This window comes from Nocardiopsis synnemataformans (genome assembly GCF_965343085.1).
Classification (GTDB): Bacteria; Actinomycetota; Actinomycetes; order Streptosporangiales; family Streptosporangiaceae; genus Nocardiopsis; species Nocardiopsis alborubida.
On the sequence record NZ_CBDRFA010000011.1, the window covers coordinates 56036 to 112478 of the forward strand.

Sequence of the window (56443 nt, forward strand, 5' to 3'; positions counted from 1 at the left end):
CGACGAGGTGGACATCGACGAACTGAACCGGCGGGCCGAGGAACTGGAGGAGAGCTACGACGGAGAGCTCCTCCAGTTCACCGAGATCAAGGAACGCGTGGACAAGGCCGAGGAGGACCTGGAGGAGGTCGAGGAGCGCCTGGATGCCTCCCGGACCGGTGTGTCCACCGTCGCCTCCACCCAGTACAAGAGCGGCGGCGGCCTCGACCCGGCGTTCCAGGTGGTCTTCTCCAGCGACCCGGAGAGCATGTTCACCGACGCCGCGACCCTGAGCTATCTCGGGCAGAGGCAGTCCGAGCAGATCTCCGAGCTCGTCCAGACGCGGGACGAGGCCGCCCTGGTCACCGAGGAGCTCCAGACGGAGCTGACCGAGGCCGAGGAGCTCATCGAGACGCTGGAGGAGGAGCGCGACGAGGTCGAGGCCAGGATCGAGGAGTACGAGGCGGAGCAGATCCCCGAGACTCCGGGCACCGGCACCATCCCGGCCAGCGCGCAGGGCTGGGGCTGGGACGGGGCCACGCCGCGCATGGCGGCGATCCGCGACGAGATCGTGCAGACCTTCGGCGCCCCCTACCCGGTCGGCTGCCTGCGCTCCAGCGCCGACGACCACGGCGTGGGCCGGGCCTGCGACTTCATGATGAGCGCGGGCGGTGCGCTGCCCTCAGCCGCGAACCAGTCCCTGGGCTCGCAGATCTCCCAGTTCGGGATCGACAACGCCGACCGGCTGGGCATCAAGTACATCATCTGGGAGCAGCAGATCTGGCACTCCGCGTCACGTCAGTGGAAGTGGATGGAGGACCGTGGCGACAACACCCAGAACCACTACGACCACGTGCACATCTCGTCGTACTAGTGGACGCTGGAAACGGGCCTGAACTGCGATGATCTTGTACTTGTAGCGAGGTTGGACGGTCGAGACGCGCTGTAGGTACAAGACCACGGCGGAGGGGTCGGGTTCAGCCGCGCGAGCGGGCTCCGCGCGCCGCGCGCCCGCCGAGGGCGAGCGGCACCGAGGCCAGCAGCGCCACGGCCGTGACCGCGAACGCGGGCCCGTAGCCCGTCAGCTGGATCAGCAGTCCCAGGACCATCGCCCCGGCCCCCGAACCCGCGTCGTAGCCGATGTTCCACACCGCGCTGGCCCGGCCGTACCCGGCCGGACCCGCGCGGTTCAGCATGAGGGTGACGGTCTCGTTCTGGACCGCTCCGAAACCGAGGCCGAACACGGCCGCCCCCAGGAGCACCAGCAGTGCCGTCCCGGCGTCCGGGGCGTCCCCGAGCGACCACAGCGCGACGGTGACCAGGGCCATCCCCGCGACCGCGCCGACCATGCCCGGCAGCAGCAGGAGGGCGCGCCGGTGGCGGTCGTGCAGCATCCCGGCGGTCCAGCGGCCGACCACCACCGCCAGCGCGTAGGCGGCCAGGGCTCCGCCCACCAGCCACGCCGCCTCGGCCAGGGGGATGGCCAGGAAGGTGATGATCGCGCTGGCCGACGAGGCGGTCAGCAGCATGAGCACCAGCGGCGCCGCCAGCGCCCGCAGCAGCGGGCGGTCCGAGGGCGCGTCCGGTGCGGAGCCGGAGTCGGCGGCCGAGGCGGGGTCCGGGGCGGCGGGCCGGGCCGTGCTCCGCAGCGCCGACCGGTTGCGGCCGCCGTCGGCGTACCAGATGCCCCAGGCCAGGGCCCCGCCCAGGACCGAGCACAGACCGGTGAGCCAGAACGCGGTGTCGAAGCCGATGTTGAGGGCCAGCGCCACGCCGCCGGGCAGGATGAGCACCTGCGGCAGGCCGACCGCCAGCCCGTAGTAGCCGGTGGCCCGGCCGACCTGGTGGTGCGGGACCAGGCGGGCGGCGAGCACGGTCCCGGCGACGCTGACCATGCCGAAGCCGACGCCGCGCACCGCCGAGACGGCCACCAGCGGGCCGAGGTCGGCGGTCAGGGCGAACAGCGGGGTGGGGAGTCCCATCACCAGGGCGCCGACCGGGAACGCCCAGCGGTAGCCGCCCCTCTCCAGCAGCCAGGGCATGGCGAGCTGGGTGAGCACGGTGGTGAGCATGAAGGCGGCGGTGGTGCTTCCGGCGCCGAACTCGCCCGCGCCGCCGCGGGTGGCCCACAGGGGGACCAGGGGTAGGACGGCCGCGAAGCCGCAGAGACCGATCGCGGTCGCCGCGATGAGCAGGGCGAAGCCCCGTCCGCGCAGGCCGGGGAGGGCGGGCGGGGTGGCGCTGGTGCCGTTGGCTGTGTCGCTGGTACCGCTGTCGTCGGACGCGGCCCCGGTCGGGGCCGCGTCCGACGGTGTTCCGTTCCCGGATGAGGACGAACGAGATCGGATCATCCGTCCTTTCTAGCCGACACGCGCACACCTGTCGACGCGGCGCTGATCCGCCCTGCTCAGCCGCCCTGTTCGGCCGCCCCGCTCAGCCGTTCTCGCCGCCGACCCTCCCGACGAGCCAGTCGCGGATGCGCACGGTCAGCTCCGGGGTCACGGCGCGTTCGGCGTGACCCATCCCCGGGACGATCCACAGCTCGCGCGGTTCCCTGGCGGCGTCGTGGATGGCGGTGGCGTGGGAGACGGGGAAGTAGGCGTCGGAGTCCCCGTGCACGACCAGCAGGGGTGTCGGGGAGATCTCCCCGGCGATCTCCCGGGGTTCGGCGGGCATGGGGTCCCACTCGCGGTTGACGACCCTGACCTTGCGGAAGCTGCGCAGGAACAGGCGTCCCGCCCTGCGGCCGATGGCCAGGTGGAGCAACCGCATGGCGCGTGTTCCCCTGTAGTACCAGCGGCTGGGGCCGCTGACCGAGACCACCGCGTCCATTCCGCCGTAGATGGCGGCGTGCCGGATCGCGACGGCCGCGCCCATCGAGAACCCCACGGACGAGAGGGAGGTGTAGCCGAGTTCCCGGAGGCGGACCGCGACCGCCTCCAGGTCGTGGATCTCCGCGTTGCCGACGGTGCTGAGCCCGCCGGAGCCGTGGTGGCCGCGGAAGTCGAAGGTCATCACGTCACCGAAGGGGAGCAGTGCTTCGGCGACGGCACGCGTGCTCGGGTTGCGGTGGGTGCCGGTGAACCCGTTGGCGAGGATCACGGCGGTGGTGCGGGACTCGGCGCCGCGCAGGAGCACGGCGTCGATGTCGACCCCGTCGGAGGTGGTCAGCCGGTGGCGGTGCTCACGGGGTTGGGCGCGGGGGTGGTCAATAGCGTCGGACACCCCACCATCGTGCCCGATCAGCTCCAGCGGTCGGGGGCGGACCCCGGTGTGGTGTTTCCGTCACCTTGACGTCCTCCCCGGGATGGGCCCGGGGATTCCCACCACCTCGCGGCTGTGGGCGCGGTACGCCTCACGGCGCCCGTTGGTTCCTGCTTCGCTGGCCGGTACCCCCGCCCCTGGAAGGGACGGTTGGTCTTACCCAACCTCCGCAGGCGTTTCAACTCTCCGCTTCCCGCCCTTGGGCGAGTTTGCGTCCAGCGGCGAGCACGATCCGGGACGCGTTCACATCCCGGTCGTGGACGGTCCCACAGCCCCTGCACGTCCACTCACGCACGTGCAGGGGCTTGGGCCCGTCGATGACATAGCAGACCGAGCAGGTTTGTGAGGAGGGCAGGAACCGGCCCACCTTGGCGAAGGTGCGCCCGTACCGGGCGGCTTTGTACTCCAGCATGGCCACGAACGCCGACCAGCCGGCGTCGTGCACGCTCTTGGCCAACCGGGTGCGCCCGAGCCCCTTCACGCACAGGTCCTCCACGTACACCGCTTGGTTCTCGCGGACGATACGGGTGGAGAGCTGGTGGTGGAACTCACGGCGGCAGTCGGCCACCCGCGCATGCGCACGGGCGACCCTGAGCCGGGTCTTAGCCCGGTTGGCCGACCCCTGCTGTGCGCGGGACAGAGCCCGCTGGGTCTTCTTCAGCTTCTTCTCAGCCCGGCGCAGAAACCGGGGATTGGCGACCTTGGTGCCGTCGGAGAGTACCGCGAAGTGCCCCAACCCCAGATCGATCCCCACATCAGCCGGGGTTTCAGGCAGAGGCTGGTCATCGGTCTCCACGACGAACGAGGCGAAGTACCGGCCCGCCGCGTCCTTGATCACGGTTACCGTGGACGGAGCCGAGGGCAGGGACCGCGACCACTTGACCTTCACCTCACCCACCTTGGGCAGGGACAGTTTGCCCGCCTCGGTGATCTTCCATCGGGCGTTGGCGGTGAAGCGGACTGCCTGGCGGTGGTCCCGACGCGTCTTGAACCGGGGCGCACCCACTTTGGGACCTTTGCGTTTGCCCTTGAGGGAGTCGAAGAAGTTGCGGTAAGCGGTGTCCAGATCGCGCAGCGCCTGCTGGAGCACCACCGATGACACCTCACCCAACCAGGACCGCTCGGGCGTCTTCTTCGCCTGGGTGATCAGCTGCTTGGACAGCTTCCCGGTAGTCGGGAACGCCTCACCGTTCGCGCGGGCGGTCTCACGGGCTCGCAGGGCGTCGTTGTAGACCACACGGGCGCACCCGAAAGGCATACCGCAGCTGCATACCCCTGACAGTAGAGGCAGGCTGCGACAGAACGTCACCGGGCAAGGACACAGGGGAAGTTCGAACCCGATCCGCCCCCGGTGTGAACCCCGGAGCGCTCTCGGCTAGGACCGGTAACGGCGGTCGATCCACTCGTCCGGGTACAGGCGGCGTTCCCCGTGGCCTTCGTCTCGGCGGTCACCGCCGAGGATGTCGTCGTGGGAGAAGTCTCCCGGGGGCTGGTGGGGAGGGAACGGACCGCCGCGGGAAGGGCCGGGGTGAACGGGGCCGGGATACGACGGGGCGGGGTGGGGCGTGCTGTCCGGGCGGTAGTCGCCGTAACCGGGCTGATCGCCGTAACCGGTCGGGGCGCCGCCACGGGAGTGGTCACCGTATCCGGGAGAACCGCCGCCACCGAGGTGGTCGCCGTGGCCGGAGGAGGGTGGTCCCCCCGTGGACAGGCCGCTGTACAGGTCCTGTTGGTCCTGCTGGGCGGCGCCACCGTGGGTGTTGTAGGGGTCTCCGTGGCCGAAGTCCCCGCCCTGGGCCGGGAGGTACCCGTAGACGGAGGCATCGCTGTGACCGGGGGTGTCACCGTAGCCCGACGGGGCTCTGTGGGACGGAGTCCCGTGGGCGGGAGTCCCCGTGCCCGGCGGCGGGGGCGGCGCTGCCGTACCCGCTCGCCCGTCCGCGCCCTCGTCCACCCCGACGTCGGTCAGCGGCAGTTCCCCGGTGGCGGGCCCGTCCTCGTGGTCGTACTCGTGGTCGTCGTACTCGTCGTAGGCGTCGGGGTCCCCCTCCTCCTCGTGGTACTCCCGCTCCCCCGCCTCGCGGACGTCGGCGGGCGGGAAGACCAGGGAGCGCAGGTTGAGCGCCACGTGGACCAGGACCGGTACCCAGACGCTTCCGGTCCCCAGGTACAGAACGGTGAAGAGGGTGCCGGACGCACCGGCGCTGACCAGGCCCCACCAGCCCTGGTAGAGGTGCGCCACGGAGAACAACAGCACCGACAGCACGGCGGCGATCCACAGCGGAACGCCCATGCTGGCGACCAGGAGGATGAACAGGCCCCGGTAGAGCAGTTCCCCGAACACGCCCCCGGTGACGGCCACCCCGGCGGCCATCGCCCGTTCGGCGGTGGTGCGCGGTGCGAGCAGCCCCCGGTCGCGTTCGGGTTCGGGAAGGCGGAGCGGTGCGGCGGAGCGCCGCCCGCGTGCGCCCTTGCCCCGGGTGCGCTGTCCCCTCCCGCCGCGGTCGCGGCCACGGCTGGAGCGCCGTGGCCCCTTCGGGAGTCCGTTGACCAGCAGCCAGAACACCGTGAGGGCGAGCAGGCCGCCGACGGCGCCGCCCGCGATCGGCCCCCACGCGTCGGGCAGGCGCAGACCCAGGTCCGCGGCGACCAGGTTCGGCGAGAGCAGCAGCACCCCGAAGACCACCAGGCCCCACAGCACGTGGATCCCCATCGTGACGGCGTGCAGGAGCGTGAGGGCCCGCGCGTCGCCGTCGCGTCTACGGGACAGCCACGTGAACGCCCTCCTGCCGAGGAGGGGTTCGCCGAGCGCCGCGAAGAGGAGCAGCAGGACCGTCAGAACGGTCCCGGCGAGGCTGAACTGAGGGAGAGACTCCGACCATGGCACGGGGCAATAGTAGAGGTCCGAAACGAGTCATAGTGCACATGCCGTATTTCGCCCATGGGCTGTTCCGCCCCCTGACCACCTCTTGCCGTGCGGCCCGAGAAGGGTGACCGTAGAAGTGGCACAGGCCACACCGTGGACGGGCTGCCCGTTCCGTGCGGCCACCGCTCGGACCCCGAAGGGCTGGGTAGCAGGGATGGCAGATCGCAACGTCAACGGAACCGGAGCCTCAGCCGGAGCCGTGCCGAGGGCCGACGGGCCCCGGAACATCCGCAACGTCGCGCTGGTCGGACCGTCCGGCGCCGGTAAGACGAGCCTGGTCGAGGCGCTGCTCGCCGCCGCCGGGGAGATCGGCCGCCCCGGCAGCGTCGAGGAGGGCACGACCGTCAGCGACCACGACGGGGTCGAGATCCGGCAGGGGCGGTCGGTCAACCTCACCGTCAACCCGGTCATGGTCGGCGACGTCAAGGTCAACCTGCTGGACACGCCCGGATACGCGGATTTCATCGGGGCGATGCGCGCCGGGCTGCGCGGGGCCGACGCCGCCCTGTTCGTCGTGTCCGCCCTGGACGGCGTGGACGGCCGCACCCGCGTGCTGTGGGAGGAGTGCGCCGCCGTCGGCATGCCCCGAGCGGTGGCCGTCACCAGGATCGACCACCCGCGCGCGGACTACGACGAGGTGGTCGCCCAGTGCCAGGAGGCCTTCGGTACGGGCGTCCACCCCGCCTACGTCCCCGCGGTGGAGGGCACGGGGGACGACCGCCGCGTGGTCGGTGTGTGGGGGCTGGTCTCCGAGCGGTACTACGACTACTCCGGGTGCCCTGACGGCTCTGACAACTCCGGCAGGTCTGACAGGTCCGCTGACGCTGGCGGTTCCCAGCGCTCGGCGCGACCCGAGCGCCCCCAGCGCTCCGGCCGCGCCGGAGGGGGCGAGCCCGCGTCCGTCCCCTCGGCGCGTCCGGTGCCGGACTGGCTGCGCGAGGCGGCGGGCCCGCTCCGGGAGACCCTCATCGAGGAGGTCATCACCGAGAGCGAGGACGAGGCCCTCATGGAGCGCTACATGGAGGGCGGCGAGCTCGACCCCGACCTGCTCGTCGACGACCTCAAGAAGGCGGTCGCCGCGGGCGGCTTCCATCCCGTCCTGGCGATCAGCACCACGACCGGGGTGGGCGTGCGCGAGCTGCTGCGTGAGCTGCCGCTCTCGTGCCCGGATCCGACCCGGCGCCCGTTTCCCGAGGTGTTCACTCCGGAGGGCGAGCCGGTGGCGGGGCTGTCCTGTGATCCGGACGGCCCCCTCGTCGCGGAGGTCCTCAGCACCGCCGGGGACCCGTACGTGGGGCGGGTGAGCCTGCTGCGCGTCTTCTCGGGGACCCTGAGCCCCGACACCCGTGTCCACCTGCACGGCCACGGGGTCCCGTGCGGACTGAACGGCCAGGACGAGCTGGACCGGACCGGCAACGACGAGCGCACCGGGGCTCTGTCCGTGCCGCTCGGCCGCGAGAACCGGCCGGTGGGCCAGGTGGTCGCCGGAGACCTGTGCCTGGTGGCGAAGCTGCCCGACGCCCGCACCGGCGACACCCTCTCCGAGCCGGAGCGCCCGCTGCGCGTGGCGCCGTGGCGCTTCCCCCGGCCGCTGTTGCCGGTGGCGGTGAGCGCGGCGTCCTCGGGGGACGAGGACAAGCTGTCGCAGGCGGTGGCCCGGCTGGTGGCGGAGGACCCGTCGCTGCGGGTGGAGGTGAACGCCGAGACCCACCAGATGGTGCTGTGGAGCCTGGGCGAGGCGCACCTGGACGCCGCCTTGGACCGGTTGGAGCACCGGCACGGGGTGCGGGTCGAAACCGGGGAGGTGCGCGTGCCGCTGCGGGAGACCTTCGCCGTTCCGGCACAGGGCACGGGGAGGAACGTGAAGCAGAGCGGCGGGCACGGGGAGTTCGGTGTCTGCCGGATCCGCGTGGAGCCGCTGGAGTCGGGCTCGGGTCTGGAGTTCGTCGACGAGATCGTGGGCGGGGTGGTGCCCCGCCAGTTCGTGCCGTCCGTGGAGAAGGGCGTGCGTGCGCAGATGGCGGACGGCGTCGGGACGGGGGCCGGTGTGAGGGGTGGCGCGGGGTCGGGGTCGGGAGACGGCGCGGGGCCCGGGTCGGGTGCGGGAACGGGGTACCCGCTGGTGGACATCCGGGTGACGCTCTACGACGGCAAGGCGCACTCGGTGGACTCCTCGGACATGGCCTTCCAGAAGGCGGGGCGCCTGGCGCTCAGGGACGCGGCGGCCGCGGCACGGTTGGCGGTGCTGGAACCGGTGGACGAGGTGTCCGTGGAGGTGGACGACGCCTATCTGGGCGCGGTGTTGAGCGATCTGTCGGCCAGGCGCGGACGGGTGGTGGGGACCGAGGCGGCGGAAGGCGGCCGGGCGGTGGTGCGCGCGGAGGTGCCGGAGTTGGAGATCACCCGGTACGCGGTGGAGCTGCGGTCGATCTCGCACGGCACGGGGGTGTTCAGCCGGGAGTACGTGCGGCACGAGCCGCTGCCCGCGCAGGCCGCGGCGCGACTGGCGGGTCGGGGCAAGGGAGGATAGGGCCAGAGGAGGGGGAGGGGGAAGGGAGAACGCTCCCAGCCCCGTCCCCGGGGTCGTGCGTCGGCCCGTGCCCCGCCTCGACCCGGGCGGACCGCTTGCCCTCCTAGAAGACCCTTCCCGGTCTGGTCCGGTCGGCCAGGGCGGCGAAGCGGAACGTGTTCACGGGGTGGCTGGACAGGAGGTTGACCAGCAGCACGAAGAAGCCCGTGTCGGTGCGGGCGCGGTCGGCGATGTCGTGGAAGTCCACGGCCGGGTACAGGTACTTGCCCGCGGCGAGCACCCGCAGCCCCTGCATGCCCTCGGGGCAGAACGCGTGGGCGTGGTTGTCCGCGGTGTACTCCTGCGCGCGGCTCAGGCTGGTGCCCACGCCGGGGATCACGTTGGCCACCGAGATCCCGAACTGACGCCAGAACGAGGTGTGACCGGCGGCGATGTGGCCGATCTCGTGGCCGATCACGAACCGCAGCGTGTCGGCGTCGGCCAGCCGGTCGCCCACCTCGAACAGGTCACTGGTCACGGCCACGTAGCGTCGGAAGCCGTGCCCGGAGGCGAACGCGTTGAGCTCGCCGTTGCCCAGCACGACGTAGGCCTCGGGCACCCGCCGCATGCGGAACGCGGCTGCGGCCTCGGCGACCATCCGGTACGCCTCGGGGAACTGGCGCTCGGTGATGCGCACCCCGTTGACCCGCTGGCGCGCGTACAGCTGTCCGCGCACGAAGTACACGAGCGCGGGGATGCTCAGCAGGAGCAGCGGCTCGTTGGGCTCCCCCGAGTAGGCGCGGCTGACCGCGCCCACGACGGCGAGCACGGTCACCCCCACGCACACGACCAGAAGGGGGATCTCCCGGGGATGGCGCAGCCGGCGTTCCCCCATCCGTGGTCAGATGCGGTACTCGGAGTCGGGCCGGTCGTCGTCGGGGGGCGGGGGCGGGCCCCCGTAGGAGGGGCCGGACGGTGGACGCGGCCGGTCGTCGTCCTCCAGCAGCGCGGCCATGTCCGCGGACAGCGTGGACTCCTCGGTCTTGCCGTCGCGCCACTCCTGCCGGTGCTCCTCGTCCTGGGCCTCCATCACGGCGTCCATGTCGGCGTCGTAGGTGGACTTGGCCCGGTCCTCGTCCGGCGCGGGCCAGGAGGACTGGGCCCGCTCCTCGCCCGGCGCGGGCCAGGAGGTCTGGACCCGCTCCTCGCCCGGCGCGGGCCAGGAGGACTGGACCCGCTCCTCGTCCGGCGCGGGCCAGGAGGAGGCGAGGTAGGCGCTGTCGTAGGCGTCGTTGGGCGTGTCCTCGGTCGCCGCCTTCGGGCTGTCGTCGCCCAGGTAGGACAGCGCGGCCACGGTGATCGCGGCGAGCCCGGCGCGCAGGGTGGGTTCCCGGGCGGGCGCGAAGAACGGTGAGTGGGTGCTGGGGACGTTGCCCATCTTCTCGTACGGGGTGTCGCCGGGAGCGGCCTCCCACACGTCGTGGGGGGTGGCGCCGACGAACCAGAACACGTACGGGATCGGCTGCGGGTCGCCGGGCAGGCCGAAGTAGCTGAAGTCCTCGGTCGCCGGGAACGGGTCGGGCAGGTGGATGACGTACTCGTCGCCGAAGTAGGCGTGGTGCGCGGCGGCCACGTCGGCGGTGCTCTGGGGGTCGTTGCGGGTGACCCCCGCGCCCTGGAAGCGCTCGATCTCGGGTTCGCGGGCGGCTCCGGAGGCGGCGGCCTCGGCGCGCACGATCCGCTCGATGGCCTCTTCCAGCTGGGCGGACACGTTGTCGTTGAGGGCCCGGGTGTTGATCTCCAGGTAGGCCTCGTCGGGGATGATGTTGGCCTTCGTCCCCGCCTGGATCCTGCCGACGGTGAGCACCGCCATCTCGCTCGGGCTGACCTCGCGGGAGACCACACCCTGGAGGCGGGTGACGATGCTCGCGGCGATGAGCACCGGGTCCACGGTCGTGTTCGGCTGGGAGGCGTGGCCCCCCTCCCCGTACACGCGCACGCGGTAGGAGTTGGAGGCGCCGAGGATGACCCCGGCGCGGTGGGAGATCAGTCCGGCGGGCTGCGGGCCCAGGTGCTGGCCGAGGATGACGTCGGGGCGGCCGAACCGGTCGAACAGCCCGTCCTCCAGCATGGCCTGCGCCCCGTCGAGGGTCTCCTCGCCCGGCTGGGCGACGATCATCACGGTCCCGGCCCACTCGTCGCGGGTCTCCGAGAGCAGGTCGGCGGCTCCCACCAGGCAGGCGGTGTGGGCGTCGTGCCCGCAGGCGTGCATGACGGGGACCTCGGCGCCCTCGTCGTTGGCGGCGCGGGCGGTGCTGGCGTAGGGCAGCCCAGTCCTCTCCTCCAGCGGGAGCGCGTCCATGTCGGCGCGCAGCATCACCGTGGGGCCCGGTCCGTTGCGCAGGATGCCGACCACGCCGGTCCCCCCGACGCCCTTGTGGACCTCGTAACCGGTCCGGGTGAGCCACTCGGCGACACCGCTGGCGGTGCGGTGCTCGGCATGGGAGAGCTCGGGGTTCTTGTGCAGGTCGACGTAGAACCCCTCCACGAGCGGGAAGAGCTCGTCGAGGAGTCGCATGACCACGTTCCCGTGCTGAGCGGCACGATTGGGGTCCACCGCGTGCGGCACGGCTTCCACCGCCTTCTTCCGTATCTCGACCGGGTCGGAACCGCCCGTCTGACGAGAGCAGCCTAGCGGCGCGCCCGCCACGGCCACACAGTCAGCCGCGTGACCTCCACCGTTCGGGTCCGGAGCGGACCAGACCTGTCACCCTCTGTGGAAGACGGTGGCGCGGATGAGTTAGTGTCTGCACACGGAAAGCTACCCCCCGTCGAGCCGCTCGTGCCACACATGTTTCACGGGCCCCAACCTCACCTCAACCGAGGCAGGACTCCGGCGACTTTCCACCGATCTCCGGAGAATCGCTGGCATACTTTGCTACATCACAGTAAGGTAACGCAGCACATGTTCGTTCATCCGACCTTACGGTGTCCCCCTCGCGCCCCACGCGGCACCGCGCCACCCGCGTTCCGGCCCCACGGTCGGCCCACGGGCCGTGTGCACGGCCGGAAGAGAGCACACACGTCCCAGAAACAGATGATCTCGGAGTCCACTCGTGGCCTCATCCATGACCAGTCCGGCATCCCAGCGTCAGGAACCGGGGCACGGCGCGGTCGCCCCCACCACGGCGGCCCCGGGCCCAGACCGTGACGCCCGTCTGGACAATGCCAAGTTCGTCCTGATCGCCCTGGTCGTCGTCGGCCACGCGATCGGTCCACTGCACGAGTACGGGCCCGCCAGTGCCCTCTACTACTGGATCTACTTCTTCCACATGCCCGCGTTCATCATGATCAGCGGCTACCTCTCGCGGTCCTTCGACGCCTCGTCGAACCGCGTGGAGAAGCTGGTCGTGTCGCTCGCGGTGCCCTACCTGATCTTCTGGACCATCCACCAGTCCATCTACACCGTGGACCGCGGCGGCCTGCCCGACTCCATGTCGGTGCTCCAGCCGACCTACGCCCTGTGGTTCCTGGTCGCCCTGTTCGTGTGGCGCCTGAGCGTGCCGGTCTGGAAGCGGCTGCGCTGGCCCGTGCTGATCGCGGTGCTCATCTCGGTGTTCGGAGCCACGGCGAGCCTCGGGGAGACGCTCTCCCTGGGCCGCGTGGTGAGCTTCCTGCCGTTCTTCGTCCTGGGCCTGAGCCTGCGCCGGGAGCACTTCGCCTACCTGGACCGGCTCTGGGTGCGGATCGCGTCCGTGCTGGTGCTGGGGATCACGGCGGCGCTGGCCGTGCCCATCTCCGAGCAGATGAGCCGCTCCTGGCTCTTCTGGACCAACAGCCTCACGGACCGCGACATCGACCCGATCCTGCCCAGCCTGGGCGTGCGGATCGGCTTCATGGCCCTCGCGCTGGTGATGACCTTCGCGGTCCTGGCCCTGATGCCCAAGCAGCGCACGTGGTTCACGTCCCTGGGCGCCTACACCCTGTACGTGTACCTGGGGCACTCGGTGGTGATCGTCCTGTTGCAGGCGTCGCCCTGGTACCGCCTCATGTCCGGGCCCACGGAGATGATCGTCACGATCCTGCTGGCCGTGGCCCTGACGCTGCTGCTGTGCACCCCGTGGGTGCGCGCGGGCATGCGCTGGGCGGTGGAACCGCAGCTGACGTGGTTCCTGCGCGAGGACTCCGCGCTGCGCGCGCCGAGCGGCACCGGGAACGGCGACGGCGGCGCGCGCGGGAACGGGAAGGAGAGGGCCGGGGTCTGACCCGGGTCCCGCGCGAGGGGTGGCGTTCCCGCGGCCGGAGGGCGGGCTTCAGCTCCCGCCGGTCGTGTCCGGGGCCGCGGCGGCACTGGGGACGGCGCCCGAGGCCAGCAGCTGGCGGCGGCGCACCTCGAACCTGCTCGTGTCCTTCCACAGCCGCAGCACCAGGACCAGCTCGAAGAAGGCCAGCGCCAGGACGGAGAACACCGCGACCGGGATGATCAGGCTGTTCAGCGGGGTGAAGAGGGAGACCAGCGCGGTCGCCGGAGCCACCACGCACAGGAACATCTCGAACTCGATGCCGCTGAACAGGTGCGGGCGCACCCGGTGGCGCAGGAGCCGGTCGCGCACGCGCGGGTAGAGGCCGGTCGGGGCGGGGGCACCCGGCCGGGCGGGGACCTCCCCCATGTCCTCGTCCTCGGGGTCGGCTTCGCGCTGGGCGGCGGCCAGCCGGTCGGTGTCACCGGTCAGCTCGGCGAGGGTCGCGTTCATGGTCCGGCGGGTCTTGGCGACCTGGGGGCCGTTGAGGTAGCGCAGCAGGTCGAAGAAGACCACCACCGGCGCCGCGATCAGGTAGACCTCGTGTCCGGTGAGCAGCCACTGGCCGATCAGCAGCGCCATCACGCAGCCGAAGAAGCGGATACGGTCGAAGACGAAGTCCACCCAGCTGCCGAAGACCGTGCCGGTGCCCTTGAGCCGGGCGATCTTGCCGTCCATGCAGTCCAGCACGAAGCTGAGGTGGAAGAGCAGTCCGCCCGCCAGCAGCCACGCCCAGTTCCAGCTCTCCGAGGGGGCTTGGGCGGGGGTGGTGTTCTCGCCCCCCGGCACGAGGACCGGTGCGACGAAGCACAGCATGGAGAGCAGGCCGAAGACCCCCGCTCCCAGCGTCAGCTGGTTGGGCGTGACGTTGGTGCGGTTCGCGGTCCAGACGACGAGGCGCCCGGCCAAAGGGTCCACCAGGAAGACCGTCCACCAGGCGTCCTTCGCCTTGTAGGTCTCTTCCTTGACTTGCGCGAAAGTGAAACGCGGCATGCGGGCTCTCCAGGAACGCCCACCCGGGCCCCGGCGCTCGACGACGCGCTGACGGGGGCGGGGAGAGGCTGTGTCGGCGGGGATCCGGGTCATCATGCCAGATCGGGGGTCGACCGACCTAATTCGTGACGGCATACTTGACCGGTAAGAGGGGGATCAACAGGCGGCCGCGCGCGGCATGCGGCGGATGGTCCACCCCCTTCGGTCTCGACCGAGGTAGAGGCATTGCGTTTTCTGAACGACCAGGCACCCCAGCAGGACCTGACCTACAGCGACGTGTTCATGGTCCCCAACCGGAGCTCCGTGGGCTCCCGGCTCAGCGTGGACCTGTCGTCGCCGGACGGCACCGGCACCACGATCCCGCTGGTCGTGGCGAACATGACCGCGGTCGCCGGGCGCAGGATGGCCGAGACCGTCGCCAGGCGCGGCGGTGTCGCGGTCATCCCCCAGGACATCCCCTTCGAGGTGGTCTCCGACGTCGTCTCCTGGACCAAGAAGCGGCACCTGGTCTACGACACCGCCATCACGCTCAACCCGTCCAGCACCGTGGGCGAGGCGCTCAACCTGCTGCCCAAGCGCGCGCACAACGCCGTGATCGTGGTGGACGGGGACCGTAGGCCCGTCGGCGTGGTCACCGAGGCCGACTGCGTCGGCACGGACCGCTTCGCGCAGCTGCGCGACGTGATGTCCGCCGAGCTGATGACCATCCCGGCGGGTACCGAGCCGCGCGAGGCGTTCGGGATGCTGCACGACTTCCGCCACCGTCTGGCCCCGGTCGTGGACGGGGACGGCGCACTGGTGGGCGTGCTGACCCGCACGGGCGCGCTGCGCTCCACCCTGTACACACCCGCCGTGGACGCGGACGACCGTCTGCGCGTGGCCGCCGCCGTCGGCATCAACGGCGACGTGACGGGCAAGGCCGCCGAGCTGCTGGAGGCCGGGGTGGACACCCTGGTCATCGACACCGCGCACGGCCACCAGGAGAAGATGCTGACCGCGGTCTCCAAGGTGCGCGCGCTGTCGCCGCGGGTGCCGATCGTGGCGGGCAACATCGTCACCGCCCAGGGCACGCGCGAGCTGATCGAGGCGGGCGCCGACATCGTCAAGGTCGGTGTGGGCCCGGGCGCGATGTGCACGACCCGCATGATGACCGCCGTGGGCCGCCCCCAGTTCTCCGCCGTGCTGGAGTGCGCCGAGGCCGCACGCGAGCTGGGCGGGCACGTGTGGGCGGACGGCGGCGTGCGCCACCCGCGCGACGTGGCCCTCGCCCTGGCCGCGGGCGCGTCCAACGTGATGGTGGGCTCGTGGTTCGCGGGCACCTACGAGTCGCCGGGCGACGTCATGCGCGACGCCGAGGGCAGGCAGTACAAGGAGAGCTTCGGCATGGCGTCGGCCCGCGCGGTCCGGCTGCGCACCGCCGAGGACTCCCCGTTCGAGCGGGCCCGCAAGGCGTTGTTCGAGGAGGGCATCTCCACGGGCCGCATGTACCTGGACCGGGAGCGCCCCGGCGTGGAGGACCTGATCGACCAGATCGTCGCCGGTGTGCGCAGCTCGATGACCTACGCGGGCGCCTCCTCGCTGGCGGAGTTCCACGAGCGCGCCGTGGTGGGCGTGCAGAGCGCCGCCGGGTACAACGAGGGGCGCCCGGTCCCCACCAGCTGGTAGGGCGGTGTTTCCGCGCCCTCACGGGCTCGGCCGGGGCCCCGGGCGCCGGGAACCCCTCGGCCGGGTCAGTCGGCCCTGCCCTCCTTCGCGGCGAGCACCGCCTTGCGGTACTCGCCGCAGAGCTTGTCGGCGTGCCGGACCGGCTCGGGCACGCGGTACTTGGGTGAGAGCCGCAGCACCAGCTCGGCCGCGCCGTCCAGGTCCACCCGGTGGCCGACGGACACGTAGACGGGCTTGACCCCCGCGCGGGTGCGCAGCACGCGCCCCAGGACCTCCTTGCCCTGGTCGGCCAGTGCGAAGGAGTCGGGGACCACCTCCGAGCGCCCGGCCACCATGGGCGTCCACGACCCCCGCTCCTCACCGGGCACGCTGTGCCTGCCGAACAGCACCGACTTGGCCGATCCCACCACCGGCAGGTCCAGGAGCACCCCCAGGTGGCAGGCGACCCCGAAGCGGCGGGGGTGCGCCAGGCCGAAGCCGTCGCACAGGTACACGTCCGGGGTCACCTTGAGCTGCCCCAGCGCCTCCAGGACCGGCGGGGACTCGCGGAACCCGAACAGCCCCGAGATGTAGGGGAAGGACGGCTCGGAGGAGATGGCGACGGACTCGACCACCTCCAGGGTCCGCACGTCCATGACCACGGCCGCCGCGGAGAGCGCCGTGTTGTCCGTGGCGTAGCTGACGTCCAGTCCGGCCACCAGCCGCACCGCGTCCACGTCCAGCGGCTCCACGCGGACCCGGTCGGCGAGCCTGCGCTGGAGCGCGACGGCCTCCTTGGGGTCGCGGGGCCAGTTCTCCGGGTCGTCCAGGACCCTCGCGACCCGCTCGGAGATCTCCGACATCCCGATCCTCCCGTTCGTTCGGTGGTACGCGCCCTCCATCCAATCCCATTACCCAGCCGGGCGCGGTGCCCGGGAGCGGGCGGATGCGCTGTGCGACACTCCACAGCTCCCGGTACCCGGAGGAGGCGTATGGGCGCTGTACGGTGGTTTCCGCAGTTTTGCACTGACTGGTCAGTTCAAAAACCGGAGGAGACGAGGGATGCGTCGGGCAACCGGAGCTCGTGTACAGGCCGAGGGCGTCGGGCTCGCCACCCGGGAGGGCCCCGTGTACACGGGGGTGGGATTCACGGCCCGGCCGGGCACGCTCACCGTCTTCCGGGCCGACTCGGGAGGCGGGCGCAGCGCCCTGCTGCTCACCCTGACCGGCCGGATGCGCCCCTCGGAGGGGACGCTGTACGTGGACGGCCACGCCCTGCCCCGGCACGCGCACCGGGTCCGCCGGATCAGCTCGCTCGGGCTGATGGACGAGGTCAACCCCCTGGACGAGCGGTTGCGGGTCCGCGAGCACCTGTCCGAGGGGCTGCTGCTGCGCATGCGCCCCGCCGCGCGGAGCCTGGCCGACGAGGCCATGGAGGCCGCGGGGCTGGGCGGGCTCGACCGCCGGTCGCTGGTGCGGGAGCTGTCCATGCTCGAACGGCGCCGCCTCGGGCTGGCCCTGGCCCTGCTGGCCGAACCCCGGCTGCTGGCCGTCGACGACGTCGACGGCGGCCTGGACCCCGGACACCAGGCCGACCTGTGGCGCACCCTCAAGGGGCTGTCGGACGACGGACTGACGGTGGTCGCCACCTGCGCCGACTCCGACGAGCTGGCCGAGGTCGCCGGGCCGGACACCCAGGGGCCGATCCCGCTGCGCCAGGACGCGGGACACCCGTCCGGCTCCGAGGCCGCTGACGGGGGCCCGTCCGCCGCCGGAACCGGCACCGGAAGCGCGGACGCACCCGGCGGCGCGGGCGCTTCGGAGAACCGCGGCACCGGCGGCGCGTCCGCCGCGGCTCCGGGGACCGGCGGTCGCCGCGGGCGGCACCGCCGCCACGTCGGCCTGGACATCCTGCGCGGCGGCCGGGAGGAGGGCGGGGACCGTGGCCGGGCGTAGGCGTTCGCGCCCGCTCGTGCGCCCCCTCGCAGTGCCCCGGCTCGGGCTGCTGACCGTACGCTCCTTCCTGCGCTCGCCGCTGCCCGCCGCCGCGCTGGCCGCCCTCCTGCTCATCCCCCTGCTGTACTCGGGGATGTACCTGTGGTCGTTCTGGGACCCCTTCGGCAGGATGGAGCGCCTGCCGGTCGCCCTCGTCAACGAGGACGAACCGGTCGAGGTCGGGGACCGCGAGGTCGACGCCGGGGGCGAGCTCACCGACACCCTCCTGGAGCGTGGGGACCTGGACTGGCACCCGGTGGACGCCCGGGAGGCCGCGCGCGGTGTCGCCGACGGCACCTACTACGTCTCCCTGACCATCCCCTCCGACTTCAGCGCCGACCTGACCTCACCCTCCCGCGACCGGGAGTCCCCCTCACCCGCGACCCTGGAGGCGCACTACAACGACTCCAACAGCTTCATCGTCCGCCAACTGGCCGGAAGCGCGTTCCGGGAGATCCAGGAGGCCGCCGCGGCGTCGGCGATCAACGGCTACCTGGACCAGATCTTCCTCGGGTTCAACGAGATCCACGACAGGACCGAGGAGGCCGCCGAAGGGGCCGACGAGCTCTCCGGCGGCGCGGACGAGGCGGAGGGGGGCTCCTCCGAACTGTCCGGGGGCGTCGGCGAGGCGCACGCGGGCGCCGGGGAGCTCAGCGGCGGCCTCGACCAGCTGTACGCCGGTTCGCAGGAGCTGGCCAGCGGCGCCGCGACCACCTCCGAGGAGGTCTCGGCCCAGGTGGAGAAGCTCGACGCGCTGGCCGACGAGTGGCTCCCCCAGCTGGAGGAGGACATCCCCTCCCTCCAGGAGCACGCCGAGAACGCCGCCGAGGTGGCCGGAACCCTGTCCGCGGCCCTGGAGGAGCTGCCGGAGGTCGACACCGCGACCCTGGAGGAGGTGGACGGGCGCCTGGCGTCCTACCTGGAGGAACACCCCGAGCTGGAGACCGCGGACCCCGACCTGTACACCCTGCTGTGCGACCTCCAGGAGACCCTGAATGTCGCTCAGTCGGCGGCCGGGTTCGTCGAGGACAACCGCGACGCGATCACCGCGACCGCCGAGGACGCCGCAGCGCTGAGCGCGGAGGCCGCCGCGCTCTCGGAGGACCTGCCCGCCATGGTGGAGAGGGCGGAGGACGCCCGGGACCGGGCCGACGAACTCGACGAGGGCCTGGCCGAGCTGGCCGAGGGGTCCGCGCGGCTGCGCGACGGACTGGCGGAGTCCGCCGACGGCGCGGGGGACCTCGACGAGGGGTTGGGCGAGCTCAGCGGCGGCGCCGACGAGCTGCACTCGGGCCTGGAGGAGCTGGCCTCGGGATCCGACGAGCTCGCCGAGGGGCTCGACGAGGGCGTGGAGCAGGTCCCCACCTACTCCGAGCAGGGGCGCGACGACGCGTCCTCGACGATGAGCCGTCCGGTGCGGCTGGACAGCGCCGTCTCCCACGAGGCGCCCGACTACGGGACCGGGTTCACGCCGTTCTTCGTGCCGTTGTCGCTGTGGGTGGGCGCGATGGTGGTGTTCATGGTGCTGCCCGCGCTGTCCTCGCGGGCCCTGGCCTCCTCAGCCCCCTCCTGGCGGGTGGCGCTCGCCGGGCGGATCGCCCCGCTCGTGCTCGGCGTCGGCCAGGTGCTGGTCATGATGGTCGCCCTGCACCTGCTGCTGGGACTGGAGGCGGGGAACTGGCCGCTGCTGATCGCGTTCCTGGTGCTGACCGCCGCCGCGTTCGCCGCGACGGTGCAGTACCTGAACGTGGCCTTCGGCGCGGCGGGGCGGGTGGTGGCGCTGGCGCTGCTGGTGCTCCAGCTGACCTCGGCGGGCGGGACGTACCCGATCGAGACCAGCCCGGCCTTCTTCCAGGCCGTGGGGCCGTTCCTGCCGCTGCACTGGGGCGTGACCGCGCTGCGCCACATGATCGGCGGCGGCGATCCGGACCTGGTCCTGGCTGCGTTCGGGGTGATGGCACTGTGGCTGGTGGTGCCGCTGCTGCTCACGTGGTGGACCGTGGAACGCAAGCGCGTGTGGACGATGGGCGCGCTCCACCCGACGCTGAAGCTGTGACGTGTGCCGGGGCGGCGGACATGGCGCGACCTGTACGAGTATGGGCGAGAATGGACCGGATGAGTGCGAGCACGCCCGACCACCCCGTGAGCGGCCGCCGCGAGGCCACCCGGCGGCGCCTGTTCGAGGCCGCGGTCACGCTGATCTCCGAGCAGGGGTACGGCGCCACGACCGTGGACGAGATCGCCGAGCGCGCCGGGGTGGCCAAGGGCACCGTCTACTACAACTTCGGCGGCAAGAGCGAGCTGTACGCGGCCCTGATGGAGTGGGGCGTGACCCGGCTGGCCGACACGCTCAAGGACGCGGCGCCCCCTCCCGGGGCCGGTACCGCCCCCCGCGAGGCGCTCGCCGCCGTGCTGCGCGCCGGAGTGGTGTTCATCGGCGAGCACGAGTCCCTGGCCCGCCTGCTCATGGCGGAGGCCTGGCGGACCAACCGGGCCTGGTACGCCACGGTCCTCCAGATCCGCACCGAGGCGATCGGGGTCATCACCGGCCTGCTGGACGACCTGGCCGCGGAGGGGACGCTGCGGCCGGACCTGGACACCGGCCTCGCGGGGTCCGCCCTGTTCGGCATGGTGGTGACGGTGGCCCTGGACTGGCGTACGCTCCAGCCCGAGCGCCCCGTCGAGGAGGTCCACACGGCGCTGGCCCGCATGGTCGGCGGCCTGGTCGGCCCCGTCGGCTCCCCCGACCGGACGAGCACCCCGGACACATGAGAGGACGTACTGCGCGATGGCCACCCTCTATCCCCTGATCCCGCTCCTGGCTGGGGTGGTCATGCTCTGGGCCGTGACGCGTGACACGCGTCTGGAACTGCGGCTGCGCCGGCACGGGATGCGCGCCAAGGCACGCGTGATCGGCTACCACGAGACCTCCACGGCCTCCCGGATGATCGTGCAGTTCCGCACCGAGGACGGGCACGAGGTGCACGCCGAGCACGAGAACACCGGGTGGACGGCCTCCCGCGCCGGGGAGATCGTGACCGTCGCCTACGACCCCGACGCGCCCGAGCGGGCCCGGATCGTGTCCGCGCCCTGGCTGTCGCACTACGTGCGGGTGCTGTTCGGCGGCCTGGGCGCGATCCTGGTGTTCACGGGGCTGCTGCTGGGTTACCTGGCCTGGCGTTAGCCCCCGACCGCGGCCACGGACTCCCCGCGCGGGGCGGAGTAGCGGACCAGGCGTGAGGGCAGGGCGCCGTCCAGGGTGGCGCGGGTGCACACGCGCACACCGCACAGCAGGTCGGCCACACCCGCACCGTCGGGCCGGACCAGAACACTGCTGACGTGCACCGCGGCCACGGCGAGCGCGTACCAGGGCAGGCCCAGGGCGAGAAGGACGGCGACGGGCCCCTGGAGCAGGCAGGTGCGCGTCAGGACCCGCCAGCGGGCCGCCGGAGCCGGGTACCCGCGTTCGCGCAGCGCCAGCCGCACCGAGGCGGCCCCCGGGGTGGCGCGGTCGCGGCGCGTCAGCGCGGGGACCGCGGCCAGGGCCGTGCCCAGGCACAGCAGGGCGACCGTACGCGTCCCGGTTCCCGGTCCCGTGGCGCCGAGCGCGTGCGCCAGGGCGGCGAGGGCCGCCGCGCCGAACCACCACAGGCCCAGGTCGAGCAGGGCGCCGGTGAGCCTGCGCACCGGCCCGGGCGCGGCGCGGTCCGCGACGGCCGCGGGCCAGCCCCGGGCGTACCCGGGCGGGAGTGCCCACCGGGCGAGCAGCCAGCCGAGCAGTGTCGCGGCCGCGCCCCAGGCCACGAGCCCGGGCGGAGCCTCGGCGTAGGCGCACGGGTACAGGCCCAGGAGGCCGGTGGCGCGGACGGCGACCACGGCAGCTGCCAGGGCCGTCCCCGTCAGCACGGTGACCGCGGCGCCGCGGCGGAAGCGGTGCCGGGCCAGCAGTCCGACCGCCAGGAACAGGGCGAGGGGCCCCGCCTCCGGCCCGGGCGCGGGGAGGATCCCCGAGCCGGACCGGCCGTCGCCGAGGGGATCCACGCACAGGCCGTCGACGGAGGCGGGCAGCGGCCAGACCGCGTACGCCGCCAGACCGACGGCGGTGGCCAGGGCGGCCGCGGTGCACAGGCCCGGCCAGCCGTGCGGACGGCCGTAGCGGCGGTACTGTAGGCCCAGGTAGAGCGCCGCCGCGCAGACCACCAGCAGCGGGACTCCGACGACCGCGGCCTCCACCGCGACCGGTCCCCCGCCCAGCGTCTGGCCCATGCACATCCCCCGTCACCCGGCGCACCCTCTCCGGCACGCAACGCTAGTACGCGCGGCGCCGGTGCGCGTGCCGAACGCGGACATCGCGCTGCGGCGACCGGGTCCGGGGAGGGCGATGTCGGTCACCCGGAGCAGGACTTGCCATACTCTCCGCCATATGTGACCTTTGCCCTATTGTCACAATGCTTCACAGGAGGAAACACCCCTACCAGTCACCCGAGAAGTGGACATTCTCGCCTCCCATGGCAGACTGCCCCCACCACCCGGATATTTCAGCGTTTCACCGGCGAGATACGATCCCCAACGCCGAAATGCCGCGTTTGTGGTTACCCTGCGGTACGTCCCGTGTCGAGAACCCCCGGCGGACGCAGCCCGCGGGACACGAGACCGCGCACAGGCGGACCGGGACGCGCCGACTCCCCCGGCGGCCGCGGCCCCCATCCCCAGAAGACCCCGGACGCGGATCGACAGGAGAACCGTGCAGGCAGTACCCAAGCGACGCGGTCGGAGCATCACCTCCCGCATCCGCGCAATGGTCATGATCCCCACCACCGCCCTGGTGGTGCTCTGGCTGGCCCTCACCGTGGTCCTCGCCGGAGACGCGGTCATCCAGCGCCTCCGCGCCAACGCCACCAACGAACTGGTCGCCCCGGCGGCGATCGGCCTCGTGGACGTGATGCAGGAGCGGACGCACACGATCGCCCACATCGAGAACCCGGAGAACGCGGAGATCGAGGGCCAGCTGACCGAGGCCCGCGAGAGCACCGACGGCTCCCTGGGCGCGGTCGTGGGTGAGCTCATCGGCTTCGCCGACATCGCCCCCGGCGAGAGCGGCCACCACATCGAGATGCTGCACATGCAGTACGGCGAGATCGACGCGATCCGCTCGGCGGTCGACGCGGGCGAGGCCTCCCGCGCCGACGTCCTGGACTACTACAACGAGCTGATCCTGCACGGCGCCGACAGCTTCGACAGCCAGACCCGCGCGGGCGGCGACGGGAACGACGCGGTCAGCCCGAGCTTCACCGCGACCTACATGTTCCGCGCGGTCGACCTGTTCGCGCAGTCCGACGCCCAGGTCGCCCGCGCCTTCGCCACCGACGAGCTGACCCTGGAGGACCAGCGCCGGTTCACCGAGCTGGTCGGCTCCTACGAGAGCATGCTCGCGGCCAACGGCCACTACCTGGAGGGCGAGGGCCAGGAGGCCCGGCTGGAGAACCTGCTGGCGAGCCAGGAGTACGCCGACCTCCAGCGCATGCAGGACGAGATCATCGACCGCCAGGCGACCACCGAGACGGTCACCGACCCGGTGACCCTGGTGCCCAGCGAGGTCCAGGACCTGTCCATGCCGGTGGACTACGCCACGTGGGACGAGGCCTACGACCACGTCCTGTCCGAGCTCACCGCGATCGGCGCCGACGAGGCCCTGTACGCCGCGGACGTCACCCTCGCCGAGGCCAACCAGGCCCTGGTCGTCGCCGTGGCGGGCAGCCTCGGCGTCGCCGCCGTCATCGGGTTCGCGTTCCTGCTGGCCCGCCGCTCCTCCAACGTGCTCACCGAGCGCCTGCTGCGCCTGCGCGACGACTCCAACGACATGGCCGAACACCGCCTGCCCGACCTCATGCGCCGCCTGCACGCGGGTGAACAGGTGGACACCTGCACGACCGTCCCCCAACTGGTCGCCAGCGACGACGAGCTCGGCGACGTCGCCAGGGCGTTCAACACCGCCCAGCGCGCCGCCATCGACGAGGCGGTGCAGCAGACCGAGCTGCGCCAGGGCGTCAACCGCGTGTTCCTCAACATCGCGCACCGCAGCCAGACGCTGGTCCACCGCCAGCTGCGCCTGCTGGACCGGATGGAGCGCGAGCAGGAGGACCCCGAGCAGCTGGCCCAGCTGTTCAAGCTCGACCACCTGGCCACTCGCTCCCGCCGCAACGCCGAGAACCTGCTCATCCTGGGCGGCGAGGCACCGGGCCGCACCTGGCACCGCCCCATGCCGCTGATCGACGTGCTGCGCGGCGCCATCTCCGAGTCGGGCGACTACACCCGCGTCAAGCGGGAGCGGATCGCCCGCGTCCACCTCAACGGCCCGGCCGTGGCCGACGTCATCCACCTGGTCGCCGAGCTGGTCGACAACGCCGCGATGTTCTCGCCGCCGCACACGCACGTGCGCCTGAGCAGCGAGGACGTGCCCAACGGCGTGACGGTCGAGATCGAGGACCGGGGCCTGGGCATGACCGAGAGCGAGTTCGCCTCGGCGAACGCACTGCTGGCCAGCCCGCCCGAGTTCGACGTGATGCGCCTGAACGAGAAGATGCGCCTCGGCCTGTTCGTGGTCTCGCACCTGGCCCACCGCCACGGCATCCGCGTGCACCTGCGCCCGTCGCCGTACGGGGGCGTGCAGGCCATCGTCCTGCTGCCGCACGAGCTGATCGCCGGTGACCGCTCCCCGCTGTCCTCCGACGAGAGCGGCGAGAACGTGTGGGACGTGCGCGAGATCCTCGACCGCACGCCCGGCGGCGAACTGTCGTCCGGCAGGCGCGTCAAGCCCGTGCTGACCTCGGTGTCCGCGCCGAAGGAGGAGGTTCCCGCCCGGGAGGACGAGGACTCCGCGGGCTCCGTCGGGAGCCAGGGGGATGAGGACGGCACCGTGACCGCCGAGACCGCCGAGGCCGCCGAGGCCGCCGAGACCCCGGTGGCCGGGACCGCGCCGGAGGGCGGCACGGACCTCCTCGACGCGGACGGCGACCGCCCCCCGCTGCCCACCCGGACGCCGCTGCCCACCCGGACCCCGACCGTCAGCGCGGTCCCCGACCCCGGCACCCCCGCCGAGGCCGAATCGCCCGTCATGGTCGAAGGGGGACGGCCGCCGCTGCCCAAGCGGCGGCCCCAGGAGAACCTGGCTCCGCAGCTGGCCGCCGACCCCGTGGCCGACACCCGGAGCGGTCCCGCGACGGGCGGCGCGTCCTCCCCGAACGCGACCCCGGACGGCCAGGAGCGTCTGGCGCGCCTGCGCCGGAACATGTCCGCGTTCCAGAAGGGTACGGACCGCGGACGGCGCGAAGGCAAGCAGCAGACCAACGACACCGACAAGGACGCGTAACCGTGACGAGTACTCCCGAAAGCGCCCAGCGTGACAGTGGAAACGGCGCGGGCAAGAAGGACATCGACTGGCTGCTGGACGAGCTGCTCGACCGCGCGGTGGGCTCCCGCCACGCGATCGTGCTCTCCGCCGACGGGCTGCTGATCGGCCGCTCCCGCGAGCTGGTCAAGGAGGACGCCGAGCACCTGTCCGCGGTGGCGTCCGCGTTCCAGAGCCTGGCCCGGGGCACCGGCCGCCACTTCGGCGGGGGCGAGGTGCTCCAGACCGTCGTGGAGATGGAGAGCGCGTACCTGTTCGTCACCGGGGCCGGGCGGGGGGCGTGCCTGGCGGTGCTGGCCGAGGAGAGCGCCGACGTCGGCCTCATCGCCTACGAGATGAACGTGCTGGTCGAGCAGGTGGGCCGTTATCTGGACGCCGCGCCCAGACGCGAGGGCGGTTCCGGGGAAGCCACGCGATAGGGGACGCCATGCAAGCGCACAACGAGTTGCCGCCCGAGGAGGATCCGCACGGCCTGCCCCAGAGGGACGCGGTCGGCGGGTACGACGAGGGCGCGGCGGCCGGACAGCAGGACGCCGGACCGCTGGTACGGCCGTACGTGATCGCGCAGGGCCGCGACCACGCCGACACCGTGCAGCTGGACATGATCAGCGTCGTGATCGCGGCCAAGCGGGCCGAGGTCGACGAGATGGCGCTGGAGCCGGAGCAGATACGCATCCTGGAGCTGTGCCGACGGCCCCAGTCGGTCGCCGAGGTGTCCGCGCACCTGGACATCCCGGTGGCCGTCGTCAAGGCCCTGATCAGCGACCTGCTCAACCGCGGCCTCGCGTTGGCCCGTGCCCCCTACACAGCGAAGAGCCCGGTGAGCCGGGACGTACTCCAGGCGGTTCTCGATGGCATCCAGCGACTCTGACGACACGCAGGCGCCCGTTCCGGCGGCGCTCAAGATCCTCGTGGCGGGAGGCTTCGGGGCCGGTAAGACCACGATGGTCGGATCGGTCAGCGAGATCGCGCCGCTGAGCACCGAGGAGGTGATGACCGAGGCCAGCTACGGGATCGACGACCTGTCGGGAGTGGAGGCCAAGACGACCACGACCGTGGCGCTGGACTTCGGCCGCATCACCATCAACGAGCACCTGGTGCTGTACCTGTTCGGCACCCCCGGCCAGGAGCGGTTCTGGTTCATGTGGGAGGAGCTGTCCGAGGGGGCGCTGGGGGCGGTGGTCATCGCCGACACCCGCCGCCTGGAGACGTGCTTCGCGGCGGTGGACTTCTTCGAGCGGCGCGGCGTGCCGTTCGTGGTGGCGGTGAACTGCTTCGAGGGCGCCCACCGGTACGAGCCCGAGGAGGTCCGCGACGCGCTGAGCCTGGACCCCGCGATCCCGGTCGTGCTGTGCGACGCGCGTGAGCGCGAGTCGGCCAAGAGGGTGCTGGTGACGCTGGTGAACCGGGTGGCCGAGCGGATGGCCGCCTAGGACGTGCTTCACGGAAGGGGCGGGGACCTGTCCCCCGCCCTTCGTGTCGCCCGCCGGGGACGAACCCGGGGGTTTCGGACGCTCTGCCGGGTTGCGGACACGTTCGGCACTCCGGAACCGCTGTACACAAGGAGCTTCCAGGTAAAGTGCGCCCCGTGGAGCGCCGCGAGGCGCGCCACACCCGCAGACCACGGCCCCGTCTGAGCGGGCCCGCACGAAGGTGACTGGAGTTACCCATGAAGCGGTTCGAGTGGCGCGACCGGATCCATGCCCTGGACGCCGAGGACGACTGCGAGCAGATCGTGCGCATCCTCGGCAGCCACGAGTTCCCGTGGGACATCGAACAGGCCCTGAGCCTGGCCCTGTACCGCACCTACGCCGTGCCCAGCGTCGGCGAGCTGCTGGCGCACACGCGCGAGTTCACCGAGCGCACGCAGCACCGCTACGACGACACCGCGCTGATCCTCAACGACATCATGGAGCACGGATTCGGTCCGGGCCGCGGCCGCGACGCGCTGCGCCGGATGAACCAGATGCACCGCTCCTACGACATCAGCAACGACGACTACCGCTACGTCCTGAGCACCTTCGTGGTCATGCCGGTGCGCTGGATCAACGACCACGGCTACGGCTGGCGCAGGCTGAGCGAGCACGAGATCGCCGCCAGCACCAACTACTACCGCAAGCTCGGCAGGCACATGGGGATCAAGGACATCCCCGAGACCTACGCCGGGTTCCTCGAACTCTTCGACTCCTACGAGCGCGAGCACTTCGCCTACACCGAGGGCGGCCGGGCGGTCTCCGACGCCACCCTGGGGCTGATGGTGGACCTCTACCCGGCCTGGCAGCGGCCGCTGGTGCGCCCCTTCACCAAGGCCCTGCTCGACGACCGGCTCATCCGCGCCTTCGGCTACCCCGAGCCCTCGGCCGCCTGGCGGCGGCTGAGCGCGGGCGCGCTGAGGCTGCGCGCCCGGGTGGTGCGCCTGATGCCGCCGCGCCGGGAGCCGCGCTGGGCCAGGATGAGTCCCAACATCCGCAGCTACCCCCGGGGCTACGACCCGTCGCGGATCGGCACCTTCCCCCGGGGCTGCCCGGTCCCGCACGGCATGGTGACCCGCGAGGTCGCCGCCACGGGAGCCCGCGTGCCCGCACCGGACCAGGCGGTCGCACCGACCTCTGGGAAGACACCCGGCGAGGCGTCCGCACCGATCTCCGGGGAGGACGCGGAGAGGTAGCGGTCTCCCTGCCCCGTACACTCCCCGCGTCCCCGCCTCACGCGCGCCCTTCGCGCCCCCGACCCCCGTCCCGAACGATCCCCTCTCCCCGAAGGAACCGCGAATGAAGCGTTTCGACCTCAGAGACGAGATCCACCACCTGGACCACGAGGCCGACTGCGTACGGATCATGCAGATCCTCAACTCCCAGGAGTTCCCCTGGGACATGGGCCGGGCGCTGGGCATCGCCCTGTACCGCACCTACGCCGTGCCCAGCATCGGCGAGCTCCTGGGCCGGACCAACGAGTTCACCGGCAGCACCCAGAAGCGCTACGACGACACCGCGCTGATCCTCAACAACATGATGCGGTACGGGTTCGAGCCGGGTCAGGGCCGCGACGCGCTGCGCCGGATGAACCAGATGCACCGCTCCTACGACATCAGCAACGACGACTACCGCTACGTGCTCAGCACCTTCGTGGTCATGCCGGTGCGCTGGATCAACGACCACGGCTACGGCTGGCGCAGGCTGAGCGGGCACGAGATCTCCGCGATCACGCACTACTACCGCAGGCTCGGCCGGTACATGGGGATCAAGGACATCCCCGAGACCTACGAGCAGTTCCGGGACCTCCTCGACTCCTACGAGCGCGAGCACTTCGCCTACACCGAGGGCGGCCGGGCGGTCTCCGACGCCACCCTCGACCTGATGGTGTCCTTCTACCCGCAGCGCGTGTCCGGGCTGGCCCGGAAGTTCTCCATGGCGATCCTGGACGAGTCGCTCATCGAGACCTTCCGCTACGAGCCGCCCAGCAGGGCCTGGCGGCGGACGGCGGACCTGGCACTGAGGCTGCGGGCCCTGGTGGTGCGCCGGATGAAGCCGCGCGAGGAGCCGCTGTGGGCGGACGGCAACCCGAACATCCGCAGCTACCCGCAGGGATACGACGTCAACCGGATCGGCACCTTCCCGGCGGGCTGCCCCGTGGCGCACGACGTGGACCCGGTGGGTCACGAGGAGCTGTACGGCGACGGCGGCGGGAGCGGCGGTGTCTCCGAGGCCCGTCAGGCCCCGGAGACGGCGCGGTCCGCCACGGCTCCGGAAGCCGTGGAGGGTTCGGAGTCCCGGGAGACTCCGGCGGCTCCGGCCGAGGCCTCCGCGGACGGGCGCGCGTGACCGCCGCGCCCACCGCCCGGGGCACGGTCAGCGGGCCCGGTGCTCCGCTGCCCCGTTCCGTGCACGCCTGGTACGGCAGCGGCGCGGTGGCCACGGGGATCTTCAACACGGTGCCCGGGCTGCTGCTCCTGATCTACCTGACCGACACGCTCGCGGTGAGCCCCGCCCTGGCCGGGGCGGTGGTGCTCCTGCCCAAGGTGGTCGATCTTCTGGTCAGTCCGTATATCGGAATCTGGTCGGATAGGACGCGTTCACCCTGGGGTCCGCGACGCCCGTGGATGCTGGCCGGGGCGCTGACCCTGCCTGTGCTGTTCGCCGCGATGTTCGCCGGTCCGCCGCTGGAGGGGGGCTCCGCCGCGGTGTACGTGGCGGCCGTGTTCGTGGCCGCCGCGCTGGCCTCGTCGGTGTTCCAGGTGCCGCACACGGCCATGCCCGGGGAGATCACCTCCGACTACCACGAGCGGTCCACGTTCAACACGTGGCGGACCGCGTTCGTGGGGCTCGCCCTGATGCTGGGCGGCGCCCTGGCCCCGGTCGTCCAGTCGGCCCCCGCGGACCCCGTGGCCGGGTACCGGCTGATGGGCCTGCTCATGGGCTGCGTGGTGCTGGTGTCGATGCTGGGCTCGGTGGTGGGGACTCGCCGGGCACCGCGCCCGGTGTTCGCGCACCGCACGGAGGGTCTGGCGACCCAGCTGCGGGTGGCCTTCGCCCACCGGCACTTCCGGGTGCTCTTCCCCGCCAACCTCCTGATGGCCACGGCGAGCGGCACCATGGTCGCGGGCGTGCCGTACGTGACGGCCAACGTCATGGGGAACCCGGGCTACACGAGTGTCCTCATGGTGTGCGTGCTGGTGCCGCTGATCGCGTCGGCCCCGCTGTGGCGGCGGCTGTCCCTGCGCGTGGACAAGCGCCGCGCCGCCGGGTACGCGGCGGCGGTGTTCGCCCTGGGCGGCCTGGGCCTGCTGCTCATCCCGCTCTGGGGCTTCCCCGGCGCCGTGCTGTCCTCCGTGCTGGTGGGCGTGGGCCTGTCCGGGACGACGCTGCTGCCGTGGTCGATGCTGGCCGACTGCCTGGCCACCACCGACGCGTCCGGGCGGCGGCAGGGCGGCGTGCTCTCGGGCGTGTGGACCGCAGGGGAGGCCATGGCGCAGTCGGTGGGAACCGGACTGCTGTCGCTGGCCCTGGCGGTGAGCGGCTACGTGGAGTCCGGGGCCGGGGACGTGGTCCGGCAGAGCGACGAGGCGCTGCGCGGCATGCTGGTCGGCAGCACGCTGGTGCCCGCCGCGGTGATGCTGTGCTGCCTGGTGCCGCTAGCGTTCTACCGGCTGACCGCCGAGGAGGTGGGCGCGCGCTGACCAGAGGCGTCGCTCGCTGGCGCGGCACCCGGAGTCCTCCGCCGCTGATCCTGCGGATCTACGGCCCCCGCTGATCCCGTGACCGGGAGAGGACGACAGCCGTGCCCGCCTCCGGTCCATCCCAGGCCGCCTCCCGGAGGGGCGACCGGCGCGGGGCGCCCGCGGAACGACCGACCCGGGAGGACCGCCCGCGACGGCGCCCGGACTCAGCGGCCCAGACGGCGCCACAGCGGGCGCGGGAGCAGCCGCATCCCCGCGAAGAGCGGCTGGAGCACGCGCGGCGCCCACACGGTGGTGGCCCCCGAGCGCAGTCCTGCCGACACCGCGCCCGCGACCTGGCCCGGGGTGGCCGGGAAGGGCGCGGGCGCCACGTGCGCCGACATCCGCGTCGGCACGTAGCCGGGCCGCACCACCAGCACCCGTGCGCCGGACCCGTGCAGGGAGTCGGCCAGCCCCTGCGCGAAGCCGTCCAGACCCGCCTTGGCCGACCCGTACACGAAGTTGAACCTTCGCACCCGCACCCCCGCCACGGAGGAGAGCACCACGAGCGTCCCGTGCCCCTGCTCGCGCAGGCGGGCGGCCACGGCCAGGTCGGCGGACACGTGCCCGGTGTAGTTGACGGCGGCGGCGCGGGCGGCGGCGGCCGGGTCGGCCTCGTACTCGGACTGCTCGCCCAGCACCCCGAACGCGTCCACCACCACGTCGAGGTCGCCCACCAGCGCCACCGCGGCCGCCACGGTACCGGTGTGGGTGTCGGGCAGAGCGGCGTCGAAGTCCACCGAGCGCACCCGCGCCCCGAGCGCGGTGAGCGCGCCCGGCGGGGAGGCCACCCCTCCCCGGGCGGCCAGCACCACCTCGCGGGCGCCCTCCCGGACCAGCCGTTCGACGATGGCCAGGCCGATCTCGCTGCGGCCGCCGAGCAGCAGCACGCTCCGCACCGCTCCCACCGAGTCGCGCACGGCTGTCCCTGCCTTTCCGGAAAGTGCGTCCCCGGTTGCCGGGGACGGCCGTCATCGTGCCACCGAGGGGCCGCGCTGTCACAGCAGCCGCAGTCGGCGGGCCAGGTCCGAGACCAGGACCCCGTCCGGGTCGGCCCGCTCGCGCACGTGGCGCCACGCGGGCAGGCCGGGGTACATGGCGTGCACGGCCTCGGGGCGGGCCCGACTGTCCTTGGCCAGGTACAGGCGGCCCCCCGCGTCGACCACGCGCTCGTCGAAGCGGTGCAGCAGGGGGCCGAGCCCGGGCAGGTCGGCGGGCAGGTCCACGGCCAGCGACCACCCCGGCCGGGGGAAGGACAGCGGTCCCGGCGTCGGCCGCCCCATCCTCTTGAGGACCGCCAGGAACGACGGCGCGCGCGTGCGCGACAGCTCCCCGGCGATCCACGCCAGGGCGCCCTCCGCGCCGAAGGGGACCACGAACTGGTACTGCACGGCCCCGTGCCTCCCGTACAGCCGGTTCCACCCGTCGAGGGCGTCCAGCGGGTGGAAGTAGCCGCCCACCGGCTGGACCCGGCCGCGCCGCCTCCTGGGCGCCCGGCCGTGTTCGAGGGCGTTGAACGCGCCGACGGTCCACCGGTTCAGGGTCGCCACCGGCGGGGTGAGTGACGGCACGGGCAGGCTCGTGCTCCGGTACCGCAGCGGGTCGCGGCGCAGCGGCGCCGGGAGGTCGCCCGGCTGCGCGTGGTGGGCGCGGGTGACCACGCCCCGGCCCAGGCCGCTCCCGCGGGCGAACAGGTCCAGCCAGGCCACCGAGTACCGGTGGCCGGGACGCGCCATCAGCTCCAGCGTGGCCTCCAGGTCCCGCGTCCGGTCGGTGTCCACCCGCATGTACGCGGTCCGTACCGGAAGCACGCCCAGGGTGACCTCGGTGACCACCCCGGTCAGGCCCATACCGCCGACGGTCGCCCAGAACAGGTCGGGGTCGCCGCCGGGTTCCGGGCCCAGACGGCGCGTGCGCCCGTCCGGGGTGACCAGGGTGAGGGAGCGCAGGTGCGCGCCCAGGGAGGAGTCGGCGTGGTGGTTCTTGCCGTGGACGTCGGCGGCGACCGCCCCGCCCAGGGTGACGCGGCGGGTCCCGGGGGTGACGGGGACGAAGAGGCCGCGGGGCAGCAGGTGGGTGAGCAGGGCGTCCACGCTGGTGCCCGCGGGGGCGGTGACCTCGCCGCGTTCGGCGTCCACGCGCACGGGCCCGGTGAGCCCGGTGCAGTCCAGCACCAGTCCCCCGGCGTCCTGGGCGGCGTCGCCGTAGGAGCGCCCGAGCCCGCGCGGCAGCGCTCCGCGCTCACCCGCCAGGGCGAGCGCCTCGGCGACCTGGGCGGGTGTGCGGGGGCGCACGACGCGGGCGGCCGTGGGCGCGGTGCGCCCCCACCCCCATAGGAGGACCGGCCGTCCCGGCGGCGGATGGTTCACAGGTAGATCCCCGCTGCGACCAGGACCGCGAGTCCGCAGAGGATGAGTTGGAGGGCCCGGTCGCGCAGGGCGATCTCCTCGGGCTCCTCCCCCACGCCCCGGTCCACGAGCAGGTTGTAGCGCAGGACGAACATGATGAACGGCACGATGCTCAGCGCGTGGAAGAGCGTCCTGGGTCCGTCGCCCGGTTCCAGCGCCCACAGGCAGTAGGTGACGATCATGGCGCCCGAGGCCATGGTGCGGGTCTGGGAGAGGTAGGCGGTGCTGTAGCCGCGCAGGGCGGGCCGGACCGCGGCCGCCGCGGCGGCCGGTTCCCCGGGGACATCACCGGTCGCGGCGGTCGCGGCACCGGCCGCGCGCAGTTCGGCCTCGCGCTTGCCGACCACCACCAGCAGCGCGGCCAGCGACACCACGATCACGAACCACGAGGTCAGCGGCACGCCGACGGCCACCCCGCCCGCCACCGCGCGCAGCACGTGGCAGGCGGCGACCGCGACCAGGTCGCACACCACCAGGTCCCGCAGATAGCGGGTGTAGACGAGCGTGAGCAGCACGTACCCGGCGACCAGGGCGGACAGCACGGGGTCGCCCAGCGCCAGGGAGGCCAGCGGCGCGGCGGCACTGAGCGCGATCCCGGCCGTGACGGCCACGGGGACGGGGAGCGCGCCGGAGGCCACCGGACGGTGGCGCTTGCGCGGGTGCGCGCGGTCGCGGTGCGCGTCGTGGACGTCGTTGAGCAGGTAGGTGCCGCTGGCGGCCGCGCAGAACAGGGCGAACACCGCGGCGCCGGTCAGCAGCGCCCCGGGCTGCGTCAGGGCCCCGGCCGCGGCGGGCGCGGCCAGGACCAGGAGGTTCTTGAGCCACTGCCGGGGGCGGCACGCGCGGACGAGCGCGCTCGGACGCGTCGGCGAGGGACGGGTGCGGGGGTCAGTTGTGGTGGTCACGACGGCGGCCCGTGACGGACAGGACGACCGCGATGCCGATGAATCCGACACCGACGACGAGGCAGGCGATGGGCAGGGTGGTCTGGAGGAGGGGGAGCACGGTGCGCCCCTGCTCGGAGTTGGCGACCGCGTTCTGGACGGACTCGTCGTTGGAGACGAGTTCGGCGTCGAACAGCGTCAGGACCTCCTCGCCGTCCACGACGACGACGCGGTTCTGGTCCTCGCTGATCTTGAGGGGGGATCCGGTGACGGGCTCGATCCAGTAGGTGCGGGTGATGGAGAAGACCTCGTCGCCGGTGACGTCGCCCTCGCCCTCCATCCCGGCCACCGAGCGGGGCAGGGTGCGCTCGCCGATGACCTCGCCCTCGACCTCCTGGACGAACTCGTAGGTCTCGACCCCCCCGACCTCCTCGGTCCCCTGGAACTCCATGGGGACGACCTCCCGCGCGGTGGTCTCGAAGAAGTCGTAGTCGCGCTGCTCGGTGAAGAAGGGGAACTTCCAGGCCTGGCCGCTCTGGGCGACGGACTCGTCGTTGACCATGGCGTCGCAGCAGTCGACCGTCTCCCCGGTGACGCGGTCGTGTCCGGCGCGGCGGCTGCTGGAGGTGATGCCGAAGTCGGTCTCGGCGTCCCTGACCCAGGTGAACTGGTCCCACACCACCGTCTCGTCGGTGCTGGAGGCCACGTCGGCCCGGATGGTCGAACGCGCCTCCAGGGTGGCGTTCTCGACGAGCTCGACGTCCTCGATGTTGAAGTAGGTGGCCCCGTCGGCTTCGAGGACTGTTTCGCTGTAGTAGTCCAGAGGGGTCTTCATCAGGGAGCTCGACAGCCACGTGCGCATCATGGGGGCAAAAGCGAGGAAGAAGACCCCAAACGCGACGAGAACGACCGCAACGGTACGGCGCATGTGCCCTCCTGGGCGTATGAGAGTCCAGATCTGGAACTGGGTCTAGTGGAACTAGGTTCAGTTCCGGGTAGAGTACTGCCCAGTAGCGAACGACGTCACCAGGGCGTGTCGAAATTTTTATAACGCGTTCTAGTGCAACCCGTTCCGCCCTCTCCCCGTCCTGGAAGGCCCATGGCGCCCACCTCCTCCTCCGCGCCCGGGGACCCTGCTGCCGGTGCCCACTTCGCCAGCGCGCGCACCCCCGACCCCTCGCTGCTGCTGCCGCAGGTCGACGGCCGCCACGAGGCCCTCGACGGCGTCCGCGCGGTGGCCGCCCTGATGGTCCTGGTGTTCCACGTGGCCACCGAGACCGGCGACTCCCTCGCGCCGGGGGTGCTGGGCGGCCTGCTGTCCGCCTTCGACGTGGCCGTGCCGCTGTTCTTCGCGCTCTCGGGCGTGCTGCTGTACCGGCCCTGGGCCCGCGCGGCCCTGGACGGGGTGCGCGGGCCGCGCGCCCGCCCCTACCTGTGGCGCCGCGCCGTGCGCGTCCTGCCCGCCTACTGGCTGGTGGCCGTGACGGCACTGCTGGTCTACTCCCGCGACGAGCTCGGCTCGCCGCGGTACTGGTGGGAGGTCCTCACCCTCACCTTCCCCTTCAACACCGACCCGCCGTGGGTGGGCACCGGCCCCTACGGCCTCGGCCAGATGTGGAGCCTGTCGGTGGAGGTCAGCTTCTACCTGCTGCTCCCGCTGTTCGGGCTGCTCCTGGCCCTGTGGGCGCGCGGCGGCCGGAGCGTGGACGCCCGGGGGCGGCGGCTGCTCGTGGGCCTGGGGGTCATGGCGCTGCTGGGCCTGGCCGCGCTGGTCCCGCAGTTCCATCCCGAGCCCCGCGAGTACATGCACGCCTGGCTGCCCCGGGCCACGGGCCTGTTCGCCGCCGGCATGGCGCTGGCCGTGCTCTCGGAGTGGGCCTGGCGCGAACCCGGCGCCGACGGCCCGGTGCGCCGCCTGTGCCGGACCCTCGGTTCCTCCCCCGGGGTGTGCTGGCTGGTCGCGGGCGGGTTCTTCGCTTTGAAGGCCACCGAGGCCTCCGGCGGCCGCTTCATCGGCTCCGGCGACATCTGGACCTCGGCCGTGGACTCGCTGGCCGGGATCGGGTTCGCGTTCTTCCTGATCGCCCCGTGCGCGCTGGCGCCGCGCCCGGCCGGTGAGCCGCTCCCGCTGCGGGAGGCGCGGGCCTGGCGCGGCGGCCGGTGGCTGGACTCGCTGCTGCGACACCGGGTGTGCCAGTTCCTGGGGCGGATCTCCTACGGCGTGTTCCTGTGGCAGTTCATGGTGCTCTACCTGTGGCGCGACTTCACCGGCCAGGAGATCTTCACCGGATCGTTCTGGCTGGACGCGGTGCCGGTGACGATCGGGACCGTGCTGCTGGCCGCGGCGAGTTACCGGTGGGTGGAGGAGCCCAGCCGCCGGTGGTCCCACCGGCTCACTCGGAGGAGACAGACCCCGGTGAGGTGAGCGGAAGGGCCCACCTGCCCGTTCGCCCGAACTCCGGAGCACGGAAGGCCTGACAACGCCGAACTCCGGGACGGACGCGGCCCCGGGATGGTGGGCGCCATGAGCAGGTGTTGGAGGGCTCCGGCCACCGCACAGCTTCTGGGTGGTAACCGAGGCAGCGTCGGCACCGAAGGCGGGAGCGAGTACCGGAGGGCGACCAACGGTTGGGGTTCGGAAATGGTCGGGATCTGCTGCGTCAGTGGCTGCCGCGAAGTGGCGCATGAGGGCGACCAACGATTGAGTTTCGAGGGCGGTTGCTCGCTCCTGCGTTGGCACCAAGGGCGGCGGGTGTCTGGGGTCCCCGTTCAACGCTTTGGCTGCGGGTGGTGGCCGAGGCGGCGTTGGCACCAAAGGCGAGCGGACCCTCCGGCTCCGAGCAGCGCTACCGGCCCCGGTGGCGAAGGCGTGCGACGGTGGCAGCGCGCACGGATACCAACCCTCTACCGGGTCCGAAGGTCTGTCCCGTGACGCGTGGCGGAGGAGCCGGGGTGCTACTCCCGGGGCGGCGGATGCGGATCGGGAGGGTGTCCTCGCCCCAGGGACCCCGCCCCGATTCGCGTCCGGTGGTGTGCGCGGAGTTCGCGTTGGTACTTGGCCCGGTTGTGCGGGCCGCACAACGGTTGCAGGTTCGCCACCACCGTGCGCCCGCCCCGCGAGAAGGAGGTGATGTGATCGGCCTGGCACCAGGTCACCGGCACCTCGCACCCGCCCGGGTGCGCGCACGTGGCATGCCCGTGAAAGGCCGCCGCGCGTTGGCGGGCCGAAGCCAACCGGCGGCTGGGGGCCACGTCCAGCACCCGCCCGGTGGGCGGGGCGGTGAGCATCCGCACCACCTCCGCGTCTGCGGAGAGTTCGTGCACCACTCCGGCCGGGATGACGCGGCCGTGCTCGTCCAATGCCGGGACCTCCTGGCCGCGAGCGTTCAGGTAGGTGTTGACCGGCACCAGGATGCGGATCTGTACCAGCGGGGCGGGGGCGTTGTCGCACCCGGTGTGGGTGGTCGCATACCGCAATGCCGCGATGAGCGCGTCATGCTCACGCTGGGACCGGGACCGGGTCTCGCCCTCCCCGAGCGGGGTGGTGAAGGTGTCGATGGCCGCGCGCACGATCAACGCGTCCCCGACCCCGCCCCAGGCCTGCAACTGGTAGCTGCCCTGGAACGTGTCATGCACGACCAGACCACGCCCGGCGTGGGCGGCCTCGTGGTCGCGGTCCAGGCGGTGCGGGTCCAACCGATAAGCGACCTGGCGGGCCACCGACTGGAGCTGGTTGACCGACAACGCGGGCCGCTCCTGCTTGGCCGCCACCAGCGCCGACTCGAACCCCCGCCGGTACTCCACCTCGTCAGGAAAGTGGTCCTCATCCCGGGTCTGGACGGCTGTGTCGGTGGCCTTGGCGATCGCGACCGCCTCACCCAAGGCCACCGTGCCCTCGCCCACAGCCTGAACCGTGGCGGGCAACGTCTCCTCGTGCACGTGCTGGGCCAGACGAGCCAAATCCTTGGCCTGAGCGGCGGGAACCTTGCACCGGTGGGTGATCCACTTATCCAAGGTGGAGTAGCCGCTGTAGCGGGCCACCTCACCCCGCGCGTACAGATGGGCCATCCGCGTCAGCGCCTGGTAGCGGATCCTCTCCAGCTGCGCCCACAGCGCCGCGACTTCCTCAGCGGCGGCCTCATCCACCCCCGGCGGCACCTCAGCGTCCCACGCTTGATCGATGACCTCGCGCGCACCGGCCAGCGCGGCCACGACCGGGGAGCATTCCCCGGGGGCCACGTCGGGCGCTGCAAGCATCATCTCCATACCTCTTATTATAGGTCAGTACCCTCCATTTATCTATCCATTTCCAAGCCCAACTGAGCTCTTTTCCTGGCCCATTCTCGGGGATTGTTTATTTCCGGGAATCCACAATGGGGATGTCCGAAAATACGCAACCAGAATGATCGTTTGCCGTTGGCGCCACCGCCACCCTCCCCTGGCCACAGGAGCCAGGTGCATGGCCCGAAGCTGGAGGATTCTCCTGCCGTTGGTGCTGACGCAGCAGAGCCCAGCCACCCCCGAACCCCGGGCGTTGGTCGCCCTCCGCCAGGCGCTCCCGCCTTTGGTGCCGCTTGTCGTCGGGGACCCTCGCCCCAACCGAACGCCGACCGTTTCTCCAAGGCCGTTCCACTTCGCGGCAGCGGGTGCGCTTTCGTTGCCGCCAACGACCCCAGACAAGAACAGCGCAGGGGAGAGACCTGATGACGGCCCCTCCCTTCCCCTCCCCCTCCCCCTGCCTCCCCCTCTCCCTGCCTCTCCCTGCCTCCCCCTCTCCCTGCCTCTCCCTGCCTCCCCTTCTCCCTGCCTCTCCCTCTCCCCCTCTCCCTGCCTCTCCCTGCCTCCCCCTCTCCCTGCCTCTCCCTGCCTCCCCTTCTCCCTGCCTCTCCCTCTCCCCCTCTCCCTGCCTCTCCCTGCCTCCCCTTCTCCCTGCCTCTCCCTCTCCCCCTCTCCCTGCCTCTCCCTCTCCCCCTCTCCCTGTCTCCCCTTCTCCCTGCCTCTCCCTGCCTCCCCCTCTCCCCACCTCCCACCTCCCACCTCCCACCTCCCACCTCCCACCTCCCACCTCCCACTGCACCAAGGCTCTCGCTCATTTTCTCCGCAGCGATCAAAACCGTACGTACACGAGAGCGAAACTCGCCCGCGAAACCAGGTCAAGAAATCCGGCCGCTATACCAACCCACGCAACCAGCGACTTGACGAAATACGACTAGCGGCCTTCCGCGCGCCCATCCTCCTCGGGAGCCCACGGGTTGCCCTCCACCGTCGGCGCCATGCCGCCCACCGACACCCAGTCCAGGCACAGCCCACCCCGGTCCTGCGGATCCTCGGGCACGAACACCGACAGCTGCTCACCGGGGGCGCCCGCGGGCACGTACCGGGTGCCGTTCTCCTCCGCGGCGGGCAGCTCGACCTCGATCCAGTCGTCGCCCAGCGCCACCACCACGCCGACGTCCTCCTCGGCCGTGTAGCCGAGCGTGACGACCTGGGCGACGCCGCCGTGCGCCTCCACCGGCCAGGACACCAGCCCCTCCCAGGGCTCCAGACACTCGTCCGCCGGCCCGGGGGCGAACATGTCGCTGTCGTCGGAGGGCCGCGCCGGGACCAGGAACCCCGCGTCGTTGAACACGTACGCGGTGGCGGCCTCCTCGGGCACGGCCATCCGCGCGGCCACGTCGTCCGACGCCAGCGGCGGCAGCACCCACGAGCTCAGGCGGCGCTGGCCGTTCCACTCCAGGACCACGTCCTCGGGGACCGGACGCGCGTACAGGCCACCCTCCTGCGGGACGTCCTCCAGCGCCGTGCGCACCGTGTCCAGGTACCACTGGAGGCGGTCGCCGCTCAGGGTCTGGGCGTAGGTGTGGGTGGAGTAGCCCGCCGCCACCGCGTACACCGCCGTCGCCAGCGCGGCCGCGGCCCGGGCGGCCCGCCGGGGCCGCACGCGGTAGGGCTCCCTGCCCACCGGGGCCGCCGAGGCCCCGCCGACCAGGGCGCGCGCCCGCTCCTCCCTGGTGGGCAGGTAGGCCAGGGCCAGGCACAGGGCGAACACCAGCGCCGCGTCCGCCACGTACCGGGGGTCGGCGGCGGCCACGTCCTGGAACCGGCCGCGCGCGATGATCGTCGGGATGACGTCCACGACCACCAGGTAGGCCAGCAGCAGCGCCCAGGCCCGCCACGCCCCGCGCCGCATCCACAGGCTGACCAGCACGATCACGGCGAAGACCGCCCAGGCCGCCAGCACGGTCACGCCGGGCGGATCGACCAGGCCGCCGGTGGGGGTGACCGGGCCCCACTCCAGGGGGCCGCCCAGAGCACCGACCGGAAACACCTCCGTGAGCAGTCCGCGCAGCATCGTCAGGGCGGGCTCGCTCTGGGGCACGCCCGCGCCCTCGCCGCCCCCCGCCGCGCGCATCCGCACCAGGTAGAACACCGCGTAGGCGGCGAACAGCGCGCCCATCGCCGTCCAGAACGGCCGGTGCAGGACCCACGCGCGCCGGGTCCCGGCGACCGGGCCGCCGGGGTAGAGGTGGGCGACGGCCACGGCGAACAGCACCAACGGCAGGAACATCGCCTTGACCGTGAACAGCATGCCGAACACGACGGCGCCGCCCGCCCGCCAGGCCAGGCGGTGGTCGTCCGTGCGCAGGTAGCGCACGGTCCACAGCACGGCGAGCACCAAGGCCAGCTGGAGGGGGACCGCGTTGAGCGCAGCCGACCACCAGCCCAGCACGGGCACGGTCAGCGGGGCCAGCGCGTACACGGTCAGCGGGACCAGCAGTGCCCAGCGGCGGCCGAACAGCTCCCACACCAGGCGCAGGAACCCCACCATCGCGGCGGCCTGGAGGGCGAGCATGGTGCCCGCGCTGACCCACCACTCGTAGGGCCACAGCGCGGTCTGGAGGTAGACCAGGAACAGCGCCCCCGGCATCAGGTGGCCCTTGTGCAGGGTGAGCAGGTAGTCCGGCCCCAGGTCGCTGGCGTGGGCGCTGGCGAAGAAGAGGTAGTCGTCCTCCACGAAGTGGGACTCGCCCAGCACGTAGGCCCGAAGCCCCAGGGCTCCCAGCACCACCAGAAGTCCCACCAGGACCAGCCGGTCACGGGCCAGGCGGCGCGCGGCGGCCCACGCGGCGCGGGCCGCTCCGCCCGGCTCGGGGTTCTTCCCACCGGGCTCCCCGACGGGGCGGCGTACCCTGGGTGCCCCGACCGGGCCGGGCCGAGCGGCTTCGGCGCCCGGACCGTCGTGCCCACTCGCGGTGGGGGGAACAGGCGGCATCGGCATCTCTCCCGCCGTAGTTGGCCGATCCGGAGAAGGGGTGCCAGAATACAACACGTTCCACTTTTTCCCTCGACCCTTGTCGCAGGCCATCCCGGCCTGGATACCCGGAACAGGAACACGATGCAGGTGCGTGTTCCGGCGGGGTCGCGAACACCGTGGAGGTGATGCGGGTGGGGCTCGAACAGGTCCGCCGCGACTGGACGCGGCTGGGTTCCGCCGAACCCCTGTGGGCGGTGTGCGTGGACCCCGGCAAGAGGGGCGGCGGCTGGGACGACGACGAGTTCCTCGCCTCCGGACGTGCCGACATCGACCCGTCCGTCGCCCGCCTGGAGGAGCTGGGCATCCGCCCCGAAGGAGGACGGGTGCTGGACTTCGGGTGCGGCGCGGGACGGCTGTCCAACGCCCTGGCCGCGCACTTCCCCGAGGTCGTGGGGGTGGACATCTCCGCGCCGATGCTAGAGGAGGCCCGCCGCCTGGACCGCTCCGGGGGACGGATCGGGTTCGTGCTGAACGAGCGCCCGGACCTGTCGGTGTTCGGGGACGGCTCCTTCGACCTGGTCTACACCGACCTGGTCCTCCAGCACCTGCCGCCCGCCCTGGCCGAGGGCTACGTGCGCGAGTTCGCGCGGGTGCTGCGTCCCGGCGGCGCCATGGTGCTGGGCGTGCCCGAGTCCGAGCGGCGCACCTTCAAGGGGCTGGTGTTCCGGTACGCGCCGTGGCCGCTGGTGGCCCTCGCCCAGCGGGTGCTGCTGCGCTACCCGGCGCCGATGCGGATGCACACCCTGCGCACCGAGCGGATCGCCGAGCTGGTCCCGGGCGGCCGGATCGCCGCCTCCGACGAGTACTGGGGCGGCGACCACTGGCGCCACCTGCGCCACTTCGTGGTGCTGGAGGAGAACACGTGACCGCGAACGCCACCGACGGGGGCACCGTCCCCTTCCGCGCCACCCTGGGCAGGTCGGTGCGGCTGTTCGCCGCCTTCCGCGGGGAGCAGACCGACCCGGCGTTCTTCTACGGCACGCTCGCCCGCGACACCGTCGCGCAGCTGCGCTCCTACACGCCCCTGGACGGCAGGCTCGTGGTGGACGTGGGCGGCGGCCCGGGCTACTTCGCCGACGAGCTGAGGTCGGCCGGGGCCCGCTGCCTGTGCGTGGACGCCGACGCCCACGAGATGACGCTGCACGGGCGCGACGCCGACGCGTACGGCGTCCAGGGCAGCGCCCTGGACCTGCCGCTGCGCAGCGGCTCGGTGGATGTGTGCTTCTCCTCCAACGTGCTGGAGCACGTGCCGGACCGGACCCGGATGGCCGACGAGATGGTGCGGGTGACCCGGCCGGGAGGGCTGGTGTACCTGTCGTACACGCTGTGGCTGTCACCGTGGGGCGGGCACGAGACCTCGCCGTGGCACTACCTGGGCGGCGCGTACGCGGCGGAGCGGTTCGCGCGGCGCCACGGTCGGCGGCCCAAGAACGACTTCGGCCGCACCATGTACGCCGCGCACGCCAGGGAGATGCTGCGCTGGACGCGCGGGCGCACCGACGTGGACGTGGTGGACGTGCGCCCCCGCTACCTGCCCGGATGGGCCAAGCCGGTCGTGCGGGTGCCGCTGCTGCGCGAGGTCGTCACCTGGAACCTGCTGCTGGTCCTGCGCAGGCGCTAGCCGACCGGCCGTCGGGCCCGCTCACTCCAGGTCGAACGGCAGCCTGCGGCGCGTGTGCTGGACGCTGACCCAGTGGTCGGCGGTGAACTCCTCCATCGCCCACTCACCGCCGAACCGGCCGAGCCCGGAGTGGTTCTCCCCGCCGAAGGCGGTGTTGGCCTCGTCGTTGAGCGTGGAGTCGTTGACGTGCGTCATGCCCGCCCCCAGGCGGCGGGCGAAGCGCACCCCCCGCTCGGCGTCACGGGTGTGCACCGCGCTGGACAGCCCGTACTCGGTGTCGTTGGCGATGCGCAGCGCGTCCTCCTCGTCCTCGGCGCGAACGACCGTGGCCACCGGGCCGAACACCTCCTCGGCCGCGCTCGGCATGTCGTTGGCGGCCAGCAGCAGGTGGGGCGGCAGGACCCTGCCCGCCGGGCCGGTCGGTTCACCGGACAGCAGGAGCCGCGCGCCCTGCTCGACGGAGCGCGCCACCACGTCCCGCACGCCGTCGCGCTGCTCGTCGTCGATGATGGGGCCGATCTGGGTGGCGGGGTCGGAGGGGTCGCCCACCCGCAGCGCCCGGGCGCGCACGAGCATCCGCTCGACCAGCTCGTCGTGGACGGCGGCGTCGGCCACGACCCGGTTCGTGGCCATGCAGATCTGGCCCTGGTGGTAGTAGGAGCCGAACACGGCGGCGTCCGCGGCCAGGTCGAGGTCGGCGTCCTCCAGCACCACCAGCGGCCCGTTCCCGCCGAGTTCGAGCGCGCGCCTCTTGAGCGGGATCTGCCGGGCGATGTGGCGGCCGACCTCGGTGGAGCCGGTGAACGAGATCATCCGGGCGAGCTCGTGGGTGGCCAGGGCGTCGCCGATCTCACCGCCCCTGCCGACGACCACGTTGATCACCCCGGGCGGGAGTCCGGCCTCCTCGTAGATCCGGGCGAGCAGCAGCCCGCCCGTGACCGGGGTGTTCTCGGCGGGTTTGAGGACCACGGTGTTGCCGAGGGCGACGGCGGGCGCGACGGAGCGGTGGGAGAGCTGGAACGGGAAGTTCCACGGGCTGATCACCGTGACCACGCCGAGGGGTTCGCGGTAGACGCGGTTCTCCTTGCCCGGGGTGATGCCGGGCAGGATCCGGCCCAGGACCCGTGTGGGGTAGGAGGTCACCTCGACCATGCCGCTGCGCACCAGCCGCCACTCGAACTCGGCGCGCTCGCGGACCGCCCCGGCCTCGTGGACCAGCCAGTCGATGATCTCCTCGCGGCGCGCGTCCAGGACGCGCAGGGCCCGCACGAAGACCTCCGCGCGCTCGGCGGCGGGGGTCGCGGCCCAGCCCGGCCACGCCCGCTGCGCCTCGCGGTAGGCCAGGTCCACGTCGCCCTCGTCGGCCAGGCGGAACTCGGCCAGGACCGTGTCGTCGTAGGGATCCACGTCCTGGACGACGCTCCCGGACGATCCGTGCCGCCACTGGCCCCCGATGGGCATCCGGTCCAGCCCCGTGTAGGCGTCCGGCCTGCGGTCCGCGTGCATCGGCCCTCCCCTGCTTCGGCGTCACTGATGCCACGGTCGCCCCTGCCCGGAGCGCGGGCAACGGGACTTGCCGCCTCTTGGCCAACTGTTCAGCGACTCCGCGACCGCCCTTGTCGCCCGTGGTCCTCAGCGGGCGGGGCTGAGCAGGAGCTCGCTGACGACGCGGCCGTCGGCCCCGGTGACCGTGGCCGTCCAACCGCCCAGGTCCACGCTCTCCCCGGGCTCCTCCGGGATGTGGCCGAGCAGGACCAGGACCATCCCGGCCACGGTCACGTAGCTGCCCTGAGGCCGGTCGGTGAGGACGACGCCGAGGTCCTCCAGTTCGTGGACGGGGTAGGTGCCGGGCAGGCGCAGGGCGCCGCCGTCCAGCCGGGCGGGGGCGCGCTCGTCGGTGTCGGTCTCGTCGTAGATCTCGCCGACGACCTCCTCCAGCAGGTCCTCCAGGCTGACGATGCCGCTGACCTCGCCGCTCTCGCCGATCACGACGGCCAGCTGCTGGCGTTCGACGGTGAGCCGGTGCAGCGCGGCGGACACCGTCAGCGAGTCGGGGAGCAGCAGCGGCTCGCGGGCCAGGTCCTCGGCCGTGCCCTCGCCCCGCAGGAGGTCGGACCAGTGCACCACGCCGACGATGTCGTCCATGTCGCCCCGGGCGACCACCGGGGCGCGCGAGTGGCCGCGCTCGGCCAGGAGCAGGGCCGCCTCGCGCGCGGGCAGGTCGGCGGGGACGGTGTCCACGTCGGGGCGCGGGACCAGGACCTGGCGCAGCGTCCGCCCGGTGATGTCGAAGGCCCCGGAGAGGATGGTGCGCTGCTCGGGGGTCATCTGGCCCTGGGCCGCGATCATGTCGCGCAGCTCCTCCTCGGTGGCCTCGTCCCGCATGCCCTTCGGGTCCACCCCGCTGAGCCGGACCACCAGGTCGGTGGAGACGCTGAGCAGCCACACCGCGGGGCGGGAGAGCAGCGCCAGCGCGTTGAGCGGGCGGGCCACGAGCAGCGCCCAGGGCTCGGCGCGCTGCATGGCGATGCGCTTGGGGGCGAGTTCGCCCAGGACCAGGGTGACGAAGGCGAGCACGACGGTGACCAGCACGACCGACACCGGGGCCGCGTAGGAGCCCAGGAAGCCCAGCGGCTCGACCAGGGGTCGGGCCAGTGAGACGGCCGCGGCGGCGGAGGCGAGGAAGCCCGCGAGGGTGATGCCGATCTGGATGGTGGCCAGGAACCGGTTGGGGTCGCGGGCGAGCCGGGCCACCGCGCGGCCGCCCGGGCCGCGTTCCTCCAGCCGCCTGATCTGTCCCTCCCGCAGCGTGATCAGGGCGATCTCGCTGCCCGCGAACACGGCGTTCACCACGACCAGGACCAGCACGAGGCCGATCTGGGCCCCGTAGCCCTCCATGGGACTCCTCCGCGGTCGTCGGTCGGTCTCCGGAGCTGGGATTCCTTCCCCGAAACCCGCGGGCCACACACCGCCCGGGGGTCCGGACTCCTGGCCCTCGCCCCGCGGCTCAGCCCAGCCGCTCCAGGGCCCCGCGCGGGGAGCGGGCGTGCCGTCCCATCCCCGCGAACGGGCACTCCTCGCGCTCCAGGCCGATCGTGAGGTCCCGGGCCGTCTCCACCTTCTCCAGCTCCTCCCAGGTCAGCGGCGCCGCGATCGGCGCGCCCGGTCTGGCCCGCACCGAGTACGGGGCCACCGCGAGCTGTTCGCGGCCGTTGCGCAGGTAGTCCACGAACAACCGGTCCCCTCGCGCGGCCCTGCGCACCTCGGTGGTCAGCTCGTCCGGCCGCCGGGCCGCCACCCGGTCCGCGACCGCCTCCGCCAGCACTCGGACCTCCTGGTCGTCCGCCTCGGGCCGCAGCGGCGAGCGCACGTGCAGCCCCCGGGAACCACTGGTCATCACGTAGGCGGCCAGGCCCAGGTCGTCGAGCACCTCCCGTACGTCCCGCGCCGCGGCGCGGCAGGCGGCGAAGGCCTCGGGGCCGTCCCCGGCGGGGTCGAGGTCGATCACCATCCGGTCGGGCAGGCCCAGGTTCGGCTGCCGGGACTGCCAGGCGTGCACGGTGATCGCCGCCTGGTCGGCGCACCAGACCAGCGCCGCAGCGTCCTGGCACAGCATCATCCGGCCGCCGCTGGTCTCCACGGTCCCCACCCAGTCCGGAACCGACGGGTGCTTGACGAAGAACCCCTGCGCGTCGATCCCGTCGGGGAAGCGCGCCAGGGCCACCGGCCGGTCGCGCAGGTGCGGCAGCATCAGGGGGGCGATCCGGGCGTGGTACCGCGCCAGGTCCTCCTTGGTCGCCCCGCCCTCGCCGAACAGCGGCTTGCCGGGCCTGCGCACCTCCACCACGCGCCGCCCCGCGCGCACCCCCGCGGTCTCCGTCGCCATGGCCTCCCCCGTTCGCCGCCGTGCGGCCCGCCTACCCGGGCGGCGGTCCCGGAAACGGGCCCCGGAAGGCACGAACGCCCGGCCGGGGAGGTCCCTGACCGGGTGTCATGGCGGGAGGTTCACAGCAGGGCGACGGAGACCTGCCCGGCGATCGCGCCCGCCAGGAACGCACCGCAGCAGGTGGCCGCGACCCACCAGCCCAGGCGATCGCGACGCCGGTGTCGGCCGCGCTCCGGTCGAGACGGCTGTCGGGGCTCCCTCTCGGCGCTCCCCCGGATCGGCCGTGCCCGCCGCTCCTCCTCCACGCGCATCCAGGTGGGCAGGGGGCCGTGCTGAAGCCGGTACTCGACGCGGGGGTTGCCCCGCATCCGCGCGAGCATCGCCTGACCACGCGGGGTGAACCACGGGTCAGAGGTCGGAGAGACAGCACGTCCGCGAGCCGCCGCACCGGGTGAGAAGCGGCGTCCCCGTGGCGCCCTGAGGACCTCGCGCATACGCGGGTCGAGAGTCGCCGTACTCATCGGGCCTCCTCCGCGAGGTCGAACTGAGCCCAGACCGCCGTACCGAGGTCAGCGCAGAAGGGGAACGGAACGACGGGGTACGTACCCCATGCCGACGCCACATCGCGGCGCAGGTCATCACGAACCCTGGAGCACTGGGACAGGTTCCCGGGGTACAGGCGCGCGGGCCAGCGGCGCCCGTGTAGGGCGGGCAGCGGCGGTGTCGGGAGTTGCGGGACAATGGACATGTCAGCGGTTCCTTTCAGGGTTGGTTGCTGGCCGTGCTCTGGGGGTGATGTCTTCACCCGCCAGGGCCTTTCTGTTGTCAGCTGTCAGTGGGTGGCGTGCACGACGCCGTCACCGATCCGGTCGGACAGAAGTACGGGTTCCGGACCGGCCGTGATCGCCTGAGGGCTCTTCGTCCGGTGCTCGATCCGCTCCAGCAGATCGAATGACGCGGAACGGGGCAGCGCCTCACCCTTGAGCGCCTCGAAGAGGTCGGCGTAGGCGGCCGTGTGGGTGGGATCGGTGATCAGCGGCCCGGGTCCGCACGGCACGGGCACGTAGGCCACCTGGTGATGCGGGCTGAAGGACAGCACCCGGAAGGGCCCGGAGCGGCACGGGTGGTGGCGGGTGCTGGTGGGGACGATGTGCAGGCTGATGTGGTCACGGCTCACCGCCCTGGCCAGGTGTTCCAGCTGCGCCCGCATGACCTCGGGGTTTCCGACCACCTCGCGCAGCACCGACTCGTTCAGGACCATGCCGTAGAACGGTGGTGCGCAGGTGTTGTACAGGGGCACCCGGACCCGCTGAGCACGCGCCGCCTCCGCGTGCGGAACGCTGATGCCCAGCGAGCGCGACGCCTCCGCCAGCGCCCGCGCGTAGTCCTCGGTCTGGAAGAACTCCGGAATGACGCCGGGATTGAACTCCCGAATCTGGCGGGCCTCGCTCTGGAGAGGTTCCACGGGACCGCCGTCGTCCAGGTGGGACTGGATGAGCGCCCGCGCCCAGGAGTCCAGTAGGACGCCTTTGGTGTCGATCTTCCGGTCCAGGTAGTCGGCGAGATGACGGGCGGGCGCGTGGTCGCCCGACTCGATCCGCTCCAGGAGACCGGGCCAGCACACCTCCCTCAGTGCGAGGTCGCCCGGGGACAGTCCCGCCCCCGTGCGCAACTGCCGCACCCGCGCCCCGAACCTCTCCCACTCCGACCGCTCCGGGCCCGGTTCCGTCCGAACCTGCCGACTTGCGTTCATCACTTCCTCCAGAGGAGTGAGCGGCACACACGCCGAAGAAGCGGTGTGAGATCTCCACTACACCGAAGCACAATGCGTGCATGCATTGCAATCTACTTTGCAATAACGCATTGCATGTCCGAGTTGAGTAGATCCCCGAAGGGCGGGACGCTTGTCCCATGCCGTCTAAGGAGAGCCCGACCATCGCTCAGTGGCAGCTCGCCCAAGCTCTTGCCACACTGCGCGGACGCACGCCTCAGCGTCAGCTCGCCAAAGAGCTGGACGTTGACGCCAGCACGCTCGTGCGCTGGGAAGGGGGCGAAACGGTCCCCCGTGAAAAGCAGCTTCGCAAGGTCCTGGCGCACTTCGAACTGCCCGAAGGGGAGACGGAGCGCCTCGTCTCCCTGCGCGCTGAGGCCGTCGCTCCCTCCTGGTGGCAGGACACCGACGTGGCGAAGGCTTACGGTCAGTACATCGACCTCGAACGAGTCGCGACACAGATCGCCACGTACCAGGACCGCCTGGTCCCCGGTCTCATGCAGACAGAGCGGTACGCACGCGCGATCCTCACAGCGGGGCACCCGCGCGCGACTCCCGAGGAGATCGACGGACTACTCAACGTCCGTCTCAAGCGTCAGGACGAATGGCTGGCAGGCGACACGCTCCTCTGGGCCATCATCGACCAAGCCGCGCTGGAGAAGCACATCGGTGGGACGGCGGTGATGGGTGACCAGACACGGCGCCTCGCGGAGATGGCCGAGCATCCCCGTGTCGACCTTCAGATTCTGCCGAACTCCGCTGGAGCACACGCGGCCCTACAGTCAGGCTCGTTCGTCCTGCTGGAAGTGGACAACCCCGCGCTCCAAGCCGTCTACGTTGAAGCACACACCCGAAACCTGCTTCTGGACCATCCGAGAGAGGTAGCTGCGCACCGCAAGCTACTCGACCACCTGAGAGCAGCCGCGACCAACACACCCCAGACCCACGACCTGTTGCAGCGGCTTCTCCACCAGTACGAAACAGAGGGATAGAGATGCGGCCCGAAGAAGCTCACGAGCACACACCGTTGGGCCCGTGGTTCACAAGCAGCTACAGCGGCTCTCACGGGGAATGCGTCGAGGTCGCACACATCTCCGCGTCGTTCCGGAAGTCCTCCCACAGCGGCAGGAACACCAACTGTGTCGAGGTCGCACACCTTCCGGCACAGTTCCGTAAGAGCTCCCACAGCGCCGCGCACGGGGAGTGTGTGGAGATCGCTGCTCTGGACAACGGCGCCGCCATGCGCGACACCAAGAACCGCGAGCTCGGCGCACTCGCCTTCGACGCCCCCGAGTGGCGTGCCTTCCTCAACACCACAAGACGCGACGCCCGCTGACACACGACGAGGGGTGAGCCTGGCCGCAGAAGATGGCCAGGCCCACCCCTCGTTCGTCTGCTTCAGCGAAGAGGGATCCTCACCCGCCCGCGAGTTCGGCGCGGACCCGCCAACCGCCCTCCACACGCTTCAGCACCGGCCGAAGGCTCCCGTATCCCGGACGTCCCGCCTGCCTCCACGCGTCCACCCACGCCCCAACCCTCTCCACGGCGGTCACCGCTCCGCCGTGGACGACGTCCCCAGTGGCCCCCGGGGCGAACACCGCGAACCCGGTGGCGTCCGCGTAACCCAGCGTTCCTCCCGAGTCCCCCATGCCCACCACGCTGATCTCGTCCGCGCGGGTCGCGTAAAGGCAGGCCCTCAGGTCCTCGGCCGATTCCCCCTCAGCCAGCACCCGCAGCCGGGACAGTTTCCGCTCGGAGAATCCCCGAAGCACTTCCACCGCTCCCTCCACATCCTTCCGCGCCCACGCTGCCGAGATCCACCACGCCTGGTCGTCCGAAGCACGGAACAGCGCGTCAACACCGCGAGGCGGCACCAGCCACTGATCCAACACCTCGTCATGCATCTCCACGTACCGTCCCGACGACAACTCGTCCCCGCGGAGCCGTCCCTCGGCGTCGAGATGGGCACGCAGGATCGCGCTGGTCTTCACCCACGGCGTGACCTCCACCGGAGCAACGATCACGGCCCCCGCGGAGGCCTGCGCCACCCAACTCTCGGGCACCAGACTCGGAGTCGCCCAGGCCACGATCCGGTCGAACGGACCCCGGTCCGGTGCTCCGGCCGCACCATCCCCGGTGACCAGCTCGACGTTGGTCCGGCCCTGACCCTTGTGCAGGTCGCGCGCCCGCTCACTGAGGCTGGCCACGACGTCCATCGACACCACCGAGCCCGCCGACCCGACCAGCTCCGACAGGAGCGCACCGGAGAAGCCCGACCCCGTGCCGATCTCCAGCACCCGCATACCAGGCCGCACATCGAGCTGGCCGAGCATTCCGGCGATGGCCGTGGCGACCGTGCTCTGTGTGACGAGACGACCGTCGGGGAGAAGCGTGTAGTAGTCCTCGTCGACGGCCGCGAGGGCGGCTTCGACATGGGGGCTGTTGTTCATCATGTCCCTTCACCAGTGCGTGTCATGTCCGTCGAAGCAGGAGATAGGGGCGGTCGGGAGCCCGTGCCTCACCCACCGAGACACCCGAGGCCTCGATCCAGGCGTGTGCCGCGTACGGCATGAGCCGCGCACCGATACACCAGTCCACGGTTCGACGCATCAGGAGCGCGGTGAGAGCGGCGGCGAGGGAGTCCTCCAGGCAGGCGGCACGGCCGGGGAACCAGCGCGCGGGCGCACGAGCCGCGGCCACGATGATCGTGGCCTCCTCAACGGTGGCAGAGCGCGCGACGCGAGACTTGAGTTTTCCGACGAACGCCACGCTGCACTTGAGGGGAAAGCGCAGCAGGACCACGGCCATGGTGAACCCGAGCATCCCGGCGCAGCGGTGACGCCATCGGAGTCGAGCGGAGGGAGACGGCGGAAGGGCCATGTGAGAGCTCATGGGGTCGCTTCCTCACCCACGAGCACGCCATGTCGGTGCAGTACGGCCACGAGGCTTCGGACATCGGACAGCAACCGTTCCCCGGCAACGCCCAGTTCACCGGAGAGCTGCTCGGCGATGATCTCCGGTGCCGTCCCGGCCGCGATGTGCCGCCACATGATGGCGGCGGTCGGGTTGAGGCCGTAGAACCTCCCCGTGGACAGGTCCAGGAGCATCGCGCCGTCGTCGGTACCCGCGAACCGGACGTCTGGGGCGGGGATGAGTCTCATCGCCGGTATCCCTCCAGGACAGACGCGCGCCCGGCCGTCACCGGCGCAGGGAGGCGTTCGAGCTTGCGCAACCAGACCTCGGCGGCGATGACCTGGTTGATCCCCGCCATCGCCGCGTGTTCTCCGCCGATCGCCCGCTCAAGCTCCGCCAGGACGAGATCCGGCCGAATGATCCCGAGATCCCCGAGACGGGACTCCCCGAGGAGAGCCCGGAGTGCGGCGGCGTTGCGGCGGACACCGTGGTACTCACACGCGCCGTAATCGCCCTTGGTCCGCCGCGCGTACAACTCACTCGGCACGACTTCGGACAGGGCCGCCTTCAGCAGGGGCTTGGTCTGAGCGACCGATACCCGCTCCACAGCGGGTACCGAGAGACAGGCGGCCACGACCTGGTTGTCGAAGAACGGCAGAGCCACCTCCACGCCGATGTGCTCGGCGATGGCGACGAACAAGCGGGTGTCGAACGTGTGCTGACGTATCGTCCGCAGAGTGTGCGCCTCGACTCCCTCGGGGACGTTCACGTCCCGGGCGGCCTGCCGAAGACGACCAGCGACGGCGCCACGGGCTTTCGGGGAACCCCATGCGGTGCACTGGCTCAGCTGGCCCCAAGCGATACCGCGCTCGATCTGCTGAGACCGCCCCAGCGCACGGTGCGGGGCATCTCCCTCCAGGCACGCGGCCAGGGTGGCGAGCGTGTCAGAGTACGTCGTTCTCCCAGTACGCCAGGCCGCGCGCATAACCTTGTGCGCTGGCCGGTGCCGCAGCCGCGCCCATCCCCGTGCCTCCCGGACGAAGCGTCGCGGACCGCCCGTCCGGACCAGAGCCGCGAGATAGGTCAGCGGAGCGCCGAGCACCACGTCCCCGCCGTCTCCGGCCAGATGGACCGAGGAGCCGGACGCGGGCAGCAGACGAGCCCGGTCACGCGCGAAGATCACGGTGTCCAGGCTCGGATGATCGGTCCACGGAACCGCGTCCATGTCGGTGAACGGCAGTGTCTCCCCACCGCCTTCGATGACGACCTGGGCCAGTCGCGGTTCCTGAGCCGCCAGACGCGCGGCGTATCCGGTGTCGTCGTCGTTGAGGGCGAAGGGGTCGGAGTAGGTCAGGGCCGATACGCGCTCGTGGTGGTGCCGTGCCGCCAACAGTGCCAAGGAGGAGGAGTCCATCCCGCCCGAGAGGTCGGCGGTCACCGCTCGGGTTCCGACAACGCGCTCCCGAACACCCGTGTCCAGGGCTTCGCGAAGGACCCTCCCCGCGGTCGGAACCGTCATTCTCTGTCGCTCGGTGAGACGTGGCACGAGTCCCACCGTTGCGCGCCGTATGACGAGAATCTGATCCGGCGCCACCTCGGTGACCCCCTTGAACAGGGAACCACCGGGAAGGCCGGTGTGGAAGTCTCCGCAGAACAGCCCCGCCGCCAGCGCTTCCGGATCCAGTCGCTCGGTGAGGGCTTCGGCCAATGGGAGTGGACTGGACGCGTACTCGACCGCGCCTGGGGTTTCACGAAACCACACACGGTGCAGACCAGCCAGGTCCGTGGCGACGGCCACCTCCGGTCCCTGACTGACAACCGCGCTGAAGGAACCGGTGAAACCCGCCATCCTTGCGGCCACGACGTGCAGTGGTTCGCCACTGGCCAGCGTCTCACGCAGTTCGACGAGCCTTCCGAAGCACTCCCCCAGGATTACGGCCGTGCGACCGCCCTCCCGGATCCGCCTGACCCGGTTCTCCGGCCACGCTCCGAACAGCTTCACCTCATGCCCTTCGCCGTCGCCCTCTCTTCTCCCTGAGGCCGGTGACATACCCCTGACCGTGCTGGAACCGACGAAGTACCTCCGCACTCCTGTGAACTCCTCCCACGTGGTGGTGCCGCCCCGTCGGAGCGGAGCGGCACCGGCTGGTCAGTAGTAACGGGCGGTGTTCATGTCAGCGGTGTCGTCCGCCGCGTTTCCGAGCGTCAGCTCACGGGCGTCTCCGAGTTCGACCACCATCGGGGGCTCGTAGTCCTGTTCCTCCACGTCGACTCCTTCCGAGATCCATGAGGGTGGTTCCCTCAACCATGAAGGAGACTATTCAAAGAAACCTAATACTTCAAGGAATATCTCTGTGTCTCTTCAGTAAGGTCACGGTGGAAGCGGTAGGAGGAGCTGGCCTCAGGCGTGCTCGCGGGTCAGCTTCGCGAGGAAGGAGCGCGCTTCGTCGTCATAGATCGCGGCGTCCGCGAAGTACTGAAACATGCGCAGATGGAAGTCGATGTCCCTGGGATCAGTCAGAACCTTGTGCGTCGTGAAATTCTCGACGGCAACCTCTCGGTCATCGCGGATATCAAACCCGTTGTTGGGCAGTTCGGGCACCTCTACCCGCCACGGGATCAACCCAACACGCACGTTCGCGAGGGTGGACAGGCTGGCAAGGCGGTCCATCTGTGCCGCCATCGTCACTGATCCACCCATACGCCAGCGGAGCGCTGCTTCCGTGATGACGAAGTGGAACTTCCGAGCAGGTTGAAACAGCACTGACTGGCGATCAAGCCTGGCTGTCGCAGCCTTGGCAGCGTCAACACCAGAGCAGGACAGAGGACGGCTGAACACCGCACGGGCGTACGCGGCCGTCTGCAACAGTCCTGGAACGACGCTTGGCTCGAAGACCCGGAGAAGAGTCGTCGATGATTCGACCCGTTTGATGCCCTGTTGCTCATGCTCCAACCCACGCTTACGCAGCATACGCAGGGAACGGTAGCGGTCGTTCAACTCTTGTGCGCGTGCTTCCAACTTTTCACGCTCAGCAACCGGTGGCTGGAAGAGGTCGAGCAAGGCACGCACATCTTCGACAGAAGCTGTGACCTTGGCTCTTTCGATCTTGGAGATCTTCGCCTGGCTCCACCCCAGCCGTTCGGCCACGACGACCCCGGACATGCCGGAAGCCGCGCGGAGCTGACGGATTCCCTCCGCCAACTCCGCACGGTCCCGCTCGAACGATTCAGGTGTCGTCATCAGTCCCGGTGATACTGCGGATGCGTACTCCAATACTCGTTGAAGGGTACGGCCTTCGCCATCGCCAGGTCACGCTGGGCTCGGTAGTGAGCCAGGTCAGCGTCAGCCAAAAGTTCCGGGTGCAGGAACTCACCGTCATCGCGGTAGTGCATCCGCACGACCTCGGTCTCGTCGAAGAACCAGAAGTCCTCGTTGACCAGGCCCTCTGGACTCCCGTGTTCAGCGGTGTCGAGGATGAGGATCTCCTCACCCGCTTGCGAGGTGAACGTGTAACCCCACTCCATCTCGTAGCGGAGATAGTCCGTCAGAGGACTGTGCACGACGTGGACCCGGAAACGCCGGACGCCCCGACTCGTCTGATCCTCCACCGTCCGCATGTACGGGGTGGTGACGCCCACCCTCGGGCAGGGGTCCCCGGCCAGGTAGGACTCCAGGGCCGCGGCCTCCGAGACAGGGTTGTAAACGGGCAGCGTCTCCAGGCGGAACACACTCTTGACCGCCCCATCGAACAGGCCATCGAACCGCTCGCTACTCAGCGACAAAACGGATTCCCTTCAGCATGTCTGCGGGCACTTCGACCACGCTCTCTCCCTCAGGCAAGCCGATACCAGCCAGCACCTCCGGATCACTGACCACGTATCCCTGCACGATGTAGGTGCCCTTGTCCGTCTCATAGACGGCCGGACAGTTCTTGTTCTCACACCCATCGGTGATCTTGGTGAGCTTCAAGGGGGAGGTCTCCTCGTTCAGGGGCCTTGGCCACAGTCAGAGTATTCCCATAACTACTTGATGTAAAGGAATAATCTTTCCGGGTGGTCTCCCTCCCCAGCGATCCGATGCCCCCTGCCCCGGACACGCGAACGCCCGGCCGGGGAGGTCCCTGGCCGGGCGTTCGGGGGTCGGCGCGGTACAGCCGCGCCTCTCGACTACTTGCGCTTGTTGATCTCCTCGGTCAGCTGCGGGGCGACCGCGTGCAGGTCACCCACGACGCCGAAGTCGGCCAGCTCGAAGATCGGGGCCTCGGGGTCCTTGTTGATCGCCACGATGTTCTTGGCGGTCTGCATGCCCGCGCGGTGCTGGATCGCGCCGGAGATGCCCAGGGCCACGTACAGGTTCGGGCTGACCGTCTTACCGGTCTGGCCGACCTGGAACTGGTTCGGGTACCAGCCGGAGTCGACGGCGGCGCGGGAGGCGCCCACGGCCGCGCCCAGCGAGTCGGCCAGGTTCTCCACGACCGAGAAGTCGTCGGAGCCCACGCCGCGCCCGCCGGAGACCACGACGGCGGCCTCGGTGAGCTCGGGGCGCTCGCCCTGCTCCTCGTTGACGCGCTCGACGACCCTGGCCGTCCTCGCGGCGTCGGAGACCTCCACCGACACCTGCTCCTCGGCGGCGGCGCCGGAGGCTGCCTCGGCCGGGACGGAGTTCGGGCGGATCGCGACGACCGGCACGCCGGTGCGCACGCGGGCGTGGGTGATGGTGGTACCGCCGAAGATGCTGTGCTCGGCGACGACCTCGGCGTTGACGTCCACGACGTCGGTGAGCACGCCGGAGCCCAGCTTGACCGCGGTGCGGCCCGCGATCTCCTTGTTCTCGGCGGTGGCCGAGACCAGGATCGCGGCGGCGCCCCTGTCCTGGGCGAGCTTGGCGAGCAGCTCGGCCCTGGGAGCCACGACGTGGTCGTTCAGCTCGGCCGAAGCCACGTAGACCTTCTCGGCGCCGTACTCGGCCAGGGTGCCCCTGCCCGACTCGGCGCCGTCACCGATCCACACGGCCGCGGGCTCGCCGATGCGGCGGGCGGCGGTCAGCAGCTCGGTGGTGACCTTCTTGACCTGTCCGTCGACGTGGTCGACGAGGACGAGGACCTCAGCCATATCCCTTGAACCTTCCCTGAGTCTCTCGTCTGACCTAGACGAACTTCTTCTCGACGAGGAACTCGGCGATCTTCGCGGCGCCGTCGCCCTCGTCCTTGACCACCGTGCCCGCGGCGCGCGGCGGCGCGGCGTCGAAGTCGACGGTCTCGGTGGTGGCGTTGGCCAGACCCACCCTGGCCGTGTCGATGCCCGCGTCGGCGGCGGACCTCTTGTCGACCGGCTTCTTCTTCGCCTGCATGATGAGCTTGAAGGACGGGTAGCGCGGCTCGTTGATCTTCTCGACCACGGAGACGACCGCC

At 71.6% G+C, this 56443-nt stretch carries 50 protein-coding genes (2 of these 50 cut by a window edge); 20 read left to right on the forward strand and 30 right to left on the reverse strand.

Features of this window, described 5'->3' with window-relative positions:
* On the forward strand, positions 1 to 853 hold the 3' portion of the coding sequence (locus ACSIH6_RS08570) for a coiled-coil domain-containing protein (protein WP_435107680.1). It extends 116 nt beyond the left edge of the window; 853 of the gene's 969 nt are visible here — the last part of the coding sequence; the start codon falls outside the window, past its left edge; it ends in the stop codon at positions 851 to 853.
* A 103-nt stretch (positions 854 to 956) separates the two neighbouring features.
* Here the strand turns inward: ACSIH6_RS08570 and ACSIH6_RS08575 are convergent, their stop codons facing one another.
* The 4 genes from ACSIH6_RS08575 to ACSIH6_RS08590 form a co-directional block, all read right to left on the reverse strand.
* Complete coding sequence (locus ACSIH6_RS08575; protein WP_435107681.1) at positions 957 to 2330, reverse strand: MFS transporter; 1374 nt, start codon at positions 2328 to 2330, stop codon at positions 957 to 959.
* An 82-nt stretch (positions 2331 to 2412) separates the two neighbouring features.
* Entirely contained in the window at positions 2413 to 3204 is a 792-nt protein-coding gene (locus ACSIH6_RS08580) for an alpha/beta hydrolase (protein ID WP_435107682.1), read from the reverse strand.
* 217 nt (positions 3205 to 3421) lie between these two features.
* Positions 3422 to 4501, reverse strand: a complete 1080-nt coding sequence (locus ACSIH6_RS08585; protein ID WP_435107683.1) for an RNA-guided endonuclease InsQ/TnpB family protein — start codon at positions 4499 to 4501, stop codon at positions 3422 to 3424.
* Positions 4502 to 4618: 117 nt separating this feature from the next.
* Positions 4619 to 6130 carry a CPBP family glutamic-type intramembrane protease gene (locus ACSIH6_RS08590; RefSeq protein ID WP_435107684.1) on the reverse strand — a complete coding sequence of 504 codons (1512 nt, stop codon included), beginning with the start codon at positions 6128 to 6130 and terminating at the stop codon, positions 4619 to 4621.
* A gap of 193 nt (positions 6131 to 6323) precedes the next feature.
* Between ACSIH6_RS08590 and ACSIH6_RS08595 the strand changes: the two genes are divergently transcribed.
* Positions 6324 to 8699 (forward strand): elongation factor G-like protein EF-G2, encoded by a 2376-nt coding sequence (locus tag ACSIH6_RS08595; RefSeq protein WP_435107685.1) that lies wholly within the window; start codon positions 6324 to 6326, stop codon positions 8697 to 8699.
* Positions 8700 to 8802: 103 nt separating this feature from the next.
* On the opposite strand, the gene ACSIH6_RS08600 is transcribed toward ACSIH6_RS08595, so the two are convergent.
* Complete coding sequence (locus ACSIH6_RS08600; RefSeq protein WP_435107686.1) at positions 8803 to 9573, reverse strand: M48 family metallopeptidase; 771 nt, start codon at positions 9571 to 9573, stop codon at positions 8803 to 8805.
* A gap of 6 nt (positions 9574 to 9579) precedes the next feature.
* The gene (locus ACSIH6_RS08605) at positions 9580 to 11316 is read right to left on the reverse strand and encodes an amidohydrolase (RefSeq protein WP_435107687.1); all 1737 of its coding nucleotides are present in this window, start codon (positions 11314 to 11316) and stop codon (positions 9580 to 9582) included.
* 490 nt (positions 11317 to 11806) lie between these two features.
* Between ACSIH6_RS08605 and ACSIH6_RS08610 the strand changes: the two genes are divergently transcribed.
* Positions 11807 to 12943, forward strand: a complete 1137-nt coding sequence (locus ACSIH6_RS08610) for an acyltransferase family protein (protein ID WP_435107688.1) — start codon at positions 11807 to 11809, stop codon at positions 12941 to 12943.
* Between the two features lie 48 nt (positions 12944 to 12991).
* Here the strand turns inward: ACSIH6_RS08610 and ACSIH6_RS08615 are convergent, their stop codons facing one another.
* Positions 12992 to 13972 carry a CDP-alcohol phosphatidyltransferase family protein gene (locus tag ACSIH6_RS08615; protein WP_435107689.1) on the reverse strand — a complete coding sequence of 327 codons (981 nt, stop codon included), beginning with the start codon at positions 13970 to 13972 and terminating at the stop codon, positions 12992 to 12994.
* A 225-nt stretch (positions 13973 to 14197) separates the two neighbouring features.
* On the opposite strand from ACSIH6_RS08615, the gene ACSIH6_RS08620 reads away from it, so the two are divergent.
* Entirely contained in the window at positions 14198 to 15637 is a 1440-nt protein-coding gene (locus ACSIH6_RS08620) for a GuaB1 family IMP dehydrogenase-related protein (RefSeq protein ID WP_435107690.1), read from the forward strand.
* 65 nt (positions 15638 to 15702) lie between these two features.
* Here the strand turns inward: ACSIH6_RS08620 and ACSIH6_RS08625 are convergent, their stop codons facing one another.
* Positions 15703 to 16479 carry an endonuclease V gene (locus tag ACSIH6_RS08625; RefSeq protein WP_435107691.1) on the reverse strand — a complete coding sequence of 259 codons (777 nt, stop codon included), beginning with the start codon at positions 16477 to 16479 and terminating at the stop codon, positions 15703 to 15705.
* A gap of 199 nt (positions 16480 to 16678) precedes the next feature.
* Here ACSIH6_RS08625 and ACSIH6_RS08630 point away from each other — a divergent pair, with 199 nt between their 5' ends.
* From ACSIH6_RS08630 to ACSIH6_RS08645, 4 genes are read left to right on the forward strand one after another with little or no spacing between them, the layout of a single operon-like run.
* Positions 16679 to 17572, forward strand: a complete 894-nt coding sequence (locus ACSIH6_RS08630; protein ID WP_435107692.1) for an ATP-binding cassette domain-containing protein — start codon at positions 16679 to 16681, stop codon at positions 17570 to 17572.
* Positions 17559 to 19667: a YhgE/Pip family protein gene (locus tag ACSIH6_RS08635; protein ID WP_435107693.1), complete on the forward strand. Its 2109-nt coding sequence runs from the start codon at positions 17559 to 17561 to the stop codon at positions 19665 to 19667. Before ACSIH6_RS08630 ends, ACSIH6_RS08635 begins: the two co-directional genes overlap by 14 nt.
* Before the next feature lie 59 nt (positions 19668 to 19726).
* Positions 19727 to 20383 carry a TetR/AcrR family transcriptional regulator gene (locus ACSIH6_RS08640; protein ID WP_435107694.1) on the forward strand — a complete coding sequence of 219 codons (657 nt, stop codon included), beginning with the start codon at positions 19727 to 19729 and terminating at the stop codon, positions 20381 to 20383.
* Between the two features lie 16 nt (positions 20384 to 20399).
* Positions 20400 to 20795, forward strand: coding sequence for a DUF3592 domain-containing protein (locus ACSIH6_RS08645; protein ID WP_435107695.1), 396 nt, complete (start codon positions 20400 to 20402; stop codon positions 20793 to 20795).
* Here the strand turns inward: ACSIH6_RS08645 and ACSIH6_RS08650 are convergent.
* On the reverse strand, positions 20792 to 21877 hold the full coding sequence (locus ACSIH6_RS08650) for an antibiotic resistance protein VanZ (RefSeq protein ID WP_435107696.1): 1086 nt from the start codon (positions 21875 to 21877) through the stop codon (positions 20792 to 20794). The genes ACSIH6_RS08645 and ACSIH6_RS08650 overlap by 4 nt on opposite strands.
* Before the next feature lie 478 nt (positions 21878 to 22355).
* Between ACSIH6_RS08650 and ACSIH6_RS08655 the strand changes: the two genes are divergently transcribed.
* From ACSIH6_RS08655 to ACSIH6_RS08685, 7 genes are all read left to right on the forward strand, one after another.
* Entirely contained in the window at positions 22356 to 24980 is a 2625-nt protein-coding gene (locus tag ACSIH6_RS08655; protein WP_435107697.1) for a sensor histidine kinase, read from the forward strand.
* Between the two features lie 2 nt (positions 24981 to 24982).
* Positions 24983 to 25438 (forward strand): roadblock/LC7 domain-containing protein, encoded by a 456-nt coding sequence (locus ACSIH6_RS08660; protein WP_435107698.1) that lies wholly within the window; start codon positions 24983 to 24985, stop codon positions 25436 to 25438.
* 8 nt (positions 25439 to 25446) lie between these two features.
* Entirely contained in the window at positions 25447 to 25890 is a 444-nt protein-coding gene (locus ACSIH6_RS08665) for a DUF742 domain-containing protein (protein WP_435107699.1), read from the forward strand.
* Complete coding sequence (locus ACSIH6_RS08670) at positions 25871 to 26452, forward strand: GTP-binding protein (RefSeq protein ID WP_150252879.1); 582 nt, start codon at positions 25871 to 25873, stop codon at positions 26450 to 26452. The genes ACSIH6_RS08665 and ACSIH6_RS08670 overlap by 20 nt, the downstream gene beginning before the upstream one ends.
* 236 nt (positions 26453 to 26688) lie before the next feature.
* Positions 26689 to 27687: an oxygenase MpaB family protein gene (locus ACSIH6_RS08675; RefSeq protein WP_435107700.1), complete on the forward strand. Its 999-nt coding sequence runs from the start codon at positions 26689 to 26691 to the stop codon at positions 27685 to 27687.
* Positions 27688 to 27790: 103 nt separating this feature from the next.
* Positions 27791 to 28840: an oxygenase MpaB family protein gene (locus tag ACSIH6_RS08680; protein WP_435107701.1), complete on the forward strand. Its 1050-nt coding sequence runs from the start codon at positions 27791 to 27793 to the stop codon at positions 28838 to 28840.
* Positions 28837 to 30195, forward strand: coding sequence for an MFS transporter (locus ACSIH6_RS08685; protein ID WP_435107702.1), 1359 nt, complete (start codon positions 28837 to 28839; stop codon positions 30193 to 30195). The genes ACSIH6_RS08680 and ACSIH6_RS08685 overlap by 4 nt, the downstream gene beginning before the upstream one ends.
* A 206-nt stretch (positions 30196 to 30401) precedes the next feature.
* Here the strand turns inward: ACSIH6_RS08685 and dprE2 are convergent, their stop codons facing one another.
* The 4 genes from dprE2 to pgfA all read right to left on the reverse strand — a co-directional run bounded on the left by dprE2 (position 30402) and on the right by pgfA (position 34454).
* Complete coding sequence (gene dprE2 / locus ACSIH6_RS08690) at positions 30402 to 31154, reverse strand: decaprenylphospho-beta-D-erythro-pentofuranosid-2-ulose 2-reductase (RefSeq protein ID WP_435107703.1); 753 nt, start codon at positions 31152 to 31154, stop codon at positions 30402 to 30404.
* Between the two features lie 78 nt (positions 31155 to 31232).
* Complete coding sequence (gene dprE1, locus ACSIH6_RS08695; protein ID WP_435107704.1) at positions 31233 to 32603, reverse strand: FAD-binding oxidoreductase; 1371 nt, start codon at positions 32601 to 32603, stop codon at positions 31233 to 31235.
* Positions 32600 to 33547 (reverse strand): decaprenyl-phosphate phosphoribosyltransferase, encoded by a 948-nt coding sequence (locus tag ACSIH6_RS08700; protein WP_435107705.1) that lies wholly within the window; start codon positions 33545 to 33547, stop codon positions 32600 to 32602. Before ACSIH6_RS08700 ends, dprE1 begins: the two co-directional genes overlap by 4 nt.
* Positions 33531 to 34454 (reverse strand): cell envelope lipid trafficking protein PgfA, encoded by a 924-nt coding sequence (pgfA, locus tag ACSIH6_RS08705; protein ID WP_435107706.1) that lies wholly within the window; start codon positions 34452 to 34454, stop codon positions 33531 to 33533. Before pgfA ends, ACSIH6_RS08700 begins: the two co-directional genes overlap by 17 nt.
* Before the next feature lie 171 nt (positions 34455 to 34625).
* Here pgfA and ACSIH6_RS08710 point away from each other — a divergent pair, with 171 nt between their 5' ends.
* On the forward strand, positions 34626 to 35951 hold the full coding sequence (locus ACSIH6_RS08710) for an acyltransferase family protein (protein ID WP_435107707.1): 1326 nt from the start codon (positions 34626 to 34628) through the stop codon (positions 35949 to 35951).
* 530 nt (positions 35952 to 36481) lie between these two features.
* Here ACSIH6_RS08710 and ACSIH6_RS08715 read toward each other — a convergent pair.
* Both ACSIH6_RS08715 and ACSIH6_RS08720 read right to left on the reverse strand, forming a co-directional pair.
* Positions 36482 to 37783 carry an HNH endonuclease signature motif containing protein gene (locus ACSIH6_RS08715; protein ID WP_435107748.1) on the reverse strand — a complete coding sequence of 434 codons (1302 nt, stop codon included), beginning with the start codon at positions 37781 to 37783 and terminating at the stop codon, positions 36482 to 36484.
* A 952-nt stretch (positions 37784 to 38735) separates the two neighbouring features.
* Positions 38736 to 40799 carry a hypothetical protein gene (locus ACSIH6_RS08720; protein WP_435107708.1) on the reverse strand — a complete coding sequence of 688 codons (2064 nt, stop codon included), beginning with the start codon at positions 40797 to 40799 and terminating at the stop codon, positions 38736 to 38738.
* A gap of 173 nt (positions 40800 to 40972) precedes the next feature.
* Between ACSIH6_RS08720 and ACSIH6_RS08725 the strand changes: the two genes are divergently transcribed.
* Together ACSIH6_RS08725 and ACSIH6_RS08730 are read left to right on the forward strand one after the other, a co-directional pair.
* The gene (locus ACSIH6_RS08725; protein WP_435107709.1) at positions 40973 to 41707 is read left to right on the forward strand and encodes a class I SAM-dependent methyltransferase; all 735 of its coding nucleotides are present in this window, start codon (positions 40973 to 40975) and stop codon (positions 41705 to 41707) included.
* On the forward strand, positions 41704 to 42462 hold the full coding sequence (locus tag ACSIH6_RS08730; RefSeq protein WP_435107710.1) for a class I SAM-dependent methyltransferase: 759 nt from the start codon (positions 41704 to 41706) through the stop codon (positions 42460 to 42462). The genes ACSIH6_RS08725 and ACSIH6_RS08730 overlap by 4 nt, the downstream gene beginning before the upstream one ends.
* A 21-nt stretch (positions 42463 to 42483) precedes the next feature.
* Here ACSIH6_RS08730 and ACSIH6_RS08735 read toward each other — a convergent pair whose 3' ends face one another.
* The 5 genes from ACSIH6_RS08735 to ACSIH6_RS08755 all read right to left on the reverse strand — a co-directional run bounded on the left by ACSIH6_RS08735 (position 42484) and on the right by ACSIH6_RS08755 (position 48101).
* Positions 42484 to 43968, reverse strand: a complete 1485-nt coding sequence (locus tag ACSIH6_RS08735) for an aldehyde dehydrogenase family protein (RefSeq protein WP_435107711.1) — start codon at positions 43966 to 43968, stop codon at positions 42484 to 42486.
* 126 nt (positions 43969 to 44094) lie between these two features.
* Positions 44095 to 45360, reverse strand: a complete 1266-nt coding sequence (locus ACSIH6_RS08740; RefSeq protein ID WP_435107712.1) for a hemolysin family protein — start codon at positions 45358 to 45360, stop codon at positions 44095 to 44097.
* Between the two features lie 109 nt (positions 45361 to 45469).
* On the reverse strand, positions 45470 to 46348 hold the full coding sequence (ligD, locus tag ACSIH6_RS08745) for a non-homologous end-joining DNA ligase (protein WP_435107713.1): 879 nt from the start codon (positions 46346 to 46348) through the stop codon (positions 45470 to 45472).
* 119 nt (positions 46349 to 46467) lie between these two features.
* Positions 46468 to 46869: a hypothetical protein gene (locus tag ACSIH6_RS08750; RefSeq protein WP_435107714.1), complete on the reverse strand. Its 402-nt coding sequence runs from the start codon at positions 46867 to 46869 to the stop codon at positions 46468 to 46470.
* 311 nt (positions 46870 to 47180) lie between these two features.
* The gene (locus tag ACSIH6_RS08755; RefSeq protein WP_435107715.1) at positions 47181 to 48101 is read right to left on the reverse strand and encodes a helix-turn-helix domain-containing protein; all 921 of its coding nucleotides are present in this window, start codon (positions 48099 to 48101) and stop codon (positions 47181 to 47183) included.
* Between the two features lie 158 nt (positions 48102 to 48259).
* Between ACSIH6_RS08755 and ACSIH6_RS08760 the strand changes: the two genes are divergently transcribed.
* Together ACSIH6_RS08760 and ACSIH6_RS08765 are read left to right on the forward strand one after the other, a co-directional pair.
* Positions 48260 to 49111 carry a helix-turn-helix domain-containing protein gene (locus ACSIH6_RS08760; RefSeq protein ID WP_435107716.1) on the forward strand — a complete coding sequence of 284 codons (852 nt, stop codon included), beginning with the start codon at positions 48260 to 48262 and terminating at the stop codon, positions 49109 to 49111.
* 2 nt (positions 49112 to 49113) lie between these two features.
* Positions 49114 to 49455, forward strand: a complete 342-nt coding sequence (locus tag ACSIH6_RS08765) for a DUF397 domain-containing protein (RefSeq protein WP_435107717.1) — start codon at positions 49114 to 49116, stop codon at positions 49453 to 49455.
* Between the two features lie 79 nt (positions 49456 to 49534).
* Here the strand turns inward: ACSIH6_RS08765 and ACSIH6_RS08770 are convergent, their stop codons facing one another.
* From ACSIH6_RS08770 to ACSIH6_RS08815, 10 genes are all read right to left on the reverse strand, one after another.
* Complete coding sequence (locus ACSIH6_RS08770) at positions 49535 to 50572, reverse strand: methyltransferase domain-containing protein (protein WP_435107718.1); 1038 nt, start codon at positions 50570 to 50572, stop codon at positions 49535 to 49537.
* A 19-nt stretch (positions 50573 to 50591) separates the two neighbouring features.
* Positions 50592 to 51011 (reverse strand): lasso peptide biosynthesis B2 protein, encoded by a 420-nt coding sequence (locus ACSIH6_RS08775; RefSeq protein WP_435107719.1) that lies wholly within the window; start codon positions 51009 to 51011, stop codon positions 50592 to 50594.
* A complete protein-coding gene (locus tag ACSIH6_RS08780; protein WP_435107720.1) occupies positions 51008 to 51280 on the reverse strand; it encodes a PqqD family peptide modification chaperone in 273 nt (90 codons plus the stop codon). Before ACSIH6_RS08780 ends, ACSIH6_RS08775 begins: the two co-directional genes overlap by 4 nt.
* Positions 51277 to 53082: an albusnodin/ikarugamycin family macrolactam cyclase gene (locus ACSIH6_RS08785; protein WP_435107721.1), complete on the reverse strand. Its 1806-nt coding sequence runs from the start codon at positions 53080 to 53082 to the stop codon at positions 51277 to 51279. Before ACSIH6_RS08785 ends, ACSIH6_RS08780 begins: the two co-directional genes overlap by 4 nt.
* Positions 53083 to 53181: 99 nt before the next feature.
* A complete protein-coding gene (locus ACSIH6_RS08790) occupies positions 53182 to 53298 on the reverse strand; it encodes a lasso RiPP family leader peptide-containing protein (RefSeq protein ID WP_017566230.1) in 117 nt (38 codons plus the stop codon).
* A 135-nt stretch (positions 53299 to 53433) separates the two neighbouring features.
* Entirely contained in the window at positions 53434 to 54273 is an 840-nt protein-coding gene (locus ACSIH6_RS08795; protein ID WP_435107722.1) for a helix-turn-helix domain-containing protein, read from the reverse strand.
* Positions 54273 to 54815, reverse strand: a complete 543-nt coding sequence (locus ACSIH6_RS08800) for a DUF6879 family protein (RefSeq protein ID WP_435107723.1) — start codon at positions 54813 to 54815, stop codon at positions 54273 to 54275. The genes ACSIH6_RS08795 and ACSIH6_RS08800 overlap by 1 nt, the downstream gene beginning before the upstream one ends.
* A complete protein-coding gene (locus ACSIH6_RS08805; RefSeq protein ID WP_435107724.1) occupies positions 54802 to 55002 on the reverse strand; it encodes a hypothetical protein in 201 nt (66 codons plus the stop codon). Before ACSIH6_RS08805 ends, ACSIH6_RS08800 begins: the two co-directional genes overlap by 14 nt.
* Positions 55003 to 55199: 197 nt before the next feature.
* Positions 55200 to 56144 (reverse strand): electron transfer flavoprotein subunit alpha/FixB family protein, encoded by a 945-nt coding sequence (locus tag ACSIH6_RS08810; RefSeq protein WP_435107725.1) that lies wholly within the window; start codon positions 56142 to 56144, stop codon positions 55200 to 55202.
* Positions 56145 to 56178: 34 nt separating this feature from the next.
* Positions 56179 to 56443 carry the 3' portion of an electron transfer flavoprotein subunit beta/FixA family protein gene (locus tag ACSIH6_RS08815; protein ID WP_190394679.1) on the reverse strand. Its footprint extends 515 nt past the window's final position, so only the last 265 of its 780 coding nucleotides appear in the window; its start codon lies beyond the right edge, outside the window; it ends in the stop codon at positions 56179 to 56181.

What these genes read in the sequence shown, in the direction of transcription:
- ACSIH6_RS08720 (WP_435107708.1), bottom strand. Translation starts at nt 40,799, where the DNA reads ATGCCGCCTGTTCCCCCCACCGCGAGTGGGCACGACGGTCCGGGCGCC.
- ACSIH6_RS08680 (WP_435107701.1), top strand. Translation starts at nt 27,791, where the DNA reads ATGAAGCGTTTCGACCTCAGAGACGAGATCCACCACCTGGACCACGAG.
- ACSIH6_RS08595 (WP_435107685.1), top strand. Translation starts at nt 6,324, where the DNA reads ATGGCAGATCGCAACGTCAACGGAACCGGAGCCTCAGCCGGAGCCGTG.
- ACSIH6_RS08760 (WP_435107716.1), top strand. Translation starts at nt 48,260, where the DNA reads ATGCCGTCTAAGGAGAGCCCGACCATCGCTCAGTGGCAGCTCGCCCAA.
- ACSIH6_RS08795 (WP_435107722.1), bottom strand. Translation starts at nt 54,273, where the DNA reads ATGACGACACCTGAATCGTTCGAGCGGGACCGTGCGGAGTTGGCGGAG.
- ACSIH6_RS08765 (WP_435107717.1), top strand. Translation starts at nt 49,114, where the DNA reads ATGCGGCCCGAAGAAGCTCACGAGCACACACCGTTGGGCCCGTGGTTC.
- ACSIH6_RS08710 (WP_435107707.1), top strand. Translation starts at nt 34,626, where the DNA reads ATGGCGCCCACCTCCTCCTCCGCGCCCGGGGACCCTGCTGCCGGTGCC.
- ACSIH6_RS08780 (WP_435107720.1), bottom strand. Translation starts at nt 51,280, where the DNA reads ATGAGACTCATCCCCGCCCCAGACGTCCGGTTCGCGGGTACCGACGAC.
- ACSIH6_RS08640 (WP_435107694.1), top strand. Translation starts at nt 19,727, where the DNA reads ATGAGTGCGAGCACGCCCGACCACCCCGTGAGCGGCCGCCGCGAGGCC.
- ACSIH6_RS08775 (WP_435107719.1), bottom strand. Translation starts at nt 51,011, where the DNA reads ATGAGCTCTCACATGGCCCTTCCGCCGTCTCCCTCCGCTCGACTCCGA.
- ligD (WP_435107713.1), bottom strand. Translation starts at nt 46,348, where the DNA reads ATGGCGACGGAGACCGCGGGGGTGCGCGCGGGGCGGCGCGTGGTGGAG.
- ACSIH6_RS08810 (WP_435107725.1), bottom strand. Translation starts at nt 56,144, where the DNA reads ATGGCTGAGGTCCTCGTCCTCGTCGACCACGTCGACGGACAGGTCAAG.
- ACSIH6_RS08750 (WP_435107714.1), bottom strand. Translation starts at nt 46,869, where the DNA reads ATGAGTACGGCGACTCTCGACCCGCGTATGCGCGAGGTCCTCAGGGCG.
- ACSIH6_RS08770 (WP_435107718.1), bottom strand. Translation starts at nt 50,572, where the DNA reads ATGATGAACAACAGCCCCCATGTCGAAGCCGCCCTCGCGGCCGTCGAC.
- ACSIH6_RS08670 (WP_150252879.1), top strand. Translation starts at nt 25,871, where the DNA reads ATGGCATCCAGCGACTCTGACGACACGCAGGCGCCCGTTCCGGCGGCG.
- ACSIH6_RS08650 (WP_435107696.1), bottom strand. Translation starts at nt 21,877, where the DNA reads ATGGGCCAGACGCTGGGCGGGGGACCGGTCGCGGTGGAGGCCGCGGTC.
- ACSIH6_RS08600 (WP_435107686.1), bottom strand. Translation starts at nt 9,573, where the DNA reads ATGGGGGAACGCCGGCTGCGCCATCCCCGGGAGATCCCCCTTCTGGTC.
- pgfA (WP_435107706.1), bottom strand. Translation starts at nt 34,454, where the DNA reads ATGCGCCGTACCGTTGCGGTCGTTCTCGTCGCGTTTGGGGTCTTCTTC.
- ACSIH6_RS08755 (WP_435107715.1), bottom strand. Translation starts at nt 48,101, where the DNA reads ATGAACGCAAGTCGGCAGGTTCGGACGGAACCGGGCCCGGAGCGGTCG.
- ACSIH6_RS08625 (WP_435107691.1), bottom strand. Translation starts at nt 16,479, where the DNA reads ATGTCGGAGATCTCCGAGCGGGTCGCGAGGGTCCTGGACGACCCGGAG.
- ACSIH6_RS08585 (WP_435107683.1), bottom strand. Translation starts at nt 4,501, where the DNA reads ATGCCTTTCGGGTGCGCCCGTGTGGTCTACAACGACGCCCTGCGAGCC.
- ACSIH6_RS08645 (WP_435107695.1), top strand. Translation starts at nt 20,400, where the DNA reads ATGGCCACCCTCTATCCCCTGATCCCGCTCCTGGCTGGGGTGGTCATG.
- ACSIH6_RS08615 (WP_435107689.1), bottom strand. Translation starts at nt 13,972, where the DNA reads ATGCCGCGTTTCACTTTCGCGCAAGTCAAGGAAGAGACCTACAAGGCG.
- ACSIH6_RS08575 (WP_435107681.1), bottom strand. Translation starts at nt 2,330, where the DNA reads ATGATCCGATCTCGTTCGTCCTCATCCGGGAACGGAACACCGTCGGAC.
- ACSIH6_RS08735 (WP_435107711.1), bottom strand. Translation starts at nt 43,968, where the DNA reads ATGCACGCGGACCGCAGGCCGGACGCCTACACGGGGCTGGACCGGATG.
- ACSIH6_RS08630 (WP_435107692.1), top strand. Translation starts at nt 16,679, where the DNA reads ATGCGTCGGGCAACCGGAGCTCGTGTACAGGCCGAGGGCGTCGGGCTC.
- ACSIH6_RS08740 (WP_435107712.1), bottom strand. Translation starts at nt 45,360, where the DNA reads ATGGAGGGCTACGGGGCCCAGATCGGCCTCGTGCTGGTCCTGGTCGTG.
- ACSIH6_RS08715 (WP_435107748.1), bottom strand. Translation starts at nt 37,783, where the DNA reads ATGCTTGCAGCGCCCGACGTGGCCCCCGGGGAATGCTCCCCGGTCGTG.
- ACSIH6_RS08675 (WP_435107700.1), top strand. Translation starts at nt 26,689, where the DNA reads ATGAAGCGGTTCGAGTGGCGCGACCGGATCCATGCCCTGGACGCCGAG.
- ACSIH6_RS08665 (WP_435107699.1), top strand. Translation starts at nt 25,447, where the DNA reads ATGCAAGCGCACAACGAGTTGCCGCCCGAGGAGGATCCGCACGGCCTG.
- ACSIH6_RS08610 (WP_435107688.1), top strand. Translation starts at nt 11,807, where the DNA reads ATGACCAGTCCGGCATCCCAGCGTCAGGAACCGGGGCACGGCGCGGTC.
- ACSIH6_RS08785 (WP_435107721.1), bottom strand. Translation starts at nt 53,082, where the DNA reads ATGTCACCGGCCTCAGGGAGAAGAGAGGGCGACGGCGAAGGGCATGAG.